This is a genomic window from [Mycobacterium] fortunisiensis (genome assembly GCF_019050325.1).
GTDB classification, from domain to species: Bacteria; Actinomycetota; Actinomycetes; order Mycobacteriales; family Mycobacteriaceae; genus Mycobacterium; species Mycobacterium fortunisiensis.
The window spans coordinates 637,934-695,604 of the sequence record NZ_VOMB01000016.1; the positions used below are offsets into that span (position 1 = coordinate 637,934).

General features: G+C 67.7%; 49 protein-coding genes (2 of these 49 running past the window's edge). 31 read left to right on the plus strand and 18 right to left on the minus strand.

The window, feature by feature from the left end:
• Positions 1-88 carry the 3' end of a 3-dehydroquinate synthase gene (gene aroB / locus FR943_RS13395; protein ID WP_217157794.1) on the plus strand. The gene continues 992 nt to the left of window position 1, outside the view, so the window shows 88 of its 1,080 coding nt (coding positions 993-1,080); the start codon falls outside the window, past its left edge; its stop codon occupies positions 86-88.
• Between the two features lie 56 nt (positions 89-144).
• On the opposite strand, the gene FR943_RS13400 is transcribed toward aroB, so the two are convergent.
• Complete coding sequence (locus FR943_RS13400; protein WP_217157796.1) at positions 145-711, minus strand: B-4DMT family transporter; 567 nt, start codon at positions 709-711, stop codon at positions 145-147.
• Between the two features lie 33 nt (positions 712-744).
• Between FR943_RS13400 and FR943_RS13405 the strand changes: the two genes are divergently transcribed.
• The 10 genes from FR943_RS13405 (at position 745) to FR943_RS13450 (ending at position 11,068) form a co-directional block, all read left to right on the plus strand.
• Positions 745-1,830, plus strand: a complete 1,086-nt coding sequence (locus FR943_RS13405; protein WP_217157798.1) for a M24 family metallopeptidase — start codon at positions 745-747, stop codon at positions 1,828-1,830.
• Positions 1,831-1,854: 24 nt separating this feature from the next.
• Positions 1,855-2,418 (plus strand): elongation factor P, encoded by a 564-nt coding sequence (gene efp / locus FR943_RS13410; RefSeq protein ID WP_217157800.1) that lies wholly within the window; start codon positions 1,855-1,857, stop codon positions 2,416-2,418.
• Positions 2,419-2,420: 2 nt separating this feature from the next.
• Positions 2,421-2,900, plus strand: a complete 480-nt coding sequence (gene nusB, locus FR943_RS13415) for a transcription antitermination factor NusB (protein ID WP_217157802.1) — start codon at positions 2,421-2,423, stop codon at positions 2,898-2,900.
• A gap of 128 nt (positions 2,901-3,028) precedes the next feature.
• A complete protein-coding gene (locus tag FR943_RS13420) occupies positions 3,029-4,156 on the plus strand; it encodes an LLM class flavin-dependent oxidoreductase (RefSeq protein WP_217158240.1) in 1,128 nt (375 codons plus the stop codon).
• Between the two features lie 193 nt (positions 4,157-4,349).
• Positions 4,350-5,114, plus strand: a complete 765-nt coding sequence (locus FR943_RS13425; RefSeq protein WP_308170540.1) for a GntR family transcriptional regulator — start codon at positions 4,350-4,352, stop codon at positions 5,112-5,114.
• Positions 5,111-5,338 (plus strand): 4Fe-4S dicluster domain-containing protein, encoded by a 228-nt coding sequence (locus FR943_RS13430; RefSeq protein ID WP_067766052.1) that lies wholly within the window; start codon positions 5,111-5,113, stop codon positions 5,336-5,338. The genes FR943_RS13425 and FR943_RS13430 overlap by 4 nt, the downstream gene beginning before the upstream one ends.
• Positions 5,339-5,347: 9 nt before the next feature.
• A complete protein-coding gene (locus tag FR943_RS13435; protein WP_217157806.1) occupies positions 5,348-6,778 on the plus strand; it encodes an ABC transporter substrate-binding protein in 1,431 nt (476 codons plus the stop codon).
• Positions 6,775-7,632, plus strand: coding sequence for an ABC transporter permease (locus FR943_RS13440; RefSeq protein ID WP_217157808.1), 858 nt, complete (start codon positions 6,775-6,777; stop codon positions 7,630-7,632). The genes FR943_RS13435 and FR943_RS13440 overlap by 4 nt, the downstream gene beginning before the upstream one ends.
• A complete protein-coding gene (locus tag FR943_RS13445; protein ID WP_217157816.1) occupies positions 7,629-8,384 on the plus strand; it encodes an ABC transporter ATP-binding protein in 756 nt (251 codons plus the stop codon). The genes FR943_RS13440 and FR943_RS13445 overlap by 4 nt, the downstream gene beginning before the upstream one ends.
• The gene (locus FR943_RS13450) at positions 8,381-11,068 is read left to right on the plus strand and encodes a fumarate reductase/succinate dehydrogenase flavoprotein subunit (protein WP_246584979.1); all 2,688 of its coding nucleotides are present in this window, start codon (positions 8,381-8,383) and stop codon (positions 11,066-11,068) included. The genes FR943_RS13445 and FR943_RS13450 overlap by 4 nt, the downstream gene beginning before the upstream one ends.
• A gap of 12 nt (positions 11,069-11,080) precedes the next feature.
• On the opposite strand, the gene FR943_RS13455 is transcribed toward FR943_RS13450, so the two are convergent.
• The gene (locus FR943_RS13455) at positions 11,081-12,508 is read right to left on the minus strand and encodes an alpha/beta hydrolase (RefSeq protein WP_217157818.1); all 1,428 of its coding nucleotides are present in this window, start codon (positions 12,506-12,508) and stop codon (positions 11,081-11,083) included.
• A 175-nt stretch (positions 12,509-12,683) separates the two neighbouring features.
• On the opposite strand from FR943_RS13455, the gene FR943_RS13460 reads away from it, so the two are divergent.
• Positions 12,684-13,616, plus strand: coding sequence for an endonuclease/exonuclease/phosphatase family protein (locus FR943_RS13460; protein ID WP_308170541.1), 933 nt, complete (start codon positions 12,684-12,686; stop codon positions 13,614-13,616).
• A 12-nt stretch (positions 13,617-13,628) separates the two neighbouring features.
• Here the strand turns inward: FR943_RS13460 and FR943_RS13465 are convergent, their stop codons facing one another.
• The 4 genes from FR943_RS13465 to FR943_RS13480 all read right to left on the minus strand — a co-directional run bounded on the left by FR943_RS13465 (position 13,629) and on the right by FR943_RS13480 (position 19,216).
• The gene (locus FR943_RS13465) at positions 13,629-14,396 is read right to left on the minus strand and encodes a glycoside hydrolase family 16 protein (RefSeq protein WP_217158244.1); all 768 of its coding nucleotides are present in this window, start codon (positions 14,394-14,396) and stop codon (positions 13,629-13,631) included.
• 81 nt (positions 14,397-14,477) lie between these two features.
• Positions 14,478-15,653, minus strand: coding sequence for a hypothetical protein (locus FR943_RS13470; RefSeq protein WP_217157821.1), 1,176 nt, complete (start codon positions 15,651-15,653; stop codon positions 14,478-14,480).
• Between the two features lie 267 nt (positions 15,654-15,920).
• Positions 15,921-17,609 (minus strand): hypothetical protein, encoded by a 1,689-nt coding sequence (locus FR943_RS13475; protein ID WP_217157824.1) that lies wholly within the window; start codon positions 17,607-17,609, stop codon positions 15,921-15,923.
• A gap of 404 nt (positions 17,610-18,013) precedes the next feature.
• A complete protein-coding gene (locus FR943_RS13480; RefSeq protein ID WP_217158246.1) occupies positions 18,014-19,216 on the minus strand; it encodes a serine hydrolase domain-containing protein in 1,203 nt (400 codons plus the stop codon).
• A gap of 150 nt (positions 19,217-19,366) precedes the next feature.
• Between FR943_RS13480 and FR943_RS13485 the strand changes: the two genes are divergently transcribed.
• The 9 genes from FR943_RS13485 (at position 19,367) to pyrF (ending at position 31,011) form a co-directional block, all read left to right on the plus strand.
• Positions 19,367-20,779 (plus strand): aldehyde dehydrogenase family protein, encoded by a 1,413-nt coding sequence (locus FR943_RS13485; protein WP_217157826.1) that lies wholly within the window; start codon positions 19,367-19,369, stop codon positions 20,777-20,779.
• Between the two features lie 56 nt (positions 20,780-20,835).
• A complete protein-coding gene (locus tag FR943_RS13490; RefSeq protein ID WP_217158248.1) occupies positions 20,836-22,107 on the plus strand; it encodes an MFS transporter in 1,272 nt (423 codons plus the stop codon).
• Positions 22,108-22,208: 101 nt separating this feature from the next.
• Positions 22,209-22,766 (plus strand): bifunctional pyr operon transcriptional regulator/uracil phosphoribosyltransferase PyrR, encoded by a 558-nt coding sequence (pyrR, locus tag FR943_RS13495; RefSeq protein WP_217157828.1) that lies wholly within the window; start codon positions 22,209-22,211, stop codon positions 22,764-22,766.
• Positions 22,763-23,719, plus strand: a complete 957-nt coding sequence (locus FR943_RS13500) for an aspartate carbamoyltransferase catalytic subunit (RefSeq protein ID WP_217157830.1) — start codon at positions 22,763-22,765, stop codon at positions 23,717-23,719. The genes pyrR and FR943_RS13500 overlap by 4 nt, the downstream gene beginning before the upstream one ends.
• The gene (locus FR943_RS13505) at positions 23,716-25,038 is read left to right on the plus strand and encodes a dihydroorotase (protein ID WP_217157832.1); all 1,323 of its coding nucleotides are present in this window, start codon (positions 23,716-23,718) and stop codon (positions 25,036-25,038) included. Before FR943_RS13500 ends, FR943_RS13505 begins: the two co-directional genes overlap by 4 nt.
• Positions 25,035-25,535 carry a PH-like domain-containing protein gene (locus FR943_RS13510; RefSeq protein WP_217157833.1) on the plus strand — a complete coding sequence of 167 codons (501 nt, stop codon included), beginning with the start codon at positions 25,035-25,037 and terminating at the stop codon, positions 25,533-25,535. The genes FR943_RS13505 and FR943_RS13510 overlap by 4 nt, the downstream gene beginning before the upstream one ends.
• Entirely contained in the window at positions 25,532-26,737 is a 1,206-nt protein-coding gene (gene carA, locus FR943_RS13515) for a glutamine-hydrolyzing carbamoyl-phosphate synthase small subunit (protein ID WP_218045562.1), read from the plus strand. Before FR943_RS13510 ends, carA begins: the two co-directional genes overlap by 4 nt.
• A gap of 93 nt (positions 26,738-26,830) precedes the next feature.
• Positions 26,831-30,184 carry a carbamoyl-phosphate synthase large subunit gene (gene carB, locus FR943_RS13520; protein ID WP_217157841.1) on the plus strand — a complete coding sequence of 1,118 codons (3,354 nt, stop codon included), beginning with the start codon at positions 26,831-26,833 and terminating at the stop codon, positions 30,182-30,184.
• A gap of 2 nt (positions 30,185-30,186) precedes the next feature.
• The gene (gene pyrF, locus FR943_RS13525; protein WP_217157843.1) at positions 30,187-31,011 is read left to right on the plus strand and encodes an orotidine-5'-phosphate decarboxylase; all 825 of its coding nucleotides are present in this window, start codon (positions 30,187-30,189) and stop codon (positions 31,009-31,011) included.
• A 225-nt stretch (positions 31,012-31,236) separates the two neighbouring features.
• Here pyrF and FR943_RS13530 read toward each other — a convergent pair whose 3' ends face one another.
• Complete coding sequence (locus tag FR943_RS13530; RefSeq protein WP_217157845.1) at positions 31,237-31,785, minus strand: hypothetical protein; 549 nt, start codon at positions 31,783-31,785, stop codon at positions 31,237-31,239.
• Between the two features lie 499 nt (positions 31,786-32,284).
• Between FR943_RS13530 and mihF the strand changes: the two genes are divergently transcribed.
• The 5 genes from mihF (at position 32,285) to metK (ending at position 36,235) form a co-directional block, all read left to right on the plus strand.
• Positions 32,285-32,599 carry an integration host factor, actinobacterial type gene (gene mihF, locus FR943_RS13535; protein ID WP_003880790.1) on the plus strand — a complete coding sequence of 105 codons (315 nt, stop codon included), beginning with the start codon at positions 32,285-32,287 and terminating at the stop codon, positions 32,597-32,599.
• 11 nt (positions 32,600-32,610) lie between these two features.
• Positions 32,611-33,204, plus strand: coding sequence for a guanylate kinase (gene gmk, locus FR943_RS13540; RefSeq protein WP_218045563.1), 594 nt, complete (start codon positions 32,611-32,613; stop codon positions 33,202-33,204).
• A gap of 103 nt (positions 33,205-33,307) precedes the next feature.
• Complete coding sequence (gene rpoZ / locus FR943_RS13545) at positions 33,308-33,631, plus strand: DNA-directed RNA polymerase subunit omega (RefSeq protein WP_217157847.1); 324 nt, start codon at positions 33,308-33,310, stop codon at positions 33,629-33,631.
• A 17-nt stretch (positions 33,632-33,648) separates the two neighbouring features.
• A complete protein-coding gene (coaBC, locus tag FR943_RS13550; protein WP_217157849.1) occupies positions 33,649-34,896 on the plus strand; it encodes a bifunctional phosphopantothenoylcysteine decarboxylase/phosphopantothenate--cysteine ligase CoaBC in 1,248 nt (415 codons plus the stop codon).
• 139 nt (positions 34,897-35,035) lie between these two features.
• Complete coding sequence (gene metK / locus FR943_RS13555) at positions 35,036-36,235, plus strand: methionine adenosyltransferase (RefSeq protein ID WP_217157851.1); 1,200 nt, start codon at positions 35,036-35,038, stop codon at positions 36,233-36,235.
• Positions 36,236-36,370: 135 nt separating this feature from the next.
• Here metK and FR943_RS13560 read toward each other — a convergent pair whose 3' ends face one another.
• The 5 genes from FR943_RS13560 to FR943_RS13580 form a co-directional block, all read right to left on the minus strand.
• On the minus strand, positions 36,371-37,843 hold the full coding sequence (locus tag FR943_RS13560) for a flavin-containing monooxygenase (protein WP_217157853.1): 1,473 nt from the start codon (positions 37,841-37,843) through the stop codon (positions 36,371-36,373).
• A 77-nt stretch (positions 37,844-37,920) separates the two neighbouring features.
• Entirely contained in the window at positions 37,921-41,802 is a 3,882-nt protein-coding gene (locus tag FR943_RS13565; RefSeq protein WP_246584980.1) for a lipopolysaccharide biosynthesis protein, read from the minus strand.
• Between the two features lie 20 nt (positions 41,803-41,822).
• Positions 41,823-42,995, minus strand: coding sequence for a 3-dehydroquinate synthase II family protein (locus FR943_RS13570; protein ID WP_217157854.1), 1,173 nt, complete (start codon positions 42,993-42,995; stop codon positions 41,823-41,825).
• Positions 42,996-43,029: 34 nt separating this feature from the next.
• The gene (locus FR943_RS13575; protein WP_217157856.1) at positions 43,030-43,866 is read right to left on the minus strand and encodes a 2-amino-3,7-dideoxy-D-threo-hept-6-ulosonate synthase; all 837 of its coding nucleotides are present in this window, start codon (positions 43,864-43,866) and stop codon (positions 43,030-43,032) included.
• A 90-nt stretch (positions 43,867-43,956) separates the two neighbouring features.
• A complete protein-coding gene (locus FR943_RS13580) occupies positions 43,957-45,144 on the minus strand; it encodes a 4-hydroxybenzoate 3-monooxygenase (RefSeq protein WP_217158254.1) in 1,188 nt (395 codons plus the stop codon).
• Between the two features lie 274 nt (positions 45,145-45,418).
• Between FR943_RS13580 and FR943_RS13585 the strand changes: the two genes are divergently transcribed.
• Positions 45,419-46,273 carry a glycosyltransferase family 2 protein gene (locus FR943_RS13585; RefSeq protein ID WP_217157858.1) on the plus strand — a complete coding sequence of 285 codons (855 nt, stop codon included), beginning with the start codon at positions 45,419-45,421 and terminating at the stop codon, positions 46,271-46,273.
• Between the two features lie 122 nt (positions 46,274-46,395).
• Here FR943_RS13585 and FR943_RS13590 read toward each other — a convergent pair whose 3' ends face one another.
• From FR943_RS13590 to FR943_RS13610, 5 genes are all read right to left on the minus strand, one after another.
• Positions 46,396-48,552 carry a hypothetical protein gene (locus FR943_RS13590; RefSeq protein WP_217157860.1) on the minus strand — a complete coding sequence of 719 codons (2,157 nt, stop codon included), beginning with the start codon at positions 48,550-48,552 and terminating at the stop codon, positions 46,396-46,398.
• Entirely contained in the window at positions 48,549-49,829 is a 1,281-nt protein-coding gene (locus tag FR943_RS13595; protein WP_372448127.1) for a glycosyltransferase family 2 protein, read from the minus strand. The genes FR943_RS13590 and FR943_RS13595 overlap by 4 nt, the downstream gene beginning before the upstream one ends.
• Complete coding sequence (locus FR943_RS13600; protein ID WP_217157862.1) at positions 49,826-50,506, minus strand: DUF998 domain-containing protein; 681 nt, start codon at positions 50,504-50,506, stop codon at positions 49,826-49,828. The genes FR943_RS13595 and FR943_RS13600 overlap by 4 nt, the downstream gene beginning before the upstream one ends.
• On the minus strand, positions 50,506-51,480 hold the full coding sequence (locus FR943_RS13605) for a glycosyltransferase family 2 protein (protein WP_308170542.1): 975 nt from the start codon (positions 51,478-51,480) through the stop codon (positions 50,506-50,508). The genes FR943_RS13600 and FR943_RS13605 overlap by 1 nt, the downstream gene beginning before the upstream one ends.
• A gap of 153 nt (positions 51,481-51,633) precedes the next feature.
• Positions 51,634-52,581: an alpha/beta hydrolase gene (locus FR943_RS13610; protein ID WP_217157864.1), complete on the minus strand. Its 948-nt coding sequence runs from the start codon at positions 52,579-52,581 to the stop codon at positions 51,634-51,636.
• Here FR943_RS13610 and FR943_RS13615 point away from each other — a divergent pair.
• Positions 52,544-53,302 (plus strand): lysoplasmalogenase, encoded by a 759-nt coding sequence (locus FR943_RS13615; RefSeq protein WP_217157866.1) that lies wholly within the window; start codon positions 52,544-52,546, stop codon positions 53,300-53,302. The two genes, FR943_RS13610 and FR943_RS13615, sit on opposite strands and share 38 nt — an antisense overlap.
• On the plus strand, positions 53,299-55,299 hold the full coding sequence (locus FR943_RS13620; protein WP_217157867.1) for a primosomal protein N': 2,001 nt from the start codon (positions 53,299-53,301) through the stop codon (positions 55,297-55,299). The genes FR943_RS13615 and FR943_RS13620 overlap by 4 nt, the downstream gene beginning before the upstream one ends.
• Positions 55,300-55,395: 96 nt before the next feature.
• On the opposite strand, the gene FR943_RS13625 is transcribed toward FR943_RS13620, so the two are convergent.
• The gene (locus FR943_RS13625) at positions 55,396-55,680 is read right to left on the minus strand and encodes a hypothetical protein (RefSeq protein ID WP_217157869.1); all 285 of its coding nucleotides are present in this window, start codon (positions 55,678-55,680) and stop codon (positions 55,396-55,398) included.
• Between the two features lie 187 nt (positions 55,681-55,867).
• On the opposite strand from FR943_RS13625, the gene fmt reads away from it, so the two are divergent.
• Positions 55,868-56,800: a methionyl-tRNA formyltransferase gene (fmt, locus tag FR943_RS13630; protein ID WP_217157871.1), complete on the plus strand. Its 933-nt coding sequence runs from the start codon at positions 55,868-55,870 to the stop codon at positions 56,798-56,800.
• Positions 56,797-57,671 carry the 5' portion of an RsmB/NOP family class I SAM-dependent RNA methyltransferase gene (locus tag FR943_RS13635; RefSeq protein ID WP_217157873.1) on the plus strand. Its footprint extends 559 nt past the window's final position, so 875 of the gene's 1,434 nt are visible here — the first part of the coding sequence; its start codon is at positions 56,797-56,799; its stop codon lies off the right edge, out of view. The genes fmt and FR943_RS13635 overlap by 4 nt, the downstream gene beginning before the upstream one ends.

The window sequence follows — 57,671 nt, forward strand, 5'->3', positions numbered from 1 at the left end:
GCTCGACGGGCTGGCCAAGCCGGGCCGCCTTGAGGGCCCGGACCCGTCGCTTCTCGCGGCCGCATACGCAGAAGTGGCGCGGGCCTGATCGCCCGCGCCACCTGAAATCCACCTGAAATCCGCCGCCCTCGCGGGCGTGACCGCTTACTGCTTGGGCTCTTCGGGATACTCGACGGGCTGTGTGGTGTCGACGTTCTCGGTGGCGCCGTTGGCGCTCACCGCGGCGAACACATCGGTGTCGGCCCGGTCGTCGGCAGCCAGACCGTGGTGGCGCTGCCGGGGCTGCGGCGGGGCCTTGCGGTCCACCAGCCAGCGGCCCAGCGTCACGCCGGCCACCGCCACCAGGAACACCACCAGCGCGGTGAACGCCGCGAACGTGGTGAGCTCGTTGAGCAGCACATCGGTGTACAGGCTCTTGTAGAACAGCCCGATGAACCACGCGACAGCGCCGGCGACGACTCCGGCGAACAGGCCGGCGATCAGCCAGGTCATTGCCATGTCGGCGCGACGGTCCGGATCCGGGTTGCGCCGGGCATCGCTCTTCCCGTCGATCAGACCCCAGATCAGCACGCCGATGCCGAACAACGTGACCAGCGCCAGACTGAACCAGGTGGCATTCCCCGGCGAGGCGTTGATCAGTGCTCCCTGCAGTAAGCGCACGATGACCATCGCTGTTGCGAACACCACTCCGCGCAGTAACCACTTGCTCATGGGGGCACAGCGTAGCGAGTAGCGTCACAGACCGTGACTATTTCCCAGCGCAGGGATCGGCTGCGGCGTCGGCTGGCGGAATCGGGTCTGGACGCGATGTTGGTAACTGACCTGGTCAACGTGCGTTACCTGTCCGGTTTCACCGGCTCCAACGCGGCGCTGCTGATCTTCGCCGAGGATGTCGTGCCGGTGTTGGCCACCGACGGGCGCTACCGCACCCAGGCCGCGCAGCAGGCGCCGGACGCCACGGTGGTGATCGAGCGGGCCTGTGGGTCCCATCTGGCCGGTCATGCCGCCCGTGCCGGGGCACTGCAGCTGGGCTTCGAGAGTCACGTGGTCACCGTGGACGCCTTCACGGCCCTGACGAAGGCCGCCGGAGGCGCGGTCGAATGGGTACGGGCCGCCGGCACCGTGGAGGCCCTGCGCGAGGTCAAGGACGCCGGCGAGATCGCGATGCTCCGATTGGCCTGCGAAGCCGCCGACGCGGCCCTGACCGATCTGGTCGAGCGCGGCGGTCTGCGCCCGGGACGGACCGAGCGTCAGGTGCGCAACGAGTTGGAGGCGCTGATGCTCGACCACGGCGCCGACGGGCCGTCGTTCGAGACCATCGTGGCGGCCGGCGCGAACTCGGCCATCCCGCATCACCGGCCCACCGACGCGGTGCTGGCCGCCGGCGACTTCGTCAAGATCGACTTCGGTGCCCTGGTGGCCGGCTACCACTCCGACATGACACGCACGTTCGTGCTGGGCCCGGCCGCGGGCTGGCAGCGCGACATCTACGACCTGGTGGCCACCGCGCAGCAGGCCGGTCGCGACGCGCTGGCTCCCGGGGTGCCGCTGAGCGCGGTGGACGCCGCATCGCGCCAGGTCATCGCCGATGCCGGCTACGCGGAGCACTTCGGTCACGGGCTCGGACACGGCGTCGGCCTGCAGATCCACGAAGCGCCGGGAATCAATGCCACTGCCGCCGGTACACTGCTTGCTGGCTCTGCGGTCACCGTGGAGCCAGGTGTCTACTTGCCCGATCGCGGCGGTGTCCGCATCGAGGACACCCTGGTCGTCGGCGAGGCGGCACCCGACCTGCTTACCCGGTTCCCCAAGGAATTGGCCATCTTGTGACGAAAACTTAGGAGCAACACCCTCATGGCATCGACTGCCGACTTCAAGAACGGGCTCGTCCTGCAAATCGACGGACAGCTGTGGCAGATCGTCGAGTTTCAGCACGTCAAGCCCGGCAAGGGGCCGGCGTTCGTGCGCACGAAGCTGAAGAACGTCGTCTCGGGCAAAGTGGTCGACAAGACCTACAACGCCGGTGTGAAGGTGGAGACCGCCACCGTCGACCGCCGCGACGCTACCTACCTCTACCGCGATGGCAGCGATTTCGTCTTCATGGACTCCGAGGACTTCAATCAGCATCCGTTGTCCGAGGCGCTCGTCGGCCGCTTGGCCGACTTCCTGCTGGAGAGCCTGCCGGTGCAGATCGCCTTCCACGACGGCACCCCGCTGTACCTCGAGCTGCCGGTGTCGGTCGAGCTCGAAGTCACCCACACCGAGCCCGGCCTGCAGGGCGACCGCTCCAGTGCCGGCACCAAGCCCGCCACCATGGAGACGGGCGCCGAGATCCAGGTTCCGCTGTTCATCAACACCGGCGACAAGCTCAAGGTCGACACCCGCGACGGCAGCTACCTCGGCCGCGTGAACGGCTGACGATGCCTGATCGCCGCGGCGACCGGGGTCGCCACCAGGCCCGTAAACGCGCTGTCGACCTGCTATTCGAGGCCGAGGCGCGCGGTCTGACTCCGGAGGCGGTGGCCGACGGCCGGACCGCGCTGGCCGAAGACCAGGACGACGTCACCCCGCTCAACCCGTACACGGTGTCGGTGGCACGCGGTGTCACCGAGCACGCCGCCCACATCGACGACCTGATCTCGGCGCATCTGCAGGGCTGGACGCTGGAGCGGTTGCCGGCCGTGGACCGCGCCATCCTGCGGGTGGCGGTGTGGGAACTGCTGCACGCCGAAGACGTGCCCGAACCCGTCGCGGTGGACGAGGCCGTCGAGCTCGCCAAGGAACTGTCCACCGACGAGTCGCCCGGGTTCGTCAACGGTGTGCTCGGACAGGTGATGTTGGTGACGCCGCAGATCCGGGCCGCGTCGCAAGCAGTGCGCGGCGGCCCGGTCGACGAATAACCCCGCAAAGGTGGCCCCCCGCAGGTGACTTGGCTGTTCTACAGTCCATGGGTGGGCTGCTGCCCCTATGCGCGTGCTGAGTTGAAAGGGGCGGCGTGGACGGCTCGAACTGCATTGGTCTGCGGATCATGTGGTACATCAACGGCGCCGACGGCGATGTGCCCTGGCAGCCGGAACACCGTGTGCCGCCTTCGCTTTCGCACCTGCGGTCGCTGGCCCACGCGCTGGACCAACTGGGCTACTACGGAGCGCTGAGCACCGCGCGCGAAACGATCGCGTTGATCGGCGACACCGAGCGCCTGCGTTTCATGATCCCGGAGTATCCCGGCGTCAAACCGCCCGCGTTGCTGGCCGAGGAAGCTCAGGTGTTCGACCACTACTCGGGCGGCCGGCTGATTTTCAACCAGGTCAACGGTGCCGATCCGGTGCTGGCCCGGTACGGCCGCTTCGCACCGAAAGCGCAGCGGTACAAGATTTCCGAGGAGTACTGGAAACTCGTCCGCTCGCTGTATCTCGACAACGCCGATGCCGTCGACGGCGAGCACTTCCGGCTCGGACCCCGCTACAAGCCGCCCATCGCCGGTCCGCGACAACGTGGGGGAGTACCGGTGTGGGGAACCGGCGCCTCGCCGGAAGGCATCGCCCACGCCGCCGAGGTGCTTGACGTCTATCTGAGTTTTCTGGCGGAACCGGCCTTGCTGGCCAACACCTTCGGCGCCATGCGTGAAGCAGCCGCGCACAACGGCCGCACCATCCCGGCCGGCGTGCTGGCCAGCGTGATCGTCCGTGACACCGATGACGACGCCTGGGCGCACTTCGAATGGCAGCTCTCACATACCGATCCGGCCGAGATGGCACGACTGGCCGACCGGAATCTGCGCTCGTTCGGGTTCGGACCGCTGGCCGAGATGTCCAGTGGCGACGCGCAGGTCCAGTCCCGCATCGAGGCCCTGCGGTCCGGCCGCCTGCCCACCCGTGCGGACCTGGAGTTCGCGCCGGGCCTGGCCGCCGGACTGACCACGTGGACCTCCGGGGAGCCGCCGTTCGACATTGCCGGCAAGGGTTCGGGCAACTATCTGATCGGCAGTCCCGAAACCGTCGCGAAGCTGATCACCGAGTTGTCGGCGGAGCTGGGCATCGACACCTGGATCCTGTCCGGGTGGCCGTTGGCCGCCGAGGCGGAGCGATTCGCCCGGCAGGTGATTCCGCTGCTCGATGTGCGGTCCTACGAGCCGCCGGCTCTGGAATTGGCGTGAGCTGACGGGGCGCCCGTGACGTTTCGATCACTGCGATTGTAAATTCTGCGGTTGCCTGCGGTGGCGTAATGCCGGGCCGCCGTACGGTTTGACCTGGTAGCGCCGACGCCGCAGCGGCGCAATCGGGTAACCTGCGCCCGGGCCGAAATCCATGCGCTGCGCAGCGGCCCGACCGGCCCATACCGTGATGTGCGTGCCGCAGCCCGCAGCTTCATCCGAGCCCTCAGAGCCGACGCCGATCCGTCGCCCCCGCGCCGATCAGGCCCGCCAGGTGGCCGACGTCCTGCGTCATCAGATCTACGATGGCGCCTACGCCGATGCGTTGCCGGCCGAGTCGGACCTGGCCGCCGAATTCTTCGTCTCCCGCAACACCATCCGGGAAGCTCTCGCGGTTCTCAAGAACGAGGGTCTGATCGACCGCGGCACCAGAGTGGGCACCCATGTGGCGGCGCGCAAGTATGACCACGGCCTCGATGCGCTGGTGGGGCTGAAGGAAACCTTCAAGGACTACGGCGATGTCCGCAACGAAGTGCGTGCCGTGCAATGGCTCTCGGCACCTCCGGCGGTCGCCCGCAAACTGGGGGTCGAGCCCGGCGCCCAGGTGGTGTTCATCGAGCGGTTGCGATACCTCGCCGAGCTCCCCGTGTCGTTGGACCTGACCTACCTGGCCCCCGACGTCGGGGCGCAGGTGATCGCTCATTCGCTGGAGAGCAACGACATCTTCGCGCTCATCGAGCGGGTCAGTGGTCAGCGTCTGGGTGGGGCAAGCCTTGCCCTGGAGGCGGTTTCAGCCGACCCGCATTCCGCGGCAACCCTGCAGGTGCCGGCCGGCTCGGCGCTGTTGATGGCCGAACGGCTGACCAGTCTGGACGACGGCAGGCCCGTCGATCTGGAGTACATCCGGATGCGTGGTGATCGAATCACCATGCGCGGCAACCTCGTAAGGAGAGATGCATGACGCTGGTCAATCAGCGGGCCGATGTCCCGGTGACGATCGACGAATCCCTGTGTATCGAAGGCTGCACCTTGTGCGTCGACGTGTGCCCGCTCGATTCCCTTGCCATCAACCCTGACAACGGCAAGGCCTACATGCACGTCGACGAGTGCTGGTACTGCGGCCCCTGCGCCGCTCGCTGCCCCACCGGCGCGGTCACCGTCAACATGCCCTACCTCATCCGCTAGAGGACCGAAGTGAAAACAGCCCTGATCGCCCTCACCGCCGGCCTGACACTCGCGACCGCCGGTTGCTCGCTGGACTCGGCGACACAATCCGGCGACACCGTCGACGTCGTCGTCGGCTACCAGTCCAAGACCATCAACACCGTCACCGCCGGAACCCTGCTGCGTGCCCAGGGCTACCTGGAACGCCGCCTGGCCGACACCACCACCCGCACCGGCACCAAGTACAACGTGACCTGGCAGGACTACGACACCGGGGCCCCGATCACCGCGCAGATGGTGGCCGAGAAGATCGACATCGGTTCGATGGGCGACTACCCGATGCTGATCAACGGATCCAAGACGCAGGCCAACGAACGTGCCAAGACCGAGATCGTCTCGGTCACCGGGTACAACCCCAAAGGTGCGTTGAACATGGTTGTGGTGACCCCGGATTCGCCGATCAGATCCTTGACCGACCTGGCCGGCAAGAAGGTCTCGGCCAGCGTCGGATCGGCCGGCCACGGGATGGTGGTGCAGGCCCTCGGTAGAGCCGGCATCGATGCCAAGTCCGGTGTGGAAGTGCTCAACCAGCAGCCGCAGGTCGGTGCCTCTGCCCTGGAATCCGGCCAGGTTCAGGCCCTTTCACAGTTCGTCGCCTGGCCGGGGCTACTGGTCCAGCAGGGCAAGGCCAAGCTGCTGTACGACGGCGCCGAGCTGAACTATCCGACATTGCACGGAGTGGTGGTGCGCCGGGCCTATGCGGCCGACCACCCAGAGGTTCTCGATGCCTTCCTGCAGGCGCAACTCGACGCGACCGACTTCATCAACACCAAGCCCCTGGAAGCCGCCCGCATCGTCGCCGAGGGCAGTGGGCTGCCGCAAGAGGTCGTCTACCTCTACAACGGGCCCGGTGGCACCTCGTTCGACACCACGCTCAAGCCGTCGCTGATCGAGGCGCTCAAAGGTGATGTGCCATACCTGAAGTCGATTGACAACTTCGCCGATCTCGACGTGGCCGGCTTCGTCCACGATGCGCCGTTGCGGGCGGCATTCGCTGCGCGCGGACAAGACTACGACAAGCTTCTCAGCTCGACCGCCAACCCCTCGGCACTGAGTGGGACCGACCCGGTGTGCCACAAGCCGGTCGACAATCCGGCGACCGCGGGTGAACTCTGGCTCGACGGATCCGACACCACCACACCGGCGGCGACGCCGGTCTGCCTGCTCAAGGCGATCCGGCAGGCGGAAGGCGACGGGAAGAAGGTGCGCGCCGCGTATGTCAGCGACGCCGAACTGGGTACCCGATGGTTCGCCGACAAGTCGGTGTGGGTGCGACTGCCCGCTGCCGGGGACGAGGACTTCCTGCCGTTCGGCACCCAGGCCGGCGCCGAACGCTACGCGAGCGCCCACCCCGGCAGCACGATCATCGATTACCGGCAAGCGTTGGCAGGTGCGGTATGACCACCACCGACGCCGCCCCGACCACGGTCGATGAGGTTCCGGCGACCCTGGCGCCGTCCCCACGACGCACCCCGTCGGCGTGGCCCCATCGCCTGCTGCGGTTGGCCTCTGTCGTCGGCGCAGTCGTGCTGTGGCAACTGCTGACCGCGAACGACGTACGGCTGGGTCTGCGCTTCGACACCCTGCCGACCGTCACCGAAGTCACTGCGGCCCTGCTGAACCGGCTCGGCACCCCGGAGTACTGGCTCGACCTCGGCCAGTCGCTGATCCGGATCCTCACCGGCTTCGGCATCGCCGCGGCCGTCGGGGTGGTCACCGGAATCCTGCTCGGGCGCACCGCGCTGTTCGCCGACATCTTCGGTCCGCTCACCGAATTGGCCCGTCCGATCCCGGCGATCGCCATGGTGCCGGTGGCCATCCTGCTGTTCCCCAGCGATGAGGCCGGAATCGTGTTCATCACGTTCCTGGCTGCCTACTTCCCGATCATGGTGAGCGTCCGGCACGCCGTGCGGGCCCTGCCGACCATCTGGGAGGACTCGGTACGCACCCTGGGTGGCGGGCGTCTCGACGTGCTACGCCAGGTGGTGTTGCCGGGAATCCTGCCCGGCCTGTTCGGTGGGCTCTCGGTCGGCATGGGAGTGGCCTGGATCTGCGTGATCTCGGCCGAGATGATCTCGGGCCGGCTCGGTGTCGGGTACCGCACCTGGCAGGCCTACACGGTGCTGAACTATCCGGACGTGTTCGTCGGCATCATCACCATCGGTGTGCTGGGTTTCGTGACCGCGGCCGCGGTCGAGCTGATCGGCCGCCGGGCCACCCGCTGGTTGCCACGCGCTGAGGAGACGACGCGATGAGTCCCACTGCCACTGCCACCGCCACCGGCATGCGGCTGGAGCTCGAAGGAATCCGCCTGTCCTACACCGGCACTCCGGTGATCTCCGACCTGAGCCTGACCGTCGAGCCCGGCGAGATCCTGGTGCTCACCGGACCGTCCGGATGCGGCAAGTCCACCCTGTTGCGGGCATTGACCGGTCTGCTGCGACCCGACGCCGGCCGGGTGCTCGCCGACGGCGAACCGGTGACCACGACCTCGCGAGACCGCGGCATGGTGTTCCAGGACAGTGCGCTGCTGCCGTGGCGCACGGTGCGGTCGAATATCGAACTCGCCCTGCAGCTCCGCGGTGAGCCGAAGGCGGGACGGCGGGAGCGGGCCGACCGCTGGATCGACGAGGTCGGCCTGACCGGCTTCGCCGATTTCCTGCCCAAGAGCCTCTCCGGGGGGATGCGCCAGCGGGTGCAATTGGCCCGCGGGCTGGCCGGTGCGCCCCGCGCGGTGATGATGGACGAGCCGTTCGCGGCGCTGGACACCCAGACCCGGACGGCGATGCAGCGGCTGCTGATCGACACCTGGCAGGCCCATCCGACCACGATCGTGTTCGTCACCCACGATGTCGACGAGGCCCTCACCCTCGGGGACCGCGTGGCCGTGCTGGGCCGCGCCGGTCAGCCGCTACGGGCTCTGATCGAGGTGGCCCAGCCCCGAACCGACCATCCCGAACGATCCGCGCTGCGCGCCGGGATCATCGCCGCCCTGGAGCAACCATGACCGAACTGACCGAGATTCCCGATGCCGATGACCCCGTCCGGATCGACTGCGACGTCCTGGTGATCGGCGGCGGCACCGCCGGCACCATGGCGGCGCTGACCGCCGCCGAGAACGGCGCCCAGGTGCTGCTGCTGGAGAAGGCGCACGTGCGGCACTCCGGCGCCTTGGCGATGGGCATGGACGGCGTCAACAACGCAGTCATCCCCGGAAAGGCCGAACCCGAGGATTACGTCGCCGAGATCACCCGGGCCAACGACGGAATCGTCAACCAGCGCACCGTCTATCAGACCGCCACCCGGGGATTCGCCATGGTGCAGCGGCTGGAACGCTACGGCGTCAAGTTCGAGAAGGACGAGCATGGCGAGTACGCGGTGCGCCGGGTGCACCGCTCGGGTTCCTATGTGCTGCCGATGCCCGAGGGTAAGGACGTCAAGAAGGCGTTGTACCGCGTGCTGCGCCAACGCTCGATGCGCGAGAAGATCCGGATCGAGAACCGGCTCATGCCGGTACGCGTGCTGACCCAGGACGGCAGGGCGGTGGGCGCCGCTGCGTTCAACACCCGCACCGGAGAATTCGTCACCGTCGCGGCAAAAGCCGTGATCCTGTCCACCGGGGCCTGTGGCCGGCTCGGTCTGCCGGCCTCGGGGTATCTGTACGGCACCTACGAGAACCCCACCAATGCCGGTGACGGCTACGCCATGGCCTATCACGCCGGGGCCGAACTGTCGGGAATCGAGTGCTTCCAGGTCAATCCGTTGATCAAGGACTACAACGGTCCGGCCTGCGCCTATGTGGCCAATCCATTCGGTGGCTACCAGGTGAATGCGCTGGGGGAGCGGTTCGTCGACTCGGACTACTGGTCGGGTCAGATGATGGCCGAGGTCAAGCAGGAGATCGAATCCGCGCGCGGACCGATCTACCTCAAGGTCACCCATCTGCCCGACGAGACCATCACCGCGCTGGAGAACATCCTGCACACCACGGAACGGCCCACCCGAGGTACGTTCCACGCCAACCGCGGGCACGACTACCGCACTCACGACATCGAGATGCACATCTCCGAAATCGGTCTGTGCTCAGGGCATTCCGCCTCCGGTGTGTGGGTGGACGAGCACGCCCGGACCACGGTGCCCGGCCTGTACGCCGCCGGTGACCTTGCGTGCGTGCCGCACAACTACATGATCGGTGCCTTCGTCTACGGCGACCTGGCCGGCGAGCACGCGGCCTCGACACTGGCGGGCGTGCCCGCGCCGGACACGCTTCCGGCCGACCAGGTGGCCGCGGCGCACGACCTGATCTACCGCCCGCTGCGGCACCCGGACGGACCTCCGCAGCCACAGGTCGAGTACAAGCTGCGCCGGTTCGTCAATGACTATGTGGCCCCGCCGAAGACCGCCACCAAACTGTCGATCGCGGTGCAGACCTTCGAGCGGATGACGGCCGAGGTCGAGGGCATCGGTGCGCGCACCCCGCACGAATTGATGCGGGCCGCGGAGGTGTCCTTCATCCGCGACTGCGCCGAGATGGCGTCGCGGTCGTCGTTGACCCGGACCGAATCACGGTGGGGCCTCTATCACGAGCGCGCCGACCTTCCCCGGCGCGACGATGCGCAGTGGCGCTATCACCTCAACCTGTACAAAGGTGCCGACGGGACCATGCAGTTCGTGAAGCGGCCGGTGGCACCGTATTTCGTCGCCGTGCCCGAGTTGGACCACCTGACCTCACACGATCCGGTGACCAGCGTCGAACAGCCGCACCTGCACGGCGGCCGGGCTCCGGCGGCCGAACATTCCCGGGTCCGGTCGGCTTCGTCTGCGCAACCGCCGTCGCCGCGGATCGCCGCGGTGTTGGCCCTGGAGGAGCCGTCACTGGCGGATCTGATCGCCTACCTGGCGGATTCGGACGCCGGCGTCCGGCGTACCGCGGTCGCCACGCTCGTCGAGCACCTGCCCGATGGCTACCAGCAATCGCTGGTCGCCGCCCTGGCCGACGAGGACGCCGGGGTGCGGCGCGAGACTGCTGACGCGGTTCGGGAACTCGTCGAGGTGCTGCCCGATCCGGGTGCCTTCACCGCAGGCTTGGCCTCAACGGACCCGGTGGTCCGCGCAGTCACGGTGTACCTGTTGAGTTCCCGGCGCGCCGGCAGCGCTGCAGCGTACCGGGCCGCGTCGACCGATCCCGATCATCGGGTCCGGATCGAGGCGGTGCGGGCGCTGGTGTCGGTCGACGACGACACCGGGGTGGCGGCCTCGACCACCGACGAGAACCGGGAGGTGCGGATCGCCGCGGTCGGCGGGCTGGCGACCCTGCGGGCCGGCGCCGGCGCGGTGCGGATGGCGCTGGACGATCCGGACCCGTTGGTGCGGGCGGCGGCGCTGGCCGCTCTGGGCGCGGTCGGCTGCACCGAGGACGACGTGGTCAGTGTGGAGAAGGCGTTCACCGAATCGGCCTGGCAGATCCGTCAGGGCGCAGCGCGGGCCTTGGCCGGCGCGCAGCCGGAAGTCGCGGTCCCCACCCTGGCGCGGGCACTGGACGACCAGCACCTCGACGTCCGCAAGGCGGCGGTGCTGAGCTTGAGCCGTTGGGCGGACTCCGAATCGACTGCCCGCCAAGCGCTCACCGTGGCGCTTGAGGACAGCGACGCCGATGTGCGGGCCTACGCCCGCCACGCTCTGGCGGGATGAGGTACGCGGTGGTCAGCGCACGGCCAGCGGGTCTGTGAGCGTATTCGGGTCAGGCGCCACCCCCGGCGTTCCGAGACGCTCGGACATCCACGGCAGCGTGGTGGCCAGCATCTGTCCCGCCATCGGCCAGTCGTGGTCGCCGTCGGCGACGGTCACCCGGGCCTCGATGTCGAGGTTGCGCGCCGAGGTGCACAGGGTGCGAGCAGCCTTCGACTGATCGTCGGACACATCCAAGATGTCGCATTGCGGAGGTGTGTCGGCCTGCACCGGCGGCTGCTTACCAGCTCCCTGTGGAGTCCGGAAGACGACGAACCATCCGGATACGCCGGTGTAGGGACCGTGACGCGACATGATCTCGCGCGGGTCGAACTCTTTGACCGCGTCCGCGTCGCCGCCGAACAAGTCGGTCAGGGTCGCCTCCTCGGTACCGACGTTGGGTCCGATATCGCCGCCCATGTTCACGAACGCGCTGAATATGTCCGGATGGCGAACAGTCAGGCCGGTCGCACAGGTACCGCCCATCGAGAATCCGATGATGCCCCAGCCGTGCCCGGCCGGACGGGTGCCGAACCGGGATTGCACGTAGGGCACCAGTTCGCGGGTCAGATGATCGGCGACGTTACCGCGCGGCCCGTTCACACATTCGGTGTCGTTGTTGAACGATCCGCCGACGTCCGGCAACACCAAAATCGGGCTGTAGCCGTGATTCTCGGCGGCGTAGGCATCGACAGTGGCGATCGCGTTGCCGGTGCGGGCCCAGTCCTCGGGGGTGTTGAAGGCGCCGCCGATCAACAGCACGACAGGAAGTTGGGGCGCCGGGTCGGCGGCGAACCACGCCGGCGGCAGATACACGATTTCTTGACGGTGGCGGAAGCCGGAACCCGTGTCGGGCACATCGATCCGGATCACGGCACCAGGTCCCTCGGTGTTGCCGGAGCGTCGTCGCTCGGCGAGTTGGTGCTCCGAAACCTCGTCGGGCAGTGGGCCCGCCGACAGCTGTGCCCAGGCCAGCTCGACGGTGGGGAAGTAGCCGATCCAGATATTGGTGGCCAGCAGGACGCACACCAGCGCCGACGGAACTGCTGCGACCGCTGCGCCGCGCCGCCACCAGGACGTCGCCCGCCACCCCAGCACCAGAACGACCAGGGCGGCGCCCGACAGCCCGATCCACACCCACAGCTGCACGGGCACCGGATTGGTGGTCATGCCGTGGGCGAAGACGTACCACCGCACCGCCAGCGCCAACCCGGCACCGATGGCCGCGGCCGTGACACAGACCATCGGCCACCGCCGCGATGACCGCGCTGCCGCGACAATCAGTACGACCACTGCCGCCAGTTGGATCGTGGCGGGCAGCCAGCCGTCCAACAAGCTGAGTCCCTGAGGCAGCGGAGCGCCGGGGCGGTCGGCGGCAACCGCGATCAGCTCGGCAGTTCTCATGGGCTTGAGAATATTTGCCGGACGCCGTGCTGTGGGAGGTACGCCATGGCCGCGACGCAGGCCGACACCGCCGCGACCACGGGGCGCTGGATTTCGCCGTGACAAGATGGCCGTGATGAAGTTCATTCGTAGGGGTGCAGCCGTGTGTGGGGTTGTGGCAGCGGCCGCTGCGGCAGTGGGAACAGCGACGCATTTCATCGGGGTGGACAGTTCCACGGCCACCCGCATCGCGTCGTTCACGCCCTACCTGATCCTGCTGACGGTGCCCGCCATGGTGCTGTTGCTGCTCGCACGGCAACGGCTGGCGGCCGCCGTGTGCGTGGCGATCGCCGCGGCCGGTATCTGGTCGCAATTGCCGTTGTTCGTCGGTTCCTCCCACACCACGGCTCCAGACGATCTGTCGGTGCGACTGATGCAGGCCAACATTCGGCTCGGCGAGGCTGATGCACGGTCGATTGTCGACACGGTGGTCGACGAACGGGTGGATCTGCTCACCGTGGTCGAACTGACGCCGGCGGCGGTGGGCCGGCTCGACGAGGCCGGACTCTCGCGGACCCTGCAGTACTCGTTCGTCCGCCCCCGCGACGGTGGGGGCGGCGCGGGTATCTTCTCGCGTTTCCCGTTGCAGGACGGCGCCCTGCTGGACGGCTACGCATTGCACAACGTCAAAGCTGTCGCGCAGATCCCCGGTGCCGCGCCCACCGAGGTCTACGCGCTACACCCGGTGCCACCGTATCCGGAGCCCTCCTGGAAATGGGTCTACGAGTTGCGCCGGCTGCACGCGGAGTTCGCGGCCCAGACCCGGCCGTTGATCGTCGGAGCCGACTTCAACTCCACCTACGATCACCGCCAGTTCCGCGATCTGCTGCGGGATTCGGCGGCCGACGGTGTCGGAGCGCTGCTCGATGCGCAGGAGTACCTGGGCGCCGGAATCCTGGCCACGTACCCGGCAGACCGACGGTTTCCAGCGTTGTTGGCGATCGACAAGATCCTCACCCGTGGTCCGACGCCGATTGCGATACGCCGGGTCGACCTGCCCGGATCGGACCATCACGGCCTGATCGGTGACATCCGCGTGCAGCGCGCCGGTGAACCGAAAGAGCGCTGAGGAGGCGGACTCTCAGCGTGCCGACACGCGTACCCAGTCGATGAGCATGGTGGCGGGGAACGTGGAGTCGTCCGGCGGGCCCGGCCAGTTCCCGCCGATGGCGAGGTTGAGGAGCAGATAGAACGGCGCATCGAACACCCAGGTGGCGTCGGGGGCGAGGTTGAACGGCGTGATGATGCTCAGGGTGTGGCCGTCGACCCCGGTGACGATGCGTTCCGGGGTGCGATCGACCCAGTAGGTGCGGAACTCGCCGGCCAGCGGGAATGGGGCCGGGCCGGATGCCGAGATCTCTTGTCCGCGGACCGAGCTCTTCTGCGGGGTGTGCACACCGGTGTGGTATTCCGCTGCGTCATTGAGTGTTTCGATGACGTCGATCTCACCCGAGGCGGGCCACCCCACCTCATCGATGTTGGCGCCCAGCAACCAGAATCCGGTGTGCACCCCAGCCCCGGACGGCATCGAGATCCGTGCCTCGGCGCGGCCGGTGGTGAATGTGAACGACCGCTCGGTGGTGATCCGCGCGGAGGTGATCCGTTGGCCATCTCGCCGCGCGGTGATGGCGAGGTGACCGGCGCCGTCGAGTCCCACGTTGCGAGGATCGTCGGTGTATATCTGGATTTCGTTGTTGCCCCAGCCGCCACCGCCGGTCTCCATGTGCCACTCGGGGCCGGGCAGGGTCCCGGCGGGACCGTCGAAATCGTCGGAGAACAACACGGTGTCGTCCGGCTCGGGAGATGCGTGGCCCAACAGGTTGGGCACTGTGCAGCCGGCGAGCAGCATCGAGGCGGCGATCGCGGTGGCTCGTGTGGCCACCCGTCGCACGATGGTTTCTCGGCGGAAGCGCATCATGTCGCCATCATCTCAAAGTCGGTCAATCGTGTCGTCGATGTCGATGAGGTTGAGCATCCCGGGCCCGACGGCGTTGAGCGCCGCGCCGATCTGGTCGGGATCGAAGACATTGCGGTGGAATTCCGCGGTGAGACAGAGATTTCCCGACGTCCACGCCGAGGTGACGGTGACCCCCTCGGCATTGACCGGTTCACTGGACACGAGCATGTGGGCGTCGGCGTGATCGGTGAACGGCCAACGCTGTGTCGCCACCGCGCGCAGGACGTTGGAGTGCAGGAGCTGTACCCGCGGCTCCTGCGGATGGGGTTCAGTTGGGTCCCCTTGGCCGAGCCGCGCTTTCATCGTGCTGATCAGCAAATTGGCCACCGGGCGCCCGGTCCGGGCGGAGCGGTCCATATCGGCCTGGAGTCGGGCCGGGCCGTCCTGGGCGTCGATGGCGAAGTCGAGGCCCGCCGAGGCTGAGGCGAGTGTGCTGGATCCGTCGCGGATGTAACGGCGGATGTCGAACGGGATCTTCACACTGCCATCCACCGGGAGGCCCGCGTTCGCGAAGCTTTCCCACAACGCGTGTGTGCACAGTGCCATCATGCTCACGCCCGGCGTGCTCGTGTCGCGACGCCGGCGCAGCTGGTTGACGAATTCTGCTGGTATGACCGTAGATCGAGTGGCCGGCGAGCCGACGAAGCGCTCGGTGAGTGTGCTCGGCCGCCGGGTGCCCGGGGGTGCAGCGGGACGGGGCCGTCGACGGTAGAGGCCGGCGAGCCCGGCGATGCGCCGGGGATCGGCCCCGAAAGTGTCCAGCGCGGCGCGCAGCAGTGGTGCCCGGTGATGGCGGAATCGGCGCCAGAGGTCCGGGTCGCATGGATCAACCACGCCGAGAAGGACATCGAGCAATGTGCTGATGAGCGCGGCCTCGCCGAGACCGTGGGAGAAGTCGATCGCCAGATGGTCGCCGGCGCACAGAATTCGGATGCCGTTACCGGACCGGTCAGATTGCCGGGCCCGGATCGTCGTGACCAACTGCGTGGGCGAGACGCCCGTGGGCAGTGGATCTGTCGCGGTGATCACCTCGGCTGGATCTACCCGGCACACCCGCCACCGGTTGGTCTGTGCCGACGGTTCCAAGCTGAGCCGGGCTCGCGGCCCCAACCCGGCCATCGCCTCGTAGCGTCGCGCGAGTTTCGGCATCGGGGGCAGTGCGAGGGGCCCCACCACCACGGTCGAACGACGTCGACTGTGCGCAGTGTCGAGGGCTGTGACGCGAACGTACTCGGCGACGGGATCCTGGTCCGTACTGGTCAATCCCAGTCGATCGAGCGCTGACCTCAACACACCTGGCTCCCGGGTCCGGCGATCGATGAGACATCGTGGGCCGCCTGCAGTTTCACGGTTCGATGGGTGAACTGCAGATGGCCCCCCAGCGTGGTGGGGGGCCATCCGCGTCACTGATCCGGTCTATTCACTGCTGCCGGAGCCGCTGCTGCCGCCCGACTTGGAGCCGGATTTGCTCCCGGACTTGTGGGAGTCGGATCCGGACTTGTGGGCGCCCGACTTGGTGGCGGAAGTGCCGCGCGACCCGGTAGCTCCCGACTTGCTCTTCGCCGGCTTGGTGTTGCGGGCCTTGGTGCCCTCGGACTTCGTGCCCGCCGAACCCGTGTCGGCCTTGTCGGTCGACGCAGTCGACGCGGTCGACGCGGTTGACGAGGAATCCGACTTGGTGGTGACGGACGTGGCGGTGTCGGGCTTGGCAGCCGTGGACGCCTCAGGCTTGGCTGCCGTGGTGGTGTCGGCCTTGACCGCCGTGGCCGTCTCGGGCTTGGTGGCGGTGCTCGTTTCGGCCTTGACCGCCAGGGCGGTCGCTGCCGTGTCGTCCACCGTCTCGGCCTCATCGACCGGTGCGGTGGCGACGGGCTCGGTGGTCGCCGGGACGGCTGTGGCGTCGGCCGGATCCACCACATCGGTGGCAACCTCCGTGACGGCCGCGACCGGGGCCAGCGCCTTCAGATTGGCGGCCAGCTTGGACGCCAGTTTCGAAGTCGGTGCAGCCGAGGCGCTTTCGGTGGCGGGGTCGACGTCCAGTGTGACCAGCGCGTCGGACGGAGCGATCGTGGCCGAGGTCACGTCCGCGGTCGAGGCCTGAGTCTCCGTCGTGGTCAGTGGGATCGGATTGGTCAACGCCCAGGTGATCTCCCGGGGAATCGTGAACAGGAAGGTCTCGAGGGTTCCACCCTTCGTGAGGGCGCCGGGCCAGTCGCCGTACGCGAAGCTGGGCACGTGGCCGTTGAGGTAGGCACCTAGCACCTTGGCCGGCAGGTTGACCAGGCCGCTCGCGGCAGTTTCCCAATCCTGTGCCTGCGCCGCGATGGCGACCTCGTCGAGGATCTCGGTGGCCTGGAAGGTGGCGCCGATGAAGGGCGTCAGGACCGACGTGGCGTAGAGCCCGAGCATCTTCTCGGACAACAGCGCGTCGGAGACCGTGCCGAGCCGGGTGGCGCCGAGGGTCTTCAGGATCTCACCGGGAATGTGCAGCACCTTCATGGCTTCCCAGCCGCCGCCATAACCCAGGCTCCACAGGAACCAGTCGTTCACCTCGGTGTAGGCCTCGCTGAACTTACCGGCCGCGAGATAGGTGGCGACGTTCTGCAACACGGTCGGCAACTGGCTGAGCCCGCCGCCCTGATCGCCGCCTTCGGAGGCGCCGTTGGAGGCGCTGTCCAGTGCCGCCTGGATCGCCGCGCTGTATTCGGGCAGCTTGGCCATGACCTGCTGCCAGCCCTCTGCGTTGGTCAGGGCCGTACCCAATTCCGTGAATGCGTCCGGAGCGACGTCCAGGGTTTGTTGCAACAGCTCGGGATACAGCGTGCTGATCGTGTTCAGGCCGTACTGCACGTGCTCTGCCGACGTCTGAAGCGCGGTCTGCAGGGTGGTGAACGGGTCGGCGAACGCCGACAGTTGCACCGCGCGAGCCTGGATCGCGGTCAAGGTCTGGGCGGTCTGCGCTGTCGGGGTCACAGCGATGACGGATGCACCCGCAACCGCGACGCCGGCCACCATCATCCGCTTGTACAGCGGACTGAATTGTGTTGCACCGGCTGGGGACTCAGGGCGATAGCGGCCCGAGTCATGGGGGAGGGCGAGCTCCATGGTTCTCCTGTATGTGATTAAGGGTATGGGCAGCCCGCGGCTGACCGCGCGTAGATTAGCTGAGCCTATCCTTAATTTCAATGGCTACCCAGTTTGCCTCCATCGCCGCTTGTGGCGGTTTCTGGGAGTTTCCTGTGATACATACGGTGCGTTTATGGTTATCGCGCAGTCGGCAACGTGATGCCGGTTTCGTTGCCAGAAATGCGGCGGGCGCGCAGCGTCCAGCGAACGGAACATCTGCGCACATGGCTCCCTGCCGGACACCTCGGATTCGGGTCAGCGAACCCTATCCTGGATGGCAGCGCGACGGGGGCCTACGTCGTCGGTGGGGCAGGCGATCGCGCAGACTGCTCAAACAACTTGTGCGCTAACCACTTCAGGGCAGATCCTCAAGCACGCCGAGCTCACACATCGAGCGCCTGGTAGGTGCGGCGCACGAATCTGGGTTGTGCGCTCTGCAGTTTCGCCAGCGATGTGTTGCCACTGACGGCGGCGGCATCCACACCCAGATTCGGGTGGTTCTGGATCAGATAGATCAGGATCAGGTCCGCTGACGGATCCGCCTGCCACCATGTGCCGTAGGCCCCTGGCCAGCTGAAGGTACCGAGCCCGCCCGGCCCGAACAGCTGCCGGGACCTGGCCGGGTCGGTCACCACCGACAGGTTGAGTCCGAAGCCCCGGCCCACCCAGAACGGGGCACCGAGGAACGGGTGCTGCTTCTGTTCGGGGGTGAGCCGGTCGGTGCGCATCAACCGCACCGACTCCTCGGACAGCACGCGCACCCCGTCGACGGTCCCGCCGCCCAACAACATCCGGGCGAACGTCAAGTAGTCGTCGGCCGTGGAGAACAACCCCGCGCCGCCGGTGCAGAACGGCGGATCCATGATCGGCGCCGGACCCATCACCTCGTGGGTCAAGGCGTTCTCCTGAGTCAGCTGATACATCGTGGCCGTCCGGCGGCGGCCGGCCGCATCGACCGAGAAACCGGTGTCGACCATGCCCAGCGGCGCGAAGATCCGTTCGGCCAGTACCTGCGACAGCGGCTTGCCCTCGATCCGGGACAACGCGATGCCCAGCACGTCGGTGGCGTGACTGTAGGTGAGTCGTTCACCGGGCTGATGGGCCAGCGGCAGGGCGGCCACCTCGGTCAGCCAGCGATCCTGATCCTGGCGCAAGGACAGCTTGCCGTAGGCCGCGGCCAACGGCCCCAGCACCGAGAAGACGTAGGCCAGTCCGCTGCGGTGGGTCATCAGATCGTCGAACGTGATGGGCCGCCGTGCCGGATCGGTTCGGTCGAGCGGTCCGCGCGGTTCGCGCAGCACCCGCATCGCGGCCAGTTCCGGCAGCCATTTCGTCACCGGCTCGTTGAGCCTGAGCTTGCCCTCTTCGGCCAGTGCCATCGCCGCGGCCACCGTCACCGGTTTCGACATCGATGCGATCCGGAAGATCGTGTCCCGCTGCATCGGCAACCGGGCCCCGACGTCACGGTGCCCCAAGGTGTGGACCTGGAGCACCTTGCCCGCCTGCCACACCAGGGTGACCGCCCCGGCCAACAACCCGGCATCGATCGCCTCACGGATGGACGTCTGGTTGCCGTCGAGGTTCATCCGGCCCAGCCTATCCAGCGGCATTGCCGCCATCGGCGCTACCTCCGGTCGTCAGCGGAATGTGGTGCCCTCGGGCTCGCCGCCGCTCTACGGTTGGTGATTCACCTCACGGTGGGCCACACCGACCACCGAACCGGACAAGGGGCTTTGATGCAGAACCAGGACAGCAATTACATCGGCGGCCAGTGGGCACGCTCGAGCGGAACCACCCGCATCCCCGTCGTCAATCCGGCCAACGACGAGGTGATCGCCGAGTTCACGGCGGGTACCGCCGCCGATGTCGACGCCGCCGTCGCCGCTGCCCGCGCGGCATTCCCGGCGTGGTCGGCCACCCCGGTCGGTGACCGGGCCGACTATCTGACCGCTATCGCCGGCAAGCTCGCCGAGCGATCCGAGGACGTGGCCCGCACCATATCCGCCGAAATGGGCTGCCCCATTTCGATTTCCCGGGCGATCCAGCTGGGGCTACCGCTCAACAGTTTCACCGAGGCCGCCAACATCGTGCGCGGATACGAGTTCGAGACCCAGTACCGGGGATCGACGATCGTGCGGGAGCCGTTCGGTGTGCTGGGCGCGATCACGCCCTGGAACTACCCGCTGCACCAGATCGCGCTCAAGGTCGCCTACGGGCTGGCCGCGGGAAACACCGTCGTCGTCAAGCCCAGTGAAATCACGCCGCTGTGCGCACTGGCGCTGACCCAGATCATCGACGAGATCGGTCTTCCCCCAGGCGTGTTCAACCTGGTGCTGGGCACCGGCCCAGATGTCGGAGAAGCGATCGCCGGCCACGACGATGTCGACATCGTCAGCTTCACCGGGTCCACCCGGGCCGGCCGGCGCGTCCAGGAAGTCGCTGCCCGCACGGTCAAGCGGGTCTCACTGGAACTCGGCGGCAAGAGCCCCAACATCATTCTCGACGACGCCGACCTGGAATCGGTCGTGCCCGCATCGGTCAAGACGATGATGCTCAATTCCGGCCAGACCTGCTCGGCCCTCACCCGCATGATCGTCCCGCGCGGGCGACTCGCCGAGGTCGAGGCACTCGCGAAGGCAACCGCCGACGCACTGCCGGTCGGGGATCCCACCGAGGAAGGGACCGCGCTGGGCCCGCTGTCGTCGCGGGCGCAGCAGGAACGGGTGTTCGGCTACATCCGTAACGCGCTGGCTGAAGGTGCGCGTCTGGTCACCGGTGGCGAGACCGAAGCCGACGCGCCCGGCGCCTTCGTCCGGCCGACGGTGTTCTCGGATGTCACCGAGGACATGACAATCCACAAAGAGGAGGTCTTCGGCCCGGTGCTGGCGATCGAGGCCTACGACTCCGAGGATGACGCGGTGCGGATCGCCAACGCCACGGATTACGGCCTGGCCGGCGCGGTGTGGTCGGCCTCGACGGAGCGGGCCGAGAGCATCGCCCGCCGAATCAGAGCGGGGCAGGTGCAGATCAATGCGGGCGCCTTCAACGCCAATGCCCCCTTCGGCGGATACAAGCAATCGGGCAACGGGCGCGAGGCCGGCGTGTACGGGCTCGAGGAGTTCCTCGAGATCAAGTCGATCCAGCGGTGACCTGGTCGGCTACCGCGGGCGAACCGAGCCCGGCACCCGGCGTCGAGCCCAGTCCGATGCGGCGGGTGGCGTTCGCCAGCTTCGTCGGCACCGCGATCGAGTTCTATGACTTCTACATCTACGGCACCGCCGCGGCCCTGATCTTTCCCCATGTGTTCTTCCCGAACATGGGCCCTACGATGGCGACGATCTCCTCACTGGGAACCTTCGCGGTCGCGTTCCTGTCCCGCCCGATCGGCGCCGCGGTCTTCGGACATTTCGGAGATCGTTTGGGCCGCAAGAAAACTCTGATCGCGACGCTGTTGATCATGGGTGTGTCGACGGTCTGCGTCGGGTTGGTGCCCAGCGCGGCGACGATCGGCGTCGCCGCACCGGTCATCCTCCTGGTCCTGCGGCTGTTGCAGGGCTTCGCAGTCGGCGGGGAATGGGCGGGATCGGCGCTGTTGAGCGCCGAGTACGCGCCGGTGGACAAGCGCGGGCTGTACGGGATGTTCACCCAGCTCGGCGCCGGCGCCGGACTTGCGGTGAGCAACCTGGTGGTCTTCACCGTCAGCGTGACCATCGGTGAGAAGAGTGCCATGTTCCTGGACTGGGCCTGGCGGTTGCCGTTCCTGTTCAGTGCGGTGCTGCTCGTCGTCGCGCTGTACGTGCGGTTGAGCATCGAGGAGACGCCCGTCTTCGCCCGCGAGCAGGTGGCCGGCGGTGTACCCAAGGCGCCGATGAGCGAGTTGCTGCGCACCCAGACCCGGCAAGTGGTACTCGCGGCGGGATGCATGGTCGGCATCTTTGCGATGAGCTTTCTGGGCGGCACCTACCTGATGAGCTACGCCAGCACCCGAATCGGGCACCCGCGCAGTCTGATCCTCGGTGTCGGTGTGCTCGCCGGGATCGCGCTGATGATCTTCTCGGCGGTCTCGGCAGCGCTGTGCGACCGGTACGGCCGGCGTCGCGTGATCCTGGCCGGCTTCGGACTCGCCCTGCCCTGGGCATTCCTGGTGATGCCGATGATCGACACCGGATCGCCGGTTCTGTTCGCGGTGGCGATCGCCGGAATCTTCTGCATCTTCGGCCTGTCCTATGGGCCCATCGGGTCCTTCCTGCCTGAGATCTTCGCCACCCGGTATCGCTATACCGGTGCCGGTCTCTCGTTCAATCTGGCCGGCATCGTGGGTGGTGCGATTCCGCCGTTGGTGGCCGGAATGCTGGTGGCCACATTGGGTAGCTGGGCAGTTGGCGCGATGATGGCGGGTTTTGTCGTCGTCAGCATCGTCTCCACGGTGTTGTTGCCGGAGACGAGAGGGACCACATTGGACGCCGTCACGACGTGAGAGTGGCGGGCCGGACATTTGCGGCCTGCTAAGCTGGCCCGCAGTTCGACGTCCTTTAACGATCCGTCCCGAGAGGCGGAGAAGGAGGTCAGGGTCACCTCATGGGCTCTTCAAGTGCCGACCGGGAATTGTTGTCTGCGGCGGACGTCGGCCGCACCATTTCCCGGATCGCCCATCAGATCATCGAGAAGACCGCGCTCGACGACCCCGCCGAACGTGAGCGGGTCGTCCTCCTGGGGATCCCGACGCGCGGTGTGACACTGGCCACCCGGTTGGCCGCCAAGATCAACGAGTTCGCCGACGTGGCATTGCCGGTCGGTGCCCTGGACATCACGCTGTACCGCGACGATCTCAACTTCAAGCCGCCGCGGCCGTTGGAGACCACCTCCATCCCGGCCGGAGGTATCGACGACGCCGTGGTGATCCTGGTCGACGACGTCCTGTACTCCGGGCGATCGGTGCGGTCTGCGCTCGATGCGCTGCGCGACATCGGCCGGCCGCGGGTGGTCCAACTCGCGGTGCTGGTCGACCGCGGCCACCGGGAACTCCCGATCCGCGCCGACTATGTCGGCAAGAACGTTCCGACCTCGCGCAGCGAAAGTGTGCACGTGCTGCTGGCCGAGCACGACGACCGTGATGGGGTGGTGATCTCCAAGTGACGACTCGTCATCTGCTGACAGCGGCCGATCTGTCCCGTGACGACGCGACCGCGATCCTCGACGACGCCGACCGCTTCCGCGAGGCGCTGTTGGGGCGCGAGGTCAAGAAGCTGCCGACGTTGCGCGGCCGCACCGTGATCACGATGTTCTACGAGAACTCCACCCGCACCCGGGTGTCGTTCGAGGTCGCGGGCAAGTGGATGAGCGCCGACGTGATCAACGTCAGCTCGTCGGGATCCTCGGTGGCCAAAGGGGAGTCGCTTCGCGACACCGCGCTGACGTTGCGCGCGGCCGGGGCCGACGCGCTGATCATCCGCCATCCCGCCTCCGGTGCGGCCCAGCAGCTCGCCGAGTGGACCGCTGAGGAATCCGGCGGCGGGCCGAGCGTGATCAACGCCGGTGACGGCACCCACGAACACCCGACGCAGGCCCTGCTCGATGCCCTCACCATCCGTCAGCGCCTCGGTTCGATCGAGGGCAGACGCGTGGTCATCGTCGGCGACGTCCTGCACAGCCGGGTGGCCCGGTCCAACGTCTCGCTGCTGAGCACCCTGGGCGCCGAAGTGGTGCTGGTCGCGCCGCCGACCTTGCTGCCCACCGGCGTTGCCGACTGGCCGGTGTCGGTGTCCCACGACCTCGATGCCGAGTTGCCCGCCGCCGATGCGGTCTTGATGCTGCGGGTGCAGGCCGAGCGGATGAACGGGGCGTTCTTCCCCTCCGCGCGTGAGTACTCGGTGCGCTACGGATTGTCCGAGAAGCGTCAGGCCATGCTGCCCGGCAACGCCGTGGTACTGCATCCGGGGCCGATGCTGCGCGGTATGGAAATCGCGTTCCCGGTCGCCGATTCATCGCAATCAGCTGTGCTGCAACAGGTTTCAAATGGTGTCCACGTGCGGATGGCGGTGCTGTTCCACCTGCTGGTGGGCTCCGATCGGGAGGCGATCAGCGTATGACGAACCAGGTACTCATCCGCGGAGTGCGTCTTTACGGCGAGGGCGAGCCGCTCGATGTCCGGATCGCCGACGGTCAGATCGTGGAAATTGGACCGGGGATCGGTTCCGATACTCCCGAGGATGCCGAGGTGATCGAGGCCGCCGGCCAGGTGCTGTTGCCCGGCTTCGTCGACCTGCACACCCATCTGCGTGAGCCGGGTCGCGAGTACGCCGAGGACATCGAAACCGGCTCGGCCGCCGCAGCACTGGGGGGCTACACCGCGGTGTTCGCGATGGCCAACACCGATCCGGTGGCCGATTCCGCGGTGGTCACCGACCATGTGTGGAACCGCGGTCAGCAGGTGGGCCTGGTCGACGTGCATCCGGTCGGCGCGGTCACGGTCGGCCTCGAAGGCAAGCAACTCACCGAGATGGGTCTGATGGCCGCCGGTGTCGGGCAGGTCCGGATGTTCTCCGATGACGGCCTGTGCGTGGACGATCCGCTGGTGATGCGCCGCGCCCTGGAGTACGCGACCGGCCTCGGGGTGCTCATCGCACAGCACGCCGAGGAGCCGCGACTGACCGTCGGTGCCGTCGCCCACGAAGGGCCCACCGCGGCCAAGCTCGGTCTGGCCGGTTGGCCGCGTTCGGCCGAGGAATCCATCGTCGCCCGTGATGCGATCCTGGCCCGCGACGCCGGCGCCCGGGTGCACATCTGCCACGCGTCCACCGCGGGCACCGTGGAGTTGCTGAAATGGGCCAAGGCGCAAGGGATCTCCATCACCGCCGAGGTCACCCCGCATCACCTGCTGCTCGATGACAGCCGGCTGGCCGGCTACGACGGGCGTAACCGGGTCAACCCGCCGCTGCGGGAGGCCAGTGACGCCCAGGCACTGCGGCAAGCGTTGGCCGACGGGGTGATCGACTGCGTGGCCACCGACCACGCCCCCCACGCCGAGCACGAGAAGTGCTGCGAGTTCTCGGTCGCCCGCCCCGGCATGCTCGGCCTGCAGACCGCGCTGTCGGTGGTGGCCGAGACCATGGTGCGTCCCGGGCTGCTGAATTGGCGGGGTGTGGCCAAGGTGATGAGCGAGGCCCCGGCGGCCATCGTCGGCCTGCCCGATCAGGGCCGGCCGCTGGAAGTGGGCGAACCGGCCAACCTCACGGTGATCGACCCGGAGGCCACCTGGACGGTGGACGGCGACGAGCTGGCCAGCCGCTCGGACAACACCCCGTATGAATCGATGACGCTGCCGGCCACCGTGACCGCCACGCTGCTGCGTGGCAAGATCACGGCGCTGCACGGGAAGAGTCCGGCGCCCGGGGGACGGGCACGATGAACACCCCCACTCTGATCGCGTCGCTGGTGATGGCCGCCCTGCTGGCCGTGCTGATCGCGTTCCTGATTCGCCAGATGATGCGCGGCTGGCTGCATCGTGCACAACGACAGGCCGAACTGATCGGCACCCTGCCGCCGCTGCCCGACACTGTCAGTTCGGCGATCATCCCCCCGATGAAGGGGATGTACGTCGGTAGCACGGTGGTGCCGAACTGGAATGACAAGGTGGCTGCCGGCGGCCTGGGCTTCCGGGCCAAGGCCGTGCTGACCCGCTACCCCGAGGGAATCATGATGCAGCGCAGCGGGGCCGGGCCGATCTGGATTCCCGCCGACTCGGTCACCGCGATCAGGACCGAACGCGGGATCGCCGGCAAGGCACTGACTTACGACGGGATCCTGGCCATCCGGTGGCGGTTGCCGTCTGGCACGGAGATCGACACCGGGTTCCGCGCCGACAATCGCGCACAGTACGACCGCTGGCTGGAGGAAGAGGCATGACGAGCAACAAACAGAACACGCCGGCGGGCCGCCTGTCCGGTACGGCGGCGGGCCGCCTATCCGGTACGGCGGTCTTGGTCCTCGAAGACGGACGCGTGTTCACCGGCACCCCGTTCGGCGCGGTCGGACAGACTCTCGGTGAGGCGGTGTTCTCCACCGGCATGTCGGGCTACCAGGAAACGCTCACCGATCCCAGCTACCACGGCCAGATCGTGGTCGCCACGGCACCGCAGATCGGCAACACCGGCTGGAACTCCGAGGACGGCGAGAGCCGCGAGGACAAGATCTGGGTAGCCGGCTACGCGGTCCGTGATCCCTCGCCGCGGGCGTCGAACTGGCGTGCCAGCGGAACCCTCGACGACGAGCTGGTCCGTCAGGGCATCGTGGGCATCGCCGGCATCGACACCCGCGCCGTGGTGCGCCACCTGCGTACCCGTGGGTCGATGAAGGCCGGGGTGTTCTCCGGAGCCGCGTTGGCGGCGACCTCGGGTGCAGGTGACGCGTCCGTGGACGAATTGGTGACCAGGGTTCTCGATCAGCCCTCGATGCTGGGCGCGGATCTGGCCGGGCAGGTCAGCACGCAGAGTTCCTACATTGTGGAACCGGAAGGCGGGCACCGGTTCACGGTCGCCGCGGTCGACCTCGGCATCAAGACCAACACCCCGCGCAACTTCGCCCGACGCGGGATCCGCAGCCACGTGCTGCCGTCGTCGGTGAGCTTCGATCAGATCGCCGACCTCAAGCCCGACGGGGTGTTCCTGTCCAACGGCCCTGGCGACCCGGCCACCGCCGACCACATCGTCGCGGTTACCCGTGAGGTGCTAGGCGCCGGAATCCCGTTGTTCGGCATCTGCTTCGGCAACCAGATCCTGGGCCGCGCACTGGGCCGATCCACCTACAAGATGGTGTTCGGCCACCGCGGCATCAACATCCCGGTGATCGACCACATCACCGGCCGGGTGGCGATCACCGCCCAGAACCACGGCTTCGCTCTTGAGGGTGAGGCGGGGGAGACGTTCGACACCCCGTTCGGCGCCGCCGAGGTCAGCCATACCTGCGCCAATGACGGTGTGGTGGAAGGAATCCGGCTGGCTAACGGCCGGGCGTTCTCGGTGCAGTACCACCCGGAGGCCGCGGCCGGGCCGCACGATGCGGAGTACCTGTTCGACCAGTTCGTCGACCTCATGGCGGGGGAGAAGTAATGCCCAACACCGCGACCGTGCGTGTCTGCTGGACGGCACGCCGCCAATTCACCTGTAAATACGCACGCTCGTGCCGAACTGGGGGTGCGCTCAATGCCACGTCGCTCTGATCTCAACCACGTATTGGTGATCGGGTCGGGACCGATCGTCATCGGCCAGGCCTGCGAATTCGACTACTCGGGCACCCAGGCCTGCCGGGTGCTGCGCTCCGAGGGCATCCAGGTCAGCCTGGTGAACTCCAATCCGGCCACGATCATGACCGATCCCGAGTACGCCGACAACACCTACGTCGAGCCGATCACCTGGGAGTTCGTCGAGAAGGTCATCGTCCAGCAGGCTGAGCGCGGCAACAAGATCGACGCCGTGCTGGCCACCCTCGGTGGCCAGACCGCGCTGAACACCGCAGTGGCCCTGCACGACAATGGTGTCCTGGAGCGCTACGGGGTGGAGCTCATCGGCGCAGACTTCGAGGCCATCCAGCGCGGCGAGGACCGGCAGAAGTTCAAGGACATCGTCGCCAAGGTGGGCGGTGAATCCGCCCGCAGCCGCGTGTGTTTCACCATGGACGAGGTCCGTGAGACCGTGGCCGACCTGGGACTGCCCGTCGTCGTGCGCCCGTCGTTCACCATGGGTGGGCTCGGGTCGGGCATGGCGTACTCGGCCGAGGACGTCGAGCGGATGGCCGGTGACGGCCTGGCCGCCTCGCCGTCGGCGAACGTGCTGATCGAGGAATCCATCTACGGATGGAAGGAGTACGAGCTCGAGCTGATGCGCGACGGCCGCGACAACGTGGTGGTGGTGTGCTCGATCGAGAACTTCGACCCGATGGGCGTGCACACCGGCGACTCGGTGACCGTGGCGCCGGCGATGACGCTGACCGACCGCGAGTACCAGACGATGCGCGATCTGGGCATCGCGATCCTGCGAGAAGTCGGCGTCGACACCGGCGGCTGCAACATCCAGTTCGCGGTGAACCCGAAAGACGGCCGGCTGATCGTCATCGAGATGAACCCCCGGGTGTCCCGCTCGAGTGCACTGGCGTCGAAGGCCACCGGCTTCCCGATCGCCAAGATCGCGGCCAAGCTGGCCATCGGCTACACCCTCGACGAGATCCTCAACGACATCACCAAGGAAACCCCGGCCTGCTTCGAACCCACGCTGGATTATGTGGTGGTCAAGGCGCCGCGGTTCGCGTTCGAGAAGTTCCCCGGTGCCGACGCCACGCTGACCACCACAATGAAGTCCGTCGGTGAGGCAATGTCGTTGGGCCGCAACTTCATCGAAGCTCTCGGCAAGGTGATGCGGTCACTGGAGACCAGCCGGGCCGGGTTCTGGACGGGCCCGGACCCCGACACGACGGTCGAACAGCTGCTGACCGGCCTGCGCACCGCGGTGGACGGCCGGCTCTATGACATCGAGCACGCCTTACGTCTGGGCGCCAGTGTCGAGCAGGTGGCCGAGGCCTCCGGCGTCGACCCGTGGTTCATCGAACAGATCGCCGGGCTGGTGGCGCTGCGCGCCGAACTGCTGGAGGCGCCCGTGCTCGACGCCCGGTTGCTGCGGCGGGCCAAGCACAGCGGCCTGTCGGACCGCCAGATCGCCGCGCTGCGACCGGAACTGGCCGGTGAGGCCGGTGTGCGTGCGCTGCGCCGCCGGCTCGGCATCCACCCGGTGTACAAGACCGTCGACACCTGCGCGGCCGAGTTCGACGCCAAGACGCCCTACCACTACAGCAGCTACGAACTCGACCCCGCCGCCGAGACCGAGGTCGCCCCGCAGACCGAGAAGCCCAAGGTGCTCATCCTGGGCTCCGGACCGAACCGGATCGGTCAGGGCATCGAATTCGACTACAGCTGCGTGCATGCCGCGACGACGCTGAGCTCCGTCGGGTTCGAGACCGTGATGGTCAACTGCAACCCCGAGACGGTGTCCACCGACTACGACACCGCCGACCGGCTGTACTTCGAGCCACTCACCTTCGAGGACGTGCTGGAGGTCTACTACGCCGAAGACACCTCCGGGAAAGGCGAGGACGGGACCGGTCCCGGCGTCGTCGGAGTGATCGTGCAGCTCGGCGGCCAGACCCCGCTGGGCCTGGCCAAGCGCCTCGAAGCGGCCGGGGTTCCGATTGTGGGCACCGGCCCCGACGCCATCGACCTGGCCGAGGACCGTGGCCTGTTCGGCGAGGTCCTGGTCAATGCGGGCCTGCCGGCCCCGCGTTTCGGTACCGCCACCAGCTTCGAGCAGGCCCGCCGGATCGCCGCCGACATCGGCTACCCGGTGCTGGTGCGTCCCTCCTACGTGCTGGGCGGGCGCGGGATGGAGATCGTCTACGACGAGGCCACCCTCGAGGGCTACATCGCCCGCGCCACCCAGCTGTCGCCAGAACACCCGGTGCTCGTCGACCGGTTCCTCGAGGACGCCATCGAGATCGACGTCGACGCGCTGTGCGATGGCAACGAGGTGTACATCGGCGGCATCATGGAGCACATCGAGGAGGCCGGTATCCACTCCGGTGATTCGGCGTGTGCGCTGCCCCCGGTGACCTTGGGCCGCAGTGACATCGAATCGGTGCGCCGCGCCACCGAGGCCATCGCCCATGGCATCGGCGTGGTCGGGCTGCTCAACGTCCAGTACGCGCTCAAGGACGACGTGCTGTACGTGCTGGAGGCCAACCCCAGAGCGTCCCGCACGGTGCCCTTTGTCTCCAAGGCCACCGCGGTGCCGTTGGCGAAGGCCTGTGCCCGGGTGATGCTGGGCGCCACGATCGCCGAGTTGCGCAACGAGGGACTGCTCAACCGGACCGGTGACGGGGCCACCATCGCCCGCAATGCCCCGGTCGCGGTGAAGGAGGCCGTGTTGCCGTTCCACCGGTTCCGCCGCGCCGACGGTGCCCAGGTGGACTCCCTGCTCGGCCCCGAGATGAAGTCGACGGGCGAGGTGATGGGCATCGACCACGATTTCGGCACCGCGTTCGCCAAGAGCCAGACCGCAGCCTACGGATCGTTGCCGGCGTCGGGCACGGTGTTCGTGTCGGTGGCCAACCGGGACAAGCGCTCGCTGGTGTTCCCGGTCAAGCGGCTGGCCGATCTCGGCTTCCGGGTGCTGGCCACCGAAGGCACCGCAGAGATGCTGCGCCGCAACGGTATTCCCTGCGGTGAAGTGCGCAAGCACTCTGAAGAGCCTCGCGACGACAACCCGCTTCCCTCCTCGATCGACGTGATCAAGTCCGGTGAGGTCGACATGGTGATCAACACGCCGTACGGAAACTCGGGCCCGCGTGTCGACGGGTACGAGATCCGTTCGGCGGCAGTGTCGATGAACATCCCGTGCGTGACGACGGTGCAGGGCGCCTCGGCGGCCGTCCAGGGTATCGAGGCGGGCATCCGCGGGGACATCGGCGTGATGTCGCTGCAGGAGCTGCACAGCGAATTGGAATCGCGATAGCGATGGGCACGTTCGGGAAGCGGCTGGCCGACGCGGTCTCGGCGCGGGGTCCGCTGTGTCCCGGCATCGACCCTCACCCCGAGCTGTTGCGTGCCTGGGGCCTGTCCGTGGACGCCGACGGGCTGGCCGCGTTCAGCGACATCTGCGTGAGTGCGTTCGCCGGATTCGCGATCGTCAAACCGCAGGTGGCGTTCTTCGAGGCGTTTGGCTCGGCCGGGTTCGCGGTGCTGGAGCGCACGATCGCTGCGCTGCGGGGGCACGGCGTGCTGGTGCTCGCCGACGCCAAGCGCGGCGACATCGGCTCCACCATGGCGGCCTACGCCGCCGCCTGGGCCGGTGACTCGCCGTTGGCGGCCGACGCCGTGACCGCGTCACCGTATCTGGGCTTCGGTTCGTTGCAGCCGCTGCTGGACACCGCGGCGACCCATGACCGCGGGGTGTTCGTGCTGGCGGCCACCTCCAACCCGGAAGGCGCCGGTGTGCAACGCGCCATGGTCGGGGCGCGCACTGTCGCCCAGTCCATCGTCGACTCCGTCGCAGCGGTCAATCGAGCTGCCGTCGATCGGTCCGGTGAGCCCACCGGTTCGGTCGGCGTGGTCGTCGGCGCCACAGTTTCCGAACCGCCCGATCTCAGCGCGCTGGACGGACCGGTGCTGGTCCCCGGCGTCGGGGCCCAGGGCGGGCGTACCGACGCGCTGGGTGCGTTCGGCGGGGCGGGCGTGGTGCTGCCCGCCGTATCGCGGGAGGTGCTGCGACAGGGGCCCGCGGTGGCCGATCTGCGCGGGGCGGCCGAACGACTGCGCGACGAGGTCGCCTACCTCGCGTGAGGGTGCCCGCGGTGCAGCTGGGGCCGCGCGCGTCGAACACGAAATCGGCGGACCGCCACGGTGGCGGTCCGCCGATTCGTCGTGTCACAGCACCGTTTTCCACCGCCGGGCAGTGGAAGGTGGATTAGCGCAACCCAGGCGCGGAAAGCGGTGACCGGCCCGAGAAATGCTTGAGCCCAATCGGATTGGTCACTGTGCTGCCCGGGCGTGCGACGGCGCAGCGGGTCACAGCGGGATCCAGATGCCGAACAGCCAGAAACCCCAGTTGTTGAACTGCGGGTTGAAGAACGGGGACACCCAGTGCCCGTTGTAGTTGAACGGCTGGTGGTCGTGGCGGGCCTGGTCGATCCCGCGCCAGGCCATGTTCGGCGGCGGGGGTGGCGGGGCGTCCCAGGGGCCGTGGCCCGGGCCACCGGGTCCGCCGGGTCCGCCGGGTCCACCCGGTCCACCGGGGCTACCAGGTCCACCGGGTCCGCCTGGACCACCGGGGTGATCAGGTCCGCCGGGACCGCCAGGCCAACCAGGTCCACCCGGTCCACCGTGGCGATCGGGCCCACCTGGGCCCCCGTTTTGCCCTGGGCCACCTGGCCCGCGGTCACCGGGCCCACCTGGCCCGCGGTCGCCCGGACCGCCGGGTCCACCGGGGCCCTGGCAGTTGCCGAAGGCGCACGGCGGCCCGGGATCCGCCGCTGCCATCGGTGCCCCGGCGGCCAAAGTGGCGGTTCCGAGAGCCACGGTCAAGGCAGAAGCGCAGGTCAGACGCTTGATGTTCATGTCCAGCTTCCCTTCACGGGCGTCGGACGCCCGATCAGGGGAGGCTATTTAGCCGAGCTGTGTAACTGCTATGTGGCAACTAGGCCCGGGCTAGGTGTCGATTCCGGCGGTCCCTTGACGTGCGCGTCATCCGTCCCGACACGCCCGACACGCCGTGACCAGCGAAAATTTTCTCCCGGTGGCCGTGACGTCCAGGTCCGGCGGTGCCGCCACCGGTGGCATACCCATCGGTAGGTAGCTACAACTGGCTCGAAAACCATTGACTTGCAGGAATATCCGGCTCGACGGCGGATCGCCGCCGATGCTGGCCGGCGATTTCGGCGCACCGCGGCCGCGCGGCGGAGCGCACTACACGCTGGGCTTTTAGCGTCGTAACCAGGGGGTGGGGTTCGCATTCGTCAGTCCGCGTGGGTACGGTCGTCGTCGCTGGCTGGTTTGCACTCCAGCCGTACAAAACAAGTGATGGCCGAAGAGAAATCGCCAGGAGACGGAGGAAACCGTGGCCCTTCCCCAGTTGACCGACGAACAGCGCGCGGCAGCGTTGGAGAAGGCTGCTGCCGCACGTCGAGCGCGAGCCGAGCTCAAGGATCGACTCAAGCGCGGCGGCACCAACCTCAAGCAGGTGCTCACCGACGCCGAGACCGACGAGGTCTTGGGCAAGATGAAGGTTTCCGCGCTGCTGGAGGCCCTGCCCAAGGTCGGCAAGGTCAAGGCACAGGAAATCATGACCGAACTGGAGATCGCCCCGACGCGCCGCCTGCGTGGCCTCGGTGATCGTCAGCGCAAGGCCCTCCTGGAGAAGTTCGACCAGTAGAGACCTCCGCATTGAGCGCTGGTAGAGGGGCTGGACAACACATCGCGGCGGCTCCCGTCGTCGTGTTGTCCGGTCCCTCCGCCGTCGGGAAGTCCACCGTCGTCCGCTGTCTGCGGGAGCGGCTTCCCGACCTGTATTTCTCCGTTTCGGTCACGACCAGGGCACCGCGGCCGGGGGAGGTCGACGGTGTCGACTACACATTCGTGTCCGCTGAGCAGTTCCAGCAGTTGATCGATGACGGTGAGCTGCTGGAATGGGCCGAAATCCACGGTGGGCTGCATCGCTCGGGGACACCGGCCCAGCCGGTACGGGAGGCCACTGCCGCGGGGCGACCGGTGCTGATCGAGGTCGATCTGGCCGGGGCGCGTGCGGTCAAGCAGGCCATGCCCGAGGCGGTATCGGTGTTCCTGGCCCCGCCGAGCTGGGACGAACTGGTCAACCGGTTGTCCGCGCGGGGCACCGAGTCACCCGAGGTGATGGCCCGGCGATTGGAGACGGCGCGGGCCGAAATGGCCGCCAAGTCCGACTTTGACCAGGTAGTGGTGAACCGCCAGTTGGATACTGCGTGCGCTGAATTGGTATCCTTGCTGGTGGACAGCCGATGACTCATCGTGCCGGGGCCGACGCGATCGGATCCGCGAGCCACCTGCCCGCTGTTCACAAATGCATTCACGGCATTCGTTCCATCAACCGCCAGGAGACTTTTTCGTGAGCACCCCGCACGCCGACGCGCAGCTGGCCGCTGCGGACGATTTGGGTATCGATTCGTCCGCTGCCAGCGCCTACGACACGCCGCTGGGCATCACCAACCCGCCCATCGACGAGTTGCTGGACCGCGCGTCGAGCAAGTACGCGCTGGTGATCTACGCCGCCAAGCGGGCGCGCCAGATCAACGATTACTACAACCAGCTCGGTGACGGCATTCTGGAGTACGTCGGCCCGCTGGTCGAGCCGGGTCTGCAGGAGAAGCCGCTGTCGATCGCGCTGCGGGAGATCCACGAGGACCTGCTCGAGCACACCGAGGGCGAGTAGCCAGGCCGGGCGGGCACGTGAGCGCGCGCAAGCGAGTCGTCGTCGGTGTCGCCGGCGGTATCGCCGCCTACAAGGCCTGCACGCTGGTCCGTCAGCTCACCGAGGCCGGACATTCGGTGCGGGTGCTCCCCACCGAGTCGGCGTTGCGTTTCGTCGGTGCCGCCACGTTCGAGGCTCTGTCGGGCAATCCCGTGCACACCGGCGTGTTCACCGACGTCCATGAGGTGCCCCACGTCCGGATCGGCCAGGAAGCCGATCTGGTCGTCGTCGCGCCCGCCACCGCGGACCTGTTGGCGCGTGCGGTGGCCGGCCGGGCCGATGATCTGCTGACCGCCACGCTGCTGACCGCGCGATGTCCGGTGCTGTTCGCTCCCGCGATGCACACCGAGATGTGGTTTCACCCGGCCACCGCCGACAACGTGGCCACTTTGCGTCGCCGCGGGGCGGTGGTGCTGGAACCGGCCTCCGGCCGGCTCACCGGTGCCGACAGCGGGGCCGGGAGACTGCCCGAGGCCGAGGAGATCACCACGTTCGCCCAGCTGCTGCTGGAGCGCGGTGACGCCCTGCCCTACGACCTGGCCGGCGTCAAGGCGCTGGTGACCGCCGGCGGCACCCGCGAACCCATCGACCCGGTGCGCTTCATCGGCAACCGCAGCTCCGGCAAGCAGGGCTATGCGGTGGCTCGAGTGTTGGCCCAGCGCGGCGCCGAGGTGACATTGATCGCGGGCAACACCGCCGGCCTGGTCGATCCGGCCGGTGTCGACGTCGTCCACATCGGCTCGGCGGCGCAACTGCGCGATGCGGTGTCCAAGTACGCCGGCGAAGCCAACGTGCTGGTGATGGCCGCGGCCGTGGCAGATTTCCGGCCGGCCCAGGTGGCGACCAGCAAGATCAAGAAGGGTGGCGCCACCGAGCCCAGTTCCATCGACCTGGTGCGCAACGATGACGTGCTGGCCGGGGCGGTACGGGCCCGCGCTGACGGTCAGCTGCCGCATATGCAGGCGATCGTGGGGTTTGCTGCCGAAACCGGCGACGCCAACGGCGACGTGCTGTTCCATGCCCGGGCGAAACTGCAGCGCAAGGGCTGTGACCTGTTGGTTGTCAACGCGGTCGGGGAGAACCGGGCGTTCGAGGTGGACCACAACGACGGATGGTTGCTGAGCGCCGATGGCGCCGAGGTGGCGCTCGAACACGGGTCGAAGACTCTGATGGCTACTCGTATCGTGGACTCCATCGCGGCGTTTCTGGGCAAGCACGGCGACTGAGTCGATATTTACATCCCCGTCAAAATGGGGGTTGCGCATTGGCGTCCCGCGCGATTGGGTGCAACAGAGCACAGATATCATCGGCCTGACTAGACTAACTAGATAGGCTTTCTAAATCGGCAAGGAAGGAAACCGCACCGTGAGCCAAGGTCGCCTGTTTACCAGTGAGTCGGTAACCGAGGGGCATCCCGACAAGATCTGTGACGCGATCAGTGACTCGGTGCTCGACGCGCTGTTGGACCAGGATCCCAAATCGCGGGTCGCGGTGGAGACACTCGTCACCACCGGTCAGGTGCACGTCGCCGGAGAGGTCACCACCTCCGCCTATGCCGATATCCCCAAGATCGTGCGCGAGCGCATCCTCGACATCGGCTATGACTCGTCGACCAAGGGCTTCGACGGTGCTTCGTGCGGTGTGAACATCGCGATCGGCGCGCAGTCGCCCGACATCGCCCAGGGTGTGGACACCGCCCACGAGGCGCGTGTCGAGGGTGCCGGGGATCCACTCGACGCCCAGGGCGCCGGTGACCAGGGCTTGATGTTCGGCTACGCCATCAGCGACACCCCGGAACTGATGCCGCTGCCCATCGCGCTGGCGCATCGGCTGTCGCGGCGGCTGACCGAGGTCCGCAAGAGCGGTGTGCTCGACTACCTGCGTCCGGACGGCAAGACCCAGGTCACCATCCAGTACGACGGCAAGACCCCGGTGCGGTTGGACACCGTGGTGTTGTCCACCCAGCACGCCGAGGGCATCGACCTGGACGGCACCCTGACCCCGGACATCCGCGAAAAGGTCGTCAACACCGTGCTGGCCGACCTCAACCACGAGACGCTGGACACCTCCGATTTCCGCCTGCTGGTCAACCCGACCGGCAAGTTCGTGCTGGGCGGGCCGATGGGTGACGCCGGTCTGACCGGTCGCAAGATCATCGTCGACACCTACGGCGGCTGGGCCCGCCACGGCGGCGGCGCGTTCTCGGGCAAGGATCCGTCAAAGGTGGACCGTTCGGCGGCCTACGCGACCCGCTGGGTGGCCAAGAACGTGGTCGCCGCGGGCCTGGCGGAGCGGGTCGAGGTGCAGGTGGCCTACGCGATCGGCAAGGCCGCCCCGGTCGGGCTGTTCGTCGAGACCTTCGGCACCGAGACCGTCGACCCCGCGCGCATCGAGAAGGCCATCAGCAGCGTGTTCGACCTGCGTCCCGGCGCGATCATCCGTGACCTGGACCTGCTGCGGCCGATCTATGCCCAGACCGCGGCCTACGGCCATTTCGGGCGCACCGACATCGAGCTGCCGTGGGAGCAGCTCAACAAGGTCGACGAGCTGAAGGCCTCGGTCTAGTTCTCCACTCGACAGCCCCCGATCAGCGATCGGGGGCTGTTGTGTTTCTTGGGCTGTGGCGGCCGCGAAAGTGACGCAGCTGGCGTAGCGCCGCGCGTGGGACGACGTTTGCGTCGCATTCGGCGTGAGGAGCGCCTATGACGTGAACGCGTAGTCCTCCAGCGGGAAGCTGCGGCTGCGCCAGTACGCCTCGAACGTGGTGGCCGGCCGCAACGGCACGTCGCCATTGCGGTCGAAGTAGTAGCTGTTGGCCAGGCTGCAGCTGTCCTGCCAGAAGATCTGGCGGTGCCGTTTGCGCATCATCTCCGCGAAGTAACGGTCGTTGGCCTCCGGCCGCACCTCGACGCGGCGCGCCGCCCGTCGGCCGGCATGGGCGATACACCGCACCAGATGCCGGGTCTGGGCTTCGATCAACGCGAAGTAGGACGAGCCGACGTATCCGTACGGGCCCATCACGGAAAAGAAGTTGGCGAATCCCGGGATGCTCACACCTTCGTAGGCCTGCATCCGGTTGTGCTTCCAGAACTCGCTCAGCAGCTGCCCACCCGACCCCACGACGTCGAAGGTCAGGGCATCGACATCCATCACCTTGAAGCCGGTGGCCAGGATGAGGACGTCCACGTCGTGGCTCTCCCCGTCGGTGGTGGCGACGCCGGACCCGGTGATCTTGTCGATCGGTTCGGTGACCAACCGCACGTTGTCGCGGTTGAAGGTGGCCAGATAGCCGTTGTGGAAGCCAGGTCGTTTGCATCCCACCGCGTAGCGCGGTGTGAGCTTGTCGCGCACTTGCGGATCGTGCACCTGTTGACGGAGATAGGCCCGCCCGGCCGCGCCGGCCCGTTTGGCGAACGGGTTGACGGTGAAGTACTGCGCGGCCAGCGGGAAGGTGAACTCCACATACGCCTGGCTGACCAGACGGTGCAGGGTCCGGCCGCCGGGCAGCCGCAGCGCCCAGCGTGCCACTGCCGGGATCGGCACGTCGAACTTGGGGAAGCACCAGATGGGCGTGCGTTGAAACACGGTGAGTTGCTTGACCTTCGGGGCGATCTCCGGGATCACCTGGACCGCCGAGGCGCCGGTGCCGACGACGGCGACCCGCTTGCCGGTCAGATCCTGGGTGTGATCCCAGCGGGCGGTGTGCAGGGTGACCCCGGCGAAGGAGTCCACACCGTCGATTTCCGGCAGCTTGGGGATGGTCAGCACGCCACTGGCGTTGACCAGAAACCGTGCCGTCAGGGTGTCGCCGCCCGTCAACTCGAGGCGCCACAGGTTCTCGTCGTCATCGAAGACGGCCCGCTCGACGGTGGTGTTGAACCGGATCCGAGAGCGCAGCCCGTACTTGTCGACACAGCTGTCCGCATAGCCGCGTAGCTCGTTGCCGGGCGCGTAGGTGCGGGACCAGTCCCGTGACTGCTCGAACGAGAACTGGTAGGAAAACGATGGAATATCCACGGCCACACCGGGATAGGTGTTCCAGTACCAGGTGCCGCCGGCGCCGTCCCCGGCTTCGACGATCAGAAGGTCGGGCAGGCCGACCCGGTCCAGGGCGATGGCGGTGCCGATTCCGGAGAAGCCGGCACCGACGATGAGGGTGTGGAAGTCGGGCATGACGCCTCCCGGTGATGGTGCTCCGCTGCGCTTCGTCTCACCTTAGACCCGGGTGGGCTCCGGAGCGGGCCACCCGGCTACACCCCATCGGGCAGCGGTTCGCGCTGCAGGCTGGGCCGTGTCGTTGCGATCAACTCGACGATCGCGGAGATGTAGGGCTCACGCACGATCGAATGGTGATCGCACGGCAGGGTCTCGATGATCAACTCACCGGTGAGGATGTAGGGCCACAACCGGGGGTCATCCCGGTTGAGATGGCTCAGCAGCAACAGTGCGCGCCCCGACCACGGCCGGGGCCGGTGCATCAATCCGACGCGCACCCCCACCTCTTCGAGCGCCTGCGCCTGGCGCTGCCCGGTCTGGTGGACCAGGCCGGCCAGCGGCAACATCAACCGCCGGCGCCACAGTTCGCGCCGGGTGAGGCGATCGTTCTGGTCGAGGGTCAGGACCGCGTTGGGCACCTCCTGGCGGGCCGCGCGGACTGCCCCGGGCGACAGGAACGGATCCAAAAGCACCACCAGCTCCACGGTTTCGCCGGCCGCCTCGAGCAGATGCGCGACCTCCAAGGCGATGTAACCGCCCAACGAGTGGCCGACGAGTGTGTACGGCCCGTGCGGTTGCAGCCGGGTCAGGTCGGACAGATGGCGACGGGCGGCGCGGCCGATGCTCCAATCGGGCACCCCGCGGTTCTCCAGACCGTTCGGGATGAACGCGTACACAGCGGTGTCGGGGCCGGTGCTGTCCGCCAGTGGTACGAAGGTGAGCGCCGATGCGCCCGCGCCGGTGAAACACAACAGGGGATTGGGATGTGGTTCACCACTGGCGTTTTCGGGCACCGGACGGATCGGCACGGTGGTGGGGGCCAGCCGTTGCCGATGCACCGGGACCCGGGAGTCGATCCGGTCGGACAACGTGGCGGCGAACTGCGCCACCGTGGGTGCGCTGGCCAGGTCGGCGTGCGACAGGCGCACACCGTGCAGGTCGCTGATCCGTGCCAGCATCTGGGTGACGGTCAGTGAATCTCCGCCCAGCGCATAGAAACTCTCGGTGCGGCCGACTTCCTTGAGCTGGAGTACTTCGGTCCACACCTCGGCGATCATCGATTCCAGCCCGCTGCGGGGCGGTGTGCCGGTCGCCCGGCTGGGCGGGGGAAGGGCCTGACGATCCACTTTCCCGCGTTCGGTGCGGGGCAGGTCGGGCAGGATCACGATGTGTGCCGGCACCATCCATGGCGGTAGGTCGCGGTGCAGGCGGGTGCGCAGATCGGCCACCGACGGCGCCCGGCTGTCCGGTGAGGGCGCCAGGTAGGCGATGAGTTCCCTTGGGCTCGCCTCGTTCTCGCTCGGCGATGGGGCGGCCAGGACCGTGGCCTCGCGGACCTCCGGGTAGCGCAGCAGGGCTGCTTCGATCTCGGCCGGTTCGACCAGATAACCGCGGATCTTGACCGCCGCGTCGGCCCGCCCGACCAGGATCAGGTTGCCGGCGTTGTCCCATCTGGCGATATCGCTGCCCCGGAATGTGCGAGTGCCATCGGCGTCGGCGACGAAGTGGCTGTCCGCTGCGTTGGGATCGAGGTATCCGAGCGCCAGGTAGCGCGAGGATATCGACATCGACCCGTCGGTGTCGATGTGGATCTTCTTGTGCGGTGAGGCAATTCCGGCGGGTATCACGCCGTCGGGGATCTCGGCGCCGGGAGCGATGTCGTAGGTGGCGATGGAGCTGGCCTCCGAGGAGCCGACCCAGTTGACGAAAACCGCGTTGGGCGCGAGCATCCGCGCGCGGTGTGCGTGACGCGAGTGGGCTGCCTCACCGGTGGTGATGATGCGGTCGAGTCGTGGCAACTGGTCACCATGGGCGGCGGTGCACAACGCTTCGAGGAACGCCGGTGTCGAGACCAGCACCTGTGCACCGGTGTCGCCGATCCGCTCGAAGGCCTCACGTGGACTTTCGGCGCGCGGGTCCACGGCGATCACCTCGGCCCCGTTGAGCAGGGAACCGGTGAGCACATTGAGGCCCGCGCCGAAGCTGATCGGCATACACAGTGCCACGCGGCGTCCGGTGTCGATACCGAACCGGTCGTGCATGAGCTGAGCGTCGCAGAGCCACATGCCGTTTCCGTGTTTGACGGCCTTCGGCGTGCCTGCCGAACCCGAGGTGAACTGAATGCTGGTGATGTCGTCGACACCGGACTTGCGGATCGCGGTGAGCGGACCCGTTGCGGCGGCGGGGATCTCGGTGCTGTGCACCTGACAACTCGGAGCCAGGGTTTGGGTGAGTTCGCCGGTCGGGTTGTCGGTGAGCAGAGTGTCGGCCGTCCAGCCGTGCTCGTCCAGGATGTCGACGATCGTCTGCACCCGGTTGATGGGCAGGCCCGGATCCAGCGCGACCAGTACGGAATCCGAGGCGAACACGCCGAGCACCGCGGCGACCGTACCCGGTGAGATGCCCGAGGACACCAGGATGACCCGCGCCCGGCCGTCCGCTGCGAACGACGGCACCCAGTGCGCGGCCGCGGCCGCGAGTTCGCCGTAGCTGATGTCTCCGGCCGCGGTGTGCACCGCGGTGCGGTCCTGCCGTGCCGCGGCGGTCAGGCTGAACTGCTCGACCACGGAGGTGAATTCGAGCGGCCGCTCGGTGGGCGCGGGTGGGGGCGTTGCCGGCCGGTCTTCTGCGGCGGGAGGGGGAACCGCGTCAAGCGCGCGACGGACGTGCCGGATGGTGGGACCGATGATGATCAAGGTGCAGACAATCTCCGTGGCAAGGTAGCTGTATCCCACCGCGTCGATACCCCAGATGGGCGTGCTGACGGCGATGCCGCCGACGATCAGGCACCCGGCGAGCAGTTGAACCGTGACTGCCAGTTTGAGCTTGCGCTGGAGTCGCGACATCGCCACATAAATCGTCGTCAGTGCCAGGAAGGGCAGGGTGAGTGCCATCAACCGGATGAGATGGGTTCCCTGGGCGGCATATTCGGATCCCATGATGCCGAGTACGAGCGGCGCGGTCAGCAGCAGCCCGATGCATCCGGCCACCGCCGCACCGCCGCACATGATGGTGAAGCGCAGCGTGCACGCACGCAGATCGGCACCGGGTGCCGATGCGGTGGCGATGAACGGTGCCGCGGTGGCGTTCAGCAGTACACCGATGGTGTTGACCACCAGCCAACACATCGAGAAGTACGCGTTCATCTCGGTGCCGAGCCGAGCCACGATGATGAGCGGGACCAACAGTGGTACCACCATGCCGACCGCGTTGATGGCGTACGAGCTGACGAAGAAGTGGACCAGTTCGCCCCGGGGCGGCAGGTCGGCTTCGCCCGCACGACGGCGGCTGACCGGCCGGATCACCCGGATACTCACTGCCGCAGCGATCATCGCGGCAGGCAACACCCAGGCCCACACGATCGCCGAGCCCGTCGCCAGCGGGATGAACGCGCCGACGGCGAGGAGCTTGGCGGTGGATTGGCCGATGTTCTTCGCGGCGATCGTCCTCGTCCGACCCAAACCGATGAGGATCTGGTCCTGCACGGCGAACACCGCCAGGATCATCACGAAGATGGGGAACAGCAAGGTTTCGACAGCGCCGGTGAACAAGTGGGTGCGTGGGCCGAAGACCACGAACACCGCGCCGAAGACCAGCGCCGCCAGGAGCACCACGCCGAGACCTGATCGGACATAACGTCTGGTGTCCGACCCGGCGACGGGTAAGAACCGCTCGTAGAGGCTGCCGAGGCTGAGTGTGGACAGGATGGCGATCAGGGTGGCCGAGGAGATGATCGCCGATGCCCGGCCCACCTCGGCGGTGCTGTATCCCCGCGCGGCCAGCGTCCAGAAGACGAATCCCAGCGCCCCGGTCGCCGCGCCGGAGGTCATCACCGCGAAGATGTCGATGCCCAGGGCGCGTCCGCGCAGCCAGGACCGCCCGCCGAGCGCCCGCTGGACGCCCCGATTACCGATCATGGCAGCAGTGCCGTCGTGCTTCAGCGTTCGTCACAGAACTCGGTGATGGGCAGCCCGACGTGACGCGACTCGACCGGAACGCAGCCGAGCAGGCGGTCACCGGCCTTGAGTTCGGTGACGTTGTTGACGGTTCCGCCCGGTCCGAGCAACCGGACATGCCAGTCGTCCTGGGTGATCACGTTGACGGTGGCGCCGTTCGGCGCCGTCGCGGTGATGGACAACAGCGGCCGTCGCTCGATCTTCACCCGGCCGATGCGCACCTCGCGTGCGGTGCCGTCACTGCGAACGGCCAGGATCGGCTGGCCGGCCCGCAGCTCGGAAACATACCGGGTGCGGTTGTCGGGGACGAGGACGTAGGAGTGCACCGCACCGGCATTCCACCGGAAGGGGCGGGTGGGCATGTACGGCAGCGGGTGGGTTTCGCTGCAGGACAGGAACATCCCACTGGCGAACGATCCGATGAGGCAGCCTTCGTCGGTCTCCAGCAGGGAACAGGTGTCGATGCAGGCCCGATCGCCCATACCGATGTGCTCCACCCCGGTCACGGTGAGCTCCACGAGGGAAACCGGTTCATCGCGGTGGGCCACGACCCGGGCCAGGGTGACGACGTCGTCGGCACTCGACGGACTCAGGAGCAGACCGTCCGAACCGTGTTCGAGGACGAGTTTGACGATCTCGGCGTCGGTGATGTCGTTGACGACGGTGATGGTGCGGCCCCCGGAGTTCTCGGCGGCAGCGATCACGATCTCCAGCGGGATCTTGGTGGGATCGGTGAATGTCAGCACCGTCCACGGGACGGCACGCACCGCATCACACGCGTGATGCAGTGTGCGGGCATCGGATACGACCAGCTGTGTGCCCCACTCCGTCGAGACGGCCGGCGGTGTCGCTGCGCTGGCGGCGGCATCGATCAAGATCACGTCGACGGTGTGTTCGGTGACCTCGTCGGTGGCCGTATCGGCCCCGATCGCCAGCACACGTCGGATGGTGGGCGGCAGATCGCTGAGCAACATCAGGTCGTCGGAGACGATCCCGTCGATCCTCTGGTGGATGGCGGCCTGCATCACGGCATCGCGCAGGTCGTCGTCGAGGCCTCGTACGTCGATCCAGGCGAAGTGCTCTTCGCGCCGGCTCACACCGGTATCGGCCACCGGCGTGATGCTGTCAGTGACGATGTCGGAAACGTCAGTCATTGTTGTCCTTGGGGGAGAGGGAATGTCAGGTTTTTCAGGCGGATTCAAGCGTGGTGGTCAGGCTTCGTGACGCCGAACCACGGTCGTGGAGCCGGCGCGAGAGCTCGGCGGCGACGCGCTGTGGATCATCGGCATCGAAGATCAATCGCCCGAAGCTGAGGCCCGACACCGCGGTCTCGGCGACCTCTGTGCCGAACGCGATGGCGGTGTCGTCGCTGCCGCCGGCCGGTCCGCCGGCCACGAGCACCGGCAGCGGGCAGGATTCCACCACCTCGTTCATGGCGTTGGGGCTACCGGCGTAGTCGAGCTTGACGATGTCGGCGCCCAGGTCGGTGGCGATCGCCGCCAGATGTGAGAGTGTGTCGACGAGTTCGGTGCGGGAGCCGGTTTCCGGACCGCGGGCGTACATCATGGCAAGCAGGGGAACGCCCAGCACGTCGCACGCCGATGCCACCGCGCCCAGGTCGTTCAATTGCGCTGCCTCGGTAGGGGATCCGACGTTCACGTGCACGCTGACGGCATCAGCGCCCAGGCGCAGGCACTCCTCGACCGAGCCGACGAGGACCTTGCCGGTGCGGTCGAGGGCGAGATCGGTGCCGGCCGACAGGTGAATGATCAGCCCCATCTCGGTGAAGTGCGTGGGGTTGATCGACCGGGCGCGCCCCTTGTGCACCACGATCGCATCGGCGCCAGCTGCGGCCAGCAGCGCGGCCGTGCGGTCAGCATGGTCGGCTTTGCCCAGGGGGCCGATGGTCACCGAGTGGTCCATGGGCACCACGAAGGCTCGGCCAGAGTGCGGATTGAAGATGCGGGACAGCCGGATTCGCTTGCCCGTATCGCCCCGCCGGCGCCAAGCGCGGTTCTCGAACATGCACTCTCCGATCAAGGAATCGCCTATGAATTAGGCAAGGTTAGCCTAATAGGAACCTGAGAAGTGGCCTACGTTGGGCCGGTTGTCCCGTCAGTGAAAATTCCACGGGGTGGGGAACGGCAATCCGAAGTACACCTCGCTCATCGCATCCTGTTCGGCTTCCGAGGTGACCCAGCGCTGGAGCTGCGCCCGGCGCAACTCATAGTCAAAAGGGTTGTCGCTGAGCTGATGCAGGGCAGCGGTGAGCTTGGTCGAGAACGCTTGTGCCTGCCAGACCCGCGGCAGCGCGGTGGTGCTGTAGCGCTCCAGGAAATCGGTCCGGCCACTGCGATAGAACCCGCCGAGTGCATGCGAAAGGACGCAGGCGTCCGACAACGCGAGGTTCAACCCTTTCGCGCCGGTGGGTGGGACGATGTGCGCCGCATCGCCGAGCAGGAACAACGAGCCGTATTGCATCGGCTGGATGACCTCACTGCGAAGATGGGCCAGACTACGATCGAAGATCTCCCCGGTCTCCAGCGCCGGATGATCGTCGGATTCACTGCGGCGCAGCAGTTCTTTCCAGATTCGCTCGTCCGACCACTCCCTGAGGTCCGTGTCCGCCGGCACCTGAAGATATTGCCGGGTGATGTTCGGCCCGCGCATGCTGTGCAACGAAAGCCCGTCGGGGTGTGCGCAATACATCCCCTCGGCGGTCACCGGCGCGGTGCGGGCCAGGATGCCGAGCCACGCCATCGGGTAGCTGTGCGCATACCGGGTGACGGCGCCGGCCGGCGCCAGGGTGCGGCAGACGCCCTGGCTACCGTCGCATCCGGCGACGAAGTCGGCGTTCACCTCAAAAGTTTGCTGATCGACGGAATAGGTCACCGTGGGCCGATCGGTGTCGATGCCCGACACGGCGACGTCCTCGGCGCTGAACACCAGCGGCCGTCCGGTCGCGATGCGCGCCTCGATGAGGTCGTGGACGACCTCGGACTGACCATAGACATAACTGTGCCGACCGGACCGGGCGTGCAGATTCAGGTGGTGTGTCTGCCGGTCGAAGCGAATGTAGAAGCCATCATGAACCATCGCGTTGGCGTGCAGACGGTCGCCCAGGCCAATGTCCGTGAGTAGGTCCACGCTGACCTGTTCGAGGATCCCGGCCCGCACGCGCTGCTCGACGTAGTCGCGGGAGCGATGCTCGATGACAATGCTGTCGATTCCCTGAAGATGCAGCATATGGGCCAGACTGAGGCCGGCCGGGCCGGCGCCGATGATGGCAACTTGGCAGCGCAACACGACCCACTCTTCCCGCGGCCGGATGGTGAAGTCGGCGGATTCGCCGGGTCGTTCGCCAGCAGCGGTTCGAACGCGGACCTAGCTTAGTGGTTAGCTAAGGCTTACCTAAATGTGAGGCTGGTCACGTCGAGCGACGTACAGGCAAGCCTAGCCTAATCATGTACTAGCGTACCGCTGCGAAGGCGGGTTCAATCGAGTCTCGCCAAGGCTGGGTGGGTCGACGCCAGATGCGTTTTGGCCGCCACAGACGCGAGAAAGCGAACGATCCTTCGTGACTGAACTGGCTCCCGACCACGCCTCCGGCCGGTCTCATCTTGGTTTTGCTGGCAGCGACACCGATCGCAACGTTGCACCGCAGGTACCCGACGTCGCCGGGCCGCCCGACGGTGGGCGCGCTCGCCCCACGGTGACCGTTGTCATCCCGACCCTCAACGAATCCCGCAATCTGCCCTACGTGGCAGAGCGGATGCCGCCGGTCGACCAGATCGTGGTGGTGGACGGCGGTTCGGTGGACGACACCGTCACTGTGGCCCGGACGCTGTGGCCCGAGGCCACCGTGTTGCGGCAGAGTCGTTCCGGTAAAGGCAATGCGCTGGCCTGTGGCTTCGAGGTGGCCACCGGGGACATTCTGGTGATGATCGATGCCGACGGTTCCACCGATCCGGCTGAGATCCCCTTGTTCGTAGACACTTTGATCGAGGGCGCCGACCTCGCCAAGGGCAGCCGGTTCGCCCACGGTGGCGGCAGTGATGACATCACGAAGTTCCGCGGGCTCGGCAACTGGGGCTTGAACTGGTTGGTGAACCGGATATTCCGGACCTCGTTCAGCGACTTGTGTTACGGCTACAACGCATTCTGGCGTCACGCGCTGGACGTCATCGACCTGCCTGACACCACGTTGACCGGACCGCAATGGGGCGACGGCTTCGAGGTGGAAACGGTGATCAACGTCCGGATCGCCCGCAGCGGTCTGCTGATCCGCGAGGTCGGCAGTTATGAGGGCAAGCGAATTCACGGCCGCAGCAACCTCAACGCCTTCAGTGATGGTTGGCGGGTACTGCGCACCATCGACCGCGAGCGGCGCGAACACAAGGCCGTCAAAGCCCGGTTGGCCGCGGGGCGCTGAAACTCCCTTGCAGCACCGCATTTCACGCGGTGAGCTCTCGCCGCGCACGCCGCGCATCGACGGTGGACGTGCAACTCGGATTGACCCGGCGCGCTGACGAACATGGCCTAAACGAACGTGACCTAAGAAGCCGGCACCCACTTCCACTTTTCTTTGCCGCTCCCGATGTGGCGGAACACCACGGTGTCACCGTTGCGGTACACCAACGTCCAGCCCGCGGCGGTGGACAGGTACTCCTTGAATCGGGCGGCGGCATCGGCGCGATACTCGCCGTAGTACTGCACCGCCTTGTCGGACTGTTCGCTGAACAGCACGAAGGTGTCGTACGGTCGCTGGTCCAGCGCCCACTCCAAGGCGCCCAGCTGATTTGGTGACGGGAAGGTGGCCTTCTCGCCGTAGAGTCCGAAGCTGAGCGGATTGTCGAAGTCGGGATCGCGCAGTGTCTGGCGTGCATACGGTTCACCGATGCGGGTCGGCATGCCGGCCGGGTGCATCATCATGATGCGGACCCCTGGCTCGGCGGACGCGGTGACCTGTTCCATCACCTCGAACTGTTCGCGGGTCTGCACGATCATCGGCCACAGTGCGACATAGGCATTGAGGCCGGCCAGGGTGACGATTGCCAGCCACGCCGTCGCCGCCGCCGGAGCGAGGAACCGTCCGGCACGGGATCGGTCGATCGCCCACACCAGGATCGGTGCGGTGAGTATCGCGATGCCGACGAGACCGTAGAGGTAGACACGGAAGATCGCCTCGCCACCGTAGCTCTGTCCGAGCAGCAGCAACAACGGTGAGAAAGCCAGAATGCACAGGGCCAGTACCGCGCGGCGGTGTCGGCGCAGAATCAGGGCCGCGCCCATGGCGGACAGCACGACGCCGGCCGACATCGAGCGGCACACCGCGGAGGTGAACCATTTCGCTTGACTGCCGACGACATCTCCGAAATTGCTGGAGGCGTTCTTGACCGGACTGCTCCCGGACAACAAACCGTAGGGCAGCACCGCCTGCAGGTTCAGCAGCAGATAGCCACCTGCGACGAGCGCCATTGCCAGCACGGTCCACCAGGGCTTGGCGCGTTTGGTCACCACGAGCAGGCCTGTGGTCAGCAGCACCCAGAACGGGGTCAGTTGGTGGGTGGGCACCATGGCGACGAACGGGACGATGGCCAGAATCCCGGCTGCGCGACAGTCCCGAGATGTCAGCAGCAGGACGATGAGGCCGTAGGCCAGGACGAGTGTCCATGACTGCGGCGAAAAGTAGTCCTGGCCAACCCAGTTCACGATCTCGACGATAAATGCGGCGGTGAGCGCCACTCGGGTGCTCAACTTGACCACCCGCGCGGCGCTGAACACAACCAGCGCGATGACCACGTGAATCAACGGCGCCCAGACATGGGCCAGGGTGAGCGGGTTCAGTCCGGTGACGTCACAGAACCACGCCATCGCGACGAAGAACGCCGGCCACTGGGCGTAGATGTCGGTTCCGTTGGGCTGAATCAGATTGTGGACCTGGATGTAGTCGATCACCGCGACGTGTTTGTACGTCCAGTCGTACAACGGCATTTCGGTGGCGACGGTGGTGGTCAGCCGTTCGACGATGATCGCCGTACCCAGTGCCAGCACCGCGGCGGGGACGTAAGACGAACGGATCGCGACAACGAATGCCGCGGCGGTGATCACCATCGCGACGGCCAACACCGGTCCGGTCCCGGAGAACAGCAGCCCGTACAAACTGGCGTCGGGGCCGGCCAGGCCGGGCAGGCTGACCGCCCAGAGGATCAGGGCGAGCACACTCAAAAGGGTCGACGGATGCCTCAGGAAACTCCGCAGCGGCTCTCGCGCCCAATGGATCTCGGGCCGGCGACATCGAGGCCAGGTGTTCCGGCGGTACCACAGGCCGCTGCTGGCGGTGATGGCGACGATGCCCACGGTGAGGATGCCGGCCGGATCCCAGCGATAGGACCACATCGCCCCGATCGTCACGATGGTGGTGATCGACATCCCGAGCACCAAGATCACCGCGGGCCGGGCCCGGGCCGGAATGTCCACCCAGGTCAGTACCGCCGCGCCCGGGCCCACAGCGATGAATGCCGCGAGCGCCAGCGCACGTACGGTGGCCGGCAGTGGGAGTTCGGCGATCAGGCCCGACAACGCACCGAGGTTGGCCAGATCTGCCGTCCGCATCCGGCGATGCGGCGTGCGGGGTGGCGCAGTGACACCGGCCGGCGGTGGGCTCGGGTCCGGAGGGGCCTCGGGCGCAGCCATGCTGATCGTGCTCATCCGGCACGGCCCGGCGGCGCGTGCAACGGCTGAGCGAGACGGCCCTGCCGGCGACCACGCCACAGTGCCCATGGTCCACCGAGGACCGAGAGCACCTCGGTCCGCCCGACCCCCGGGGGCACGGCGTCGTCGTACCCGCGGGCCGGGGCCGCGATCGCGCCATAGGCGGCACCCGAGCGGGCGGTGTCACGGAATCGGCGGCGCGCCACCAGGAACGCGCGCCGCCGGTGTTCGCGGTCCAGGGCGACCTTGGTCAACCAGGCGCCCAGGCCCAACCCGTATCCCTTGGCCTGGGCCAGCAATGCGGCCGCGTCGCTGCGGTGCCGGTGCCAGACGATCGCCGCCGGATCGTTCACCAGGGTGTGGCCGGCCACGATCAGGCGGTAGAACATGTCGATGTCTTCACCGCCGCGGGCGGCGGTACCCGCGCCCAACGCTTCGTCGAACCCGCCGAGTTCGATCACCGGTGCCCGTTTGACGGCGAAGTTGGCGCCGGTGCCGTAGCGGCCGATCTGGAACGGGAACAACGGTGTGTCCGAGGGGGGTTCGGTCAGACAGTATCGCCGCGGCTGCAACGAGTCGGCCCAGGAAACGCGCTGATCGAAATACGCCTGGGCGGCGGTCCGCAATTCGCCGCTGGGCACCAGACCACACACGCACGCCGCGTCGGGATGTTGGGTGAACGCCCGAGCGAGGGCGCGCAACCAGTGCGGGTCGACGGTGACATCGTCATCGGTGAACGCGACGACGTCGTGGCGGGCGGCCCGCAACCCGGCATTGCGGGCGTTGGACAGTCCCGGCACCGGTTCCACGACGCGCCGCACCCTCGGGTCGGCGATGGCCTCCACCACCCGTTCGGTGGCGTCGGTGCGGGGCGCATTGTCGACCACGACGATTTCGAAGTCGGGGTAGTCCAGTGCGGTGATCGAGCCGAGTGCGCCGGCGAGGTCATGCGGGCGTTCGCGAGTGCACAGCACCACCGAGATCGGTGTCTTCGCAACATCGGTCGGTCGATCGCCGGCCTGCGGTAGCTGCGGCACCGGCACCGTGACGGTGCCGCCGACGATGTCGGCTTCGACGAAATCGAGCGGATCGAGGCCGTGGCGCAACAGGATGCGGGCTCGCCGGTAGGACTCGGCGTGCGTGGGTTCGATGGTCACCTGACCCCGGCTGCTGTCGGCATGGTCCACGTCGAGCCAACCGATCCAGCGGGCATGGGGCCCACCGTCGGGCGCACCGGTGGCGGGCATGGCCGGGCCGACAATCCGCGGCGTCATCGCTCGATCACCGCGCCGGCTCCTTCGAGCTCGGCCTCGACGGGCGCTGCTGCGGTGGGAAGTGTCCGGCCGGACCAACTGAGCACGATGATCGCCACCAGGGTGGAGTAGACGACCAGCCGTTCGGTGCCGCCCGGTCCGAGCACCGAAGTGAGGTTGCCGACATAGGCGAAGTAGCCGACCATGCCGGCAACTCCTGCAGCCAGGGCGAATCGGCGTGCGCCGGTGTCCAGTTCAGTGGTCTTGCTCGATCCGACGAGAAAGATGCTCACCGATCCGAGCACCAGGAAGACCGTCATGGCGGCGTGGTGGACCGGGTAGTCGCGCTGCTGGGTGATCGTTCCGGCTACCACAAGACCGGTGCCGGCGGCGAACAGCAGCAGGCCGTTGGGAACGCTGACCGCCTTGCGCAGGGTCCAGGACAGGGCCACGGCACTCACCGCGATGCCGGTGACGACGAACGCGACATTCATGGCCGGGTACAGCGCACTGCACGGCCAGTTGCCGCTGGGGCCGCAGAACGGCACGCCAAGTGGGCCGACCGGGTTGTCGCGGTAGGCGTAGTGGCCCCGCCAGGTGGCCGAGACCACCCACTCCGCGGCGAAGTAGAACAGTGTGGTGAGAGCGGCGTGGGAAGCGAACCTGGGCTGGTGCAGCATCGTGCGGGCACTGGTCATCACGCGCACGCCTGTCGGGCGGCGGCCGGACTCTCGGAGGTCACCGATTGCAGCAGGCCGACCACGAAACCTGTTGTCGTCAGGGCGAAACCGCCGATGAGAGCGAGCGCCCGGACCGGGTTTCGCCGGCTGTGCCACAGGCCGGTGGTGAGAACCCTGGCGGTGTAACTGCGTTCGCTGGACAGCGCGGCGCGCTGGCCGGACATGCGGGTCAGCGCTGCCTTGGAGCGGCCCTCCTGATAGCAGCGACGGGCGAAATAGCGTCCGGTGGCACGCTCGGCGGACACTTCGTGGGTCACTCTGAAATCGGTGTCCCGGATGATCCGGCAACCCGGATATTGCTGGTGCAGAAGGACTCCCATGAGAGTCTCTTCGCATCCGGCCGGCAGGTGGCCGACACGGCCGAGCCGGGTGGAGAACCCGTCGATCCGGATCAGTGCGTCGTGTCGGACCGCCATCGCGGCTCCGATGGGATTGCGGATCGGTGCGCCGTGGGCGGGCAGCCCCCGGTAGTCACATCCGATGACCCACCCGAATTCGGCGGGAAACCAGTTCGGGGCCGCGCCGGTCTGCCAGCATGCTTCGACGGCACCACCGATCGAGACCACGGTCTCGTCGACGAACGCCTGTCGCACCGCGTCCAGGGCACCCGGCTGCAGTCTGGCGTCGTCGTCGAGAAACACCACGACGTCGCCGCGGGCGAGTTCGATACCGGTATTCCTCGCCCCGGACAGGCCGCGCTGAAAGCCGTTGGTGGTCAAGACGACTTCGTCGTCCAGGGTGGCGCGCAGATCTGCATGCAGGACATCGTTGTGGTCGACGACCACGATCACCTGGTCACCGGGGGCGCGCTGGCTCAGCGCCGAAGCGACGGCGTCGGTGAGCTGAGCTCGACGCAACGAGGTGAAGCAGCAGATCACGATGCTCAACCCGAGCGCGGGCACATGGTCCCGAACCGGGGACGTGGGGTTCACGGACACCTGGGCAACTCCGAGGAAGGAATGGTGGCGCGTCGGTTTCGCCAGCTCTGCAAAGCAGAGGTTAGCCTAGCCTAGGTATCGGTAATTTACGCATGCAGGTTCTCGGCGCTGATCAGCGCCGCATCGACCGGGTTCGCGGCCCGACGATCAGTGATGCAATGCCTGCCGCAGCGCCCTGACACCTCGGTCGAACGCTTCGGTGGCCGCCGGCACCACACCGGCATAGCCGATGTAGCCGTGCACCAGGGTCTCGGCGTTGTCCAGCTCGACCGGAACCCCCGCAGCGGCCAGCAGCTCGGCGTATCGGGCACCGTCGTCGCGCAGCGGATCGTGACCGGCCACCGCGATGTAGGCAGGCGTCAGCCCGGACAGGTCCGCGGCACGGGCCGGCACCAGCGTGGCCGGGGGATCGGAGAGGTCCACATGCCCGGCATACCAGCGGGAAAAGCCTTGGACGGCATCGAGACCCAGAATCGGTGCCTGGGCGTTCTCGCTGAACGACGGCAGGCTGGTATCCCACGTCGTGGCCGGGTACCACAGCAATTGGAAACGCAGCAGGGGAGCGCCGGCATCTCGCGCCAGCAGCGCCACGACCGCACTCAGGTTGCCGCCCGCCGAATCCCCGGCCACTGCCATCCGGTCGGCGTCGACACCCAACTCGGCGGCGTTCGCGGCCACCCACTGCGTCGCGGCCCACACATCGTCGACGGCGGCCGGGTAGGGATGTTCGGGGGCCAGCCGGTAATCCACCGACACCACCACCGCGTCGGCGCCCACCGCATGCTGGCGCGCCGCGCCGTCGTAACTGTCCAGGTCGCCCAGTGCCCAGCCACCGCCGTGGATGAACACCACCACCGGCAGCGCCGCGCCGTTCGCCGTCGGCGGACGGTACACCCGCACCGGGATCGGTCCGGCGGGGCCGGGCACCTCGCGGTCGGTGACCTCGACTTCGGGGTGGACCGGCGGCCGGGGAATCTCAGCGAACTGGCGCCGGGCCTCCTCGACGGCGATGTCAGTCGTCAATTGGAACGGCACCATCTCCAGTACCTTTTGCAGAATGGCATCGACAGCCGGTTTCTCGTCAGCAACGGACATTCCGACACCGTACGCACACCGCCGCACGGTGTGGTTGTGGGTGGTGGCCGCGGTGGTCGCAGCAGGCTACGGGGTGTTCCTGATCGTCACCGCGACCCGGTTGCCGACCGGTGCCGACCTGACCGGTCAATTCACTTTCCAACCTGCGGTGAAGGCGCTCGCCGCAGTGCTGCTGGCCGGGGCCGCACTGTTCCATCCGGTCGCACGCGAACGCCGCTGGCTCGTCGGCGCCCTGCTGTTCTCGGCGCTCGGCGACTTCCTGCTGGCCATCCCGTGGTGGCAGCCGTCGTTCGTGCTCGGACTGGCCGCGTTCCTGATCGCCCACCTGTGCTTCCTGGGCGCACTGGTGCCGCTGGTGCGGAGGTCCACCCCGCGGTTGATCGCCGTGGCACTCACGGTGATCGCCTGCCTGGCGTTGCTGGTCTGGTTCTGGCCCAGCCTCATCGAACAGGGGATGGCCGTTCCGGTGGTGGCCTACATCGCGGTGCTCGGGGCCATGGTGTGCGCCGCACTGCTGGCCCGGCTGCCCACGCCGTGGACCGCGCTGGGCGCAGTGTGTTTCGCGGTGTCGGACGCCATGATCGGGATCAGCCAGTTTGTACGCGGTGACCAACTGCTCGCGGTCCCGATCTGGTGGGGCTACGCGGCATCGCTGGTACTGATCACCGCCGGCCTGTTCTTCGGCCGATCGTCGCACCGGTCTGCTACACCGGCGCAGTGACGATCACCCGCCGCGCCGCCGAGCACGAGCCCATCGCGCGGGTGCTTCCGTTACTCACCGTCCCGCACCTGGACCGCGAGTTCGACTATTTGGTGTCCGAGGAGCAGTCCGACGATGCCCAGCCCGGGGTGCGGGTCCGGGTCCGTTTCCACGGCAGGCTGGTCGACGCCTATCTCCTTGAGCGGCGATCCGACACCGAGCACACGGGCAAGTTGGGCTGGTTGGATCGCGTGGTGTCACCTGAGCCGGTGCTCACCGCCGATGTTCGCCGTCTCGTCGATGCCGTGGCGGCCCGTTACGCCGGAACCCGGGCCGACGTGTTGCGGCTCGCCGTGCCGCCCCGCCACGCGAGGGTGGAGAAACAGCCGCTCGCCGACCCTGAGGCGGCGGAACCGGTTCCCGTCGACACCTCCGCCTGGGCCCGGTACGGCCGTGGCGAACAGTTCCTGACCGCCGTCGCAGAAGGCCGCGCAGCCCGGGCGGTCTGGCAGGCGCTGCCCGGTGAGGACTGGGCGCGGCGGCTGGTCGAGGCGGCGGCGATCGCCATGAACGCCGGTCTGGGAGTTCTCGCCGTGGTGCCCGACCAGCGGGACGTGGACGCGCTGCACGCCGCGGCCACCGAACAGCTACCCGAGTCGAGGGTGGTGGCGCTGTCGGCCGGGCTGGGCCCGGCCGCCCGCTACCGACGCTGGCTGGCGGTGTTGCGGGGCCAGGCCCAACTGGTGATCGGTACCCGCAGTGCGGTGTTCGCCCCGGTGGCCAACCTGGGCCTGGTGCTTGTGTGGGACGACGGCGACGACAGTCTGGCCGAGCCGCGGGCGCCGTACCCCCACGCCCGCGAGGTCGCCATGTTGCGCGCACACCAGCTGCGGTGCGCGGCGATCGTCGGCGGCCATGCCCGCACGGCCGAGGCGCAGGCACTGGTGCGCAGCCGCTGGGCCCACGACCTGGTGGCGCCGCGACCGGTGGTCCGGGCTGCCGCACCGCGGGTGGTCGGCCTCGAGGACAGTGGCTATGCCCAGGAGCGCGATCCGGCCGCCCATACCGCCCGGCTGCCGTCGATGGCGTTGCAGGCCGCCCGCGCGGCGCTGCAGGCCCAAAACCCGGTACTCATTCAGGTTCCCCGGCGCGGGTACGTGCCCGCCCTGGCGTGTGCGCGCTGCCGCGCGGTCACCCGCTGTCGGCACTGCACCGGCCCGCTGGCACTGCCCGATCGTGGCAACGCGGCCGCCGAATGCCGCTGGTGCGGCCGGTCCGAACCCGGATTGCGTTGTGCACGTTGTGGTTCGGACGCAGTCCGGGCTGTCGTGGTGGGCGCCCGCCGGACTGCCGAGGAGTTGGGCCGGGCCTTTCCCGGCACCTCGGTGATCACCTCGGGCGGCGACACGGTGATCCGGACGGTGGGTGACGGGCCGGCGCTGGTGGTGAGCACCCCCGGTGCCGAGCCGGTCGCCGCCGGCGGCTACGGCGCAGCGCTGCTGCTCGACGCGTGGGCGCTGTTGGGCCGACAGGATCTGCGCGCGGCCGAGGACACGCTGCGCCGCTGGATGGCCGCGGCCGCCCTGGTGCGGCCGCGCACCGACGGCGGCGTGGTGGCGGTGGTGGCGGAGTCGGCGATCCCCACGGTGCAGGCGCTGATCCGGTGGGATCCGGTCGGTCATGCCGACGCAGAACTCGACGGCCGCGGTGAGGTGGGGCTGCCGCCGGCAGTGCACATGGCCGCGATTGACGGAACGACCGAAGCAGTCGAGGCACTGCTCGAAACCGCGCAATTGCCCGACGTCGCGGAGACCCTCGGTCCCGTCGAGCTACCGGCCTTCGCGCGTCGCCCGCCGGGGCTGGAGCCCGACGCCGAGGTGTGCCGGATGCTGGTGCGCGTGCCGCGCGACGGCGGCCTGGAACTGGCGGCCGCGCTGCGCCGGGCTACCGCCGTGCTCAGCGCGCGCCACGACCAGCAACCGTGTCGAATCCAAATCGACCCGTTGCACATAGGCTGATTCTGAACTGGCCACCAACCCCACCGATTTCGAAGCCTGCATCCGCTCCGCGCCACATGTGCGGCTGGCGTGAAAGCTGATACAGCACTGCGTAATTCAGTGATCCTCAGTGGTCAGTGCGGTGATGTCGCGAACGAATGAGTCAACAGCTCTCACAATGTTTTGCGGCGTCGGTTGGTCCGCAACCACATTCAGATGATCTGAAGTCATTCCGCTCAACATGCAACTTGAGTGGTAGCCAAGAGAGCCGGTTTGAAGCGCTCGTTTCAAATCTTGCGCAAAGTCCAACGCGGTACGTCTGAGCTGTTCCGCGAGCAGATCGCCGGGTGTGCCATCTGTGTCCACCGGAAACCCGCAATCACCGGAGTAGAACTTGACCATCCATCAATTTTATCGGCGCGGCAATCGTTCTCGGTGAATGATTGAGCACCTGGTCTCACGCGGTTTGGCGCTGGCCGCGCCTGACCAGCTCTGCCGGCCCGAGACCGGGAACAAGCCGGCGTCCGAACGCGAGTATCACCGATCACCGCATTAGGGATACGGCAGCCGAGATCCTTAAGCTGGGGCGGTGCGTCTCGTCTTTGCCGGAACCCCGGAACCCGCCCTCCCGTCGTTGCAGCGGCTGATCGACTCGCCCCGCCACGATGTGGTCGCGGTGCTGACCCGACCGGACGCTGCCGCCGGACGACGTGGCAAGCCCGCCCCGTCACCGGTGGCCAAGCTCGCGCTCGAGCACGACATACCGGTGCTGCGACCGGCGAAGCCCAATTCCGACGAGTTCGTCGCCGAGCTGTCCGAGTTGGGCCCGGACTGCTGCGCCGTGGTCGCCTACGGCGCCCTGCTGAGTGAACGCCTGCTCGCGGTGCCCCGGCACGGCTGGGTCAACCTGCACTTCTCGTTGCTGCCGGCCTGGCGTGGTGCGGCGCCGGTGCAGGCGGCACTGGCGGCCGGTGACGAGGTGACCGGAGCGACGACGTTCCTGATCGAGCCGGCCCTGGATTCCGGCCCGGTGTACGGCGTGGTCACCGAGCGGGTACGCGACACCGACACCGCGGGTGAGCTGCTCGGCCGCCTTGCCGATTCGGGTGCGGCCCTGCTGGAATCGACATTGGACGGCATCGCCGAGGGCGCACTGACGGCCGTGCCGCAGCCGGCCGACGGGGTCAGCCTGGCCCCGAAGATCACCGTGGAGTCGGCCCGGGTGCGCTGGGACCTGCCGGCCCATGTGATCGATCGCCAGATCCGGTCGGTCACCCCGAATCCCGGCGCCTGGACGATGATCGGGGATCTCCGCGTCAAGGTTGGGCCGGTCACCCTCGTCGAGGAGCCGGAAGATCCGTTGGCCCCCGGCGAAATCCGGGTCGGGCGCAACACCGTGTCGGTGGGTACGGCCTCGCATCCGGTACGGCTGGGCCAGATCCAGCCGCCGGGCAAGAAGCTGATGAATGCCGCCGACTGGGCCCGCGGCGCGCGGCTGGAGGAATCGGTGCGGGCATCATGAGCAGGCCATCGAAGCGGCCGAATCCGTCGAACCGTGGCGATCGCCCCGACAAACCACCACGCAACCGCCAGCACCGGCGCACCCCGCTGGACCCTGCCCGTCGCGCCGCATTCGACGTGCTGCGCGCCGTCTCCGAGCGGGACTCCTACGCCAACCTGGCGTTGCCCGCACTGCTGCGGGAGCGGGGGATCGAGGGCCGTGACGCGGCCTTCGCCACGGAACTGACCTACGGCGCCTGTCGCACCCGGGGGCTGCTCGACGCGGTGATCGCCGCGGCGGCCGGGCGTCCGGCCGAGCAGATCGACCCCGTCCTGCTCGACCTGTTGCGGCTGGGTACCTATCAGCTGCTGCGCACCCGGGTCGAACCGCACGCCGCGGTGTCCACCACCGTCGAGCAGGCCGGTATCGAATTCGATTCGGCCCGAGCCGGATTCGTCAACGGTGTGCTTCGGACGATCTCCCGCAGCACCGCGGAAGAATGGATGCAGCAGCTGGCGCCGCCGGCAGCCACCGATCCGGTCGGGCACGCCGCATTCCTGCACGCCCACCCGCGGTGGATCGCCCAGGCCTTCACCGACGCGCTGGGAGCCCGCGCGGGTGAGCTCGAGGCGCTGCTGAGAAGTGACGACGAGCGCCCGGTGGTGCACCTGGCGGCACGGCCCACCGCGCTGACCGCCGCCGAGCTCGCCGCACAGACCGACGGCACCGTCGGTCGTTACTCGCCGTACGCCGTGTACCTGCCCGGCGGTGACCCGGGGCGGCTCGACGCGGTGCGTGAGGGGGCCGCCCAGGTCCAGGACGAGGGCAGCCAGCTGGTGGCCCGCGCGCTGACCCTGGCCGAGCTCGACGGTCCGGACACCGGACGCTGGCT

Excerpts from the sequence above, each read along its gene's own strand:
- nusB (WP_217157802.1), top strand. The coding sequence starts at position 2,421 with ATGCCTGATCGCCGCGGCGACCGGGGTCGCCACCAGGCCCGTAAACGC.
- FR943_RS13505 (WP_217157832.1), top strand. The coding sequence starts at position 23,716 with ATGACGAACCAGGTACTCATCCGCGGAGTGCGTCTTTACGGCGAGGGC.
- FR943_RS13610 (WP_217157864.1), bottom strand. The coding sequence starts at position 52,581 with ATGTCCGTTGCTGACGAGAAACCGGCTGTCGATGCCATTCTGCAAAAG.
- carB (WP_217157841.1), top strand. The coding sequence starts at position 26,831 with ATGCCACGTCGCTCTGATCTCAACCACGTATTGGTGATCGGGTCGGGA.
- FR943_RS13565 (WP_246584980.1), bottom strand. The coding sequence starts at position 41,802 with ATGATCGGTAATCGGGGCGTCCAGCGGGCGCTCGGCGGGCGGTCCTGG.
- FR943_RS13430 (WP_067766052.1), top strand. The coding sequence starts at position 5,111 with ATGACGCTGGTCAATCAGCGGGCCGATGTCCCGGTGACGATCGACGAA.
- carA (WP_218045562.1), top strand. The coding sequence starts at position 25,532 with ATGACGAGCAACAAACAGAACACGCCGGCGGGCCGCCTGTCCGGTACG.
- FR943_RS13450 (WP_246584979.1), top strand. The coding sequence starts at position 8,381 with ATGACCGAACTGACCGAGATTCCCGATGCCGATGACCCCGTCCGGATC.
- FR943_RS13445 (WP_217157816.1), top strand. The coding sequence starts at position 7,629 with ATGAGTCCCACTGCCACTGCCACCGCCACCGGCATGCGGCTGGAGCTC.
- pyrF (WP_217157843.1), top strand. The coding sequence starts at position 30,187 with ATGGGCACGTTCGGGAAGCGGCTGGCCGACGCGGTCTCGGCGCGGGGT.
- FR943_RS13575 (WP_217157856.1), bottom strand. The coding sequence starts at position 43,866 with ATGTTCGAGAACCGCGCTTGGCGCCGGCGGGGCGATACGGGCAAGCGA.
- FR943_RS13465 (WP_217158244.1), bottom strand. The coding sequence starts at position 14,396 with ATGCTGCTCGCCGGCTGCACAGTGCCCAACCTGTTGGGCCACGCATCT.
- FR943_RS13485 (WP_217157826.1), top strand. The coding sequence starts at position 19,367 with ATGCAGAACCAGGACAGCAATTACATCGGCGGCCAGTGGGCACGCTCG.
- FR943_RS13615 (WP_217157866.1), top strand. The coding sequence starts at position 52,544 with ATGGCATCGACAGCCGGTTTCTCGTCAGCAACGGACATTCCGACACCG.
- FR943_RS13595 (WP_372448127.1), bottom strand. The coding sequence starts at position 49,829 with ATGACGCCGCGGATTGTCGGCCCGGCCATGCCCGCCACCGGTGCGCCC.
- FR943_RS13440 (WP_217157808.1), top strand. The coding sequence starts at position 6,775 with ATGACCACCACCGACGCCGCCCCGACCACGGTCGATGAGGTTCCGGCG.
- FR943_RS13625 (WP_217157869.1), bottom strand. The coding sequence starts at position 55,680 with ATGGTCAAGTTCTACTCCGGTGATTGCGGGTTTCCGGTGGACACAGAT.
- FR943_RS13600 (WP_217157862.1), bottom strand. The coding sequence starts at position 50,506 with ATGACCAGTGCCCGCACGATGCTGCACCAGCCCAGGTTCGCTTCCCAC.
- FR943_RS13470 (WP_217157821.1), bottom strand. The coding sequence starts at position 15,653 with ATGCCGAAACTCGCGCGACGCTACGAGGCGATGGCCGGGTTGGGGCCG.
- efp (WP_217157800.1), top strand. The coding sequence starts at position 1,855 with ATGGCATCGACTGCCGACTTCAAGAACGGGCTCGTCCTGCAAATCGAC.
- FR943_RS13475 (WP_217157824.1), bottom strand. The coding sequence starts at position 17,609 with ATGGAGCTCGCCCTCCCCCATGACTCGGGCCGCTATCGCCCTGAGTCC.
- FR943_RS13400 (WP_217157796.1), bottom strand. The coding sequence starts at position 711 with ATGAGCAAGTGGTTACTGCGCGGAGTGGTGTTCGCAACAGCGATGGTC.
- FR943_RS13490 (WP_217158248.1), top strand. The coding sequence starts at position 20,836 with ATGCGGCGGGTGGCGTTCGCCAGCTTCGTCGGCACCGCGATCGAGTTC.
- FR943_RS13455 (WP_217157818.1), bottom strand. The coding sequence starts at position 12,508 with ATGAGAACTGCCGAGCTGATCGCGGTTGCCGCCGACCGCCCCGGCGCT.
- FR943_RS13480 (WP_217158246.1), bottom strand. The coding sequence starts at position 19,216 with ATGAACCTCGACGGCAACCAGACGTCCATCCGTGAGGCGATCGATGCC.
- pyrR (WP_217157828.1), top strand. The coding sequence starts at position 22,209 with ATGGGCTCTTCAAGTGCCGACCGGGAATTGTTGTCTGCGGCGGACGTC.
- FR943_RS13560 (WP_217157853.1), bottom strand. The coding sequence starts at position 37,843 with ATGCCCGACTTCCACACCCTCATCGTCGGTGCCGGCTTCTCCGGAATC.
- FR943_RS13590 (WP_217157860.1), bottom strand. The coding sequence starts at position 48,552 with ATGAGCACGATCAGCATGGCTGCGCCCGAGGCCCCTCCGGACCCGAGC.
- FR943_RS13510 (WP_217157833.1), top strand. The coding sequence starts at position 25,035 with ATGAACACCCCCACTCTGATCGCGTCGCTGGTGATGGCCGCCCTGCTG.
- FR943_RS13420 (WP_217158240.1), top strand. The coding sequence starts at position 3,029 with ATGTGGTACATCAACGGCGCCGACGGCGATGTGCCCTGGCAGCCGGAA.
- FR943_RS13570 (WP_217157854.1), bottom strand. The coding sequence starts at position 42,995 with ATGACTGACGTTTCCGACATCGTCACTGACAGCATCACGCCGGTGGCC.
- FR943_RS13530 (WP_217157845.1), bottom strand. The coding sequence starts at position 31,785 with ATGAACATCAAGCGTCTGACCTGCGCTTCTGCCTTGACCGTGGCTCTC.